This is a genomic window from Streptomyces sp. NPDC029164 (genome assembly GCF_055563995.1).
Window position 1 is genome coordinate 1 of record NZ_JBVHWW010000026.1, and the last position, 55843, is coordinate 55843.

The window sequence follows — 55843 nt, forward strand, 5'->3', positions numbered from 1 at the left end:
GTGTCCCTCCTCCCTTCCCCCCCCCCCCCCCCCCCCCCCCCCCCCCCCCCCCACCACCCACCCCCCCCCCCCCCCCCCCCCCCCCCCCCCCCCCCCCCCCCCGCTGTTCTCTGTTCAGGCCTCGACGTACGCCACGATCGTGATCGTCCGCAGGGCAGTCACGTAGTAGATGACCCGTACGCCGTCGATCTCGTCCGCGTAGTCGCGCAGCAGGGTGCCCGGTACTTGGCTGCCAAGTTCGGGGTTGACGCTGATGGCGACGATCGCTCGGTCCAAGCGGTGCGTCTCGTTCGCGGTCAGTTTCGTGAGCTGAGTGAGGGCCGGCTCGACCATGACGACACGCGAGCGGCGTCCGGAAGCGTCAGGCGACACGGGGCTGCTCATCAGCGAGGCGGGCCAGGTGAGCATCGCGGGCGGTCTCCCACAGGACGCCGGTCTCCGGAGCGGGGTAGCCGTTCGCGGCAATGTCCTCCAGCACCGAGGCGAGGACATCGACCTTCGCCCGCTGCTCGGCTGCGTACGCGAGCACCGACGCGGCAGCGTGCTCGTCGAGGGGCAGGCGTTCGGGCACGGGCGCGGTGGCCGGCTTCTCGCTCATCCGGGACTCCTGGACTGTCATCTGGCGTGGTGTCACCACGGTATCGCCCGCCCGCGCAGGCCGGGATCCGCTCCGGCGAAACGAAAAGCCAACAGAGGCGACGTTGCGTTGCGTGTCGTCACCGGTCCCGGTCCTGGGCGGTCAGGAGCAGAACCAGGGCGGTGGAGCGGGTGGTCCCGAGCCCGGTGGCCACCGCCTCGGCGGACACGCCGCCGTCACACAACGCGCCAGCGGCTTCCCGGCCGACGCGGGTCGCGATCCGCTCCAGCACGCCGACGGCGCGCAGCGCCGCCAGCGGCGCGTCTGCGGCCGTGGCCGTCAGCTGCTCGGCGACCTCGACCAGGAGGGCGGCCAGCGGCTCGGGCAGCGGTACCGCCTTGTCGCGCACCAGGGACAAGTGGGCGTTCCAGTCCGCGAGCGGCCCGGACAGATCAACGTCAGCCTCGTACAGGGGCTGGTCGCCAATCGAATCCCATTCCAGGGGGTACTCCGCGGCGCCCCGCCATCCGCACGCGCACACCGCCCGCAGGGCCTCGGCGCGTGGGCGGCGGTGCCGGCCGTCGTAGGCCGACCAGTGCGTGGTCGACGGCACGTCCGAACCGCTCCCGACATCGAAGTACACCGGACCCGGCTCACCACCATCAACGAGGACACCCACCGCGCCCGCGTGCGCGTCCCCGAACTCCACTGTCCACCAGTCCCACTCCACCAGCACACCACCCTCCGACGCATTCCCGCCCGCCACCCTGCCCCGCCCACGCCGCCGCCCACACCCCTATCGACCCAACAACGGACGTCGTTGAACCCGCCCGGACATGCTGCGGTCACGAGCAGCCGAGGAGCACGACAAAGGGGCCGCCACCCGTCGAGGCGGCGGGCCTCATCTCCGGGCTGTCCTACGGGGCGGGCGTGAACTCCACGTCCGTGTCACCGCAGCCAGCTGCGATGTCCAGCAGCCGGTCCCGCTCCGCCTCGTCGACCGCGAGGCCCCACCGGAGCTTCGTCGCGGTCCACTCGGCGCCGTACCGGCACAGCGCATCCGGCGCCGGCGGCAGCCACTCCGCCGGGTCCTGGTCCGCCTTGCTCCGGTTCGAGCGGGCCGTCACCGCGACCAGGGAGGCCGGCTGGCCCTGGTCGTTCGCGTACGTCTCACGCCTTTGTGCGGTCCACGAACTGGCGCCCGAATCCCAGGCCTCGGCGAGCGGGACCATGTGGTCGATGTCCAGTGCCCCGGCCGGCGTCACCTCCCGCTCGTCGTAGTACGACCACCAGGTCCCGCCGGTCAGGGTGCAGCCCGGCCCGATCTCCGGGTACACGACCGCCTCGGCCAGGAGCACCTCGGCGCGGGTGTTGCAACCGTCGGCCGGGATGTCGCCGGCGTTCCAGTGACGGAAGGAGGTCCGCTGGTAGCCGGTCCGGTCCTCCACCGCCAGCGGCAGCGAAGACACCGCGACACCAATCGGCAGCACCTGCGGCACTCCGGCCGCGGCCGGAGCCGGAGCGGCGGGTTGTGCGGCCGCGTGCGCGGCCGTGGGCAGAGTCAGAGTCAGAGTCAGAGTGAGGGCGGCGGCCGCGACAGCGGACCGCTTCATGATCATCATGTGCCGGTTGTACCGGCCGTCGCACCGTCAGCAACAGGCCACCCTGGCGTGGTTCACCCGCCCGAGCACGCCGGTTCACCGGGGAAACGCCACTGCACCCGCCCCCGCCGGGTCAGCCGGCGGCCGCCGCTGGCCCCTCGCCGAACCTGGGTACGTCTTCGAGCCCCACGTCCAGGCGCAGCCTCTGAAAACGGAGTGGGTGGCGGTAGACGCCTCCGTGGTCGATGGCGCGATCCGCGCTGACCTCGGCGACCAGGGCTGGGTGGACGAGGGTGGTGTCGAGGACGTCGCGGCTCCCCCACGTCGCGGAGAAGCGCACGCCCTCCCATGGGTGCTCGGGTGCGGCCGCGGTCAGGTGCTCAGCGACCTGGCGGGCGGCGTCCGGGCGCAGCGGTACCGTTCGGCCGACGGCGCGCAGCCGGCCGTCCTGGTCGTGGCGGCCCAGGACGAGGAGCTGCGGGCGGGTCAGAGTGCCGGTGATCGCGCGACGATCGCCTCCGTGGTGTCCCGCCTCCTGACCTTGGTCCACCCCCGGTATCCGGGCAGATAGCGGCCGTTCAGGGGCTTGACCAGGATCCCCTCCACCCCGAACACGTCCGTCCAGGACTCCAGCCACTCCCGCGCCTTGGCCAGGTCCGTCGTCATCGAGCACAACGTCCACGGCGCGGTCAGGGCGTGCTCAGAGAACAGGTTCTCCAGCAGCGCGCGAGGAGCTCCTGGCCGTCCTGCTGCAAGAAGTCGAAGGCGACGAAGTAACCTCCACCATCAAGGTGCCCCGCCTCGCGAAGCTGCTGCGGGTCCAGACCCCGGCCGACCACGGCCCGGCCAGCCCTGGCGGCCTGGACCCTGCCTGAGAGAACTCCGCCCGTCCGCCGGACCGTTCGCAGGCTGCGCCAAGGGCGAGCACCAGATCGGCCACCGCATGCCCGGTGTCGTGCCCAGCGCATGGCGCCAGATCGAGGAGGACTAAAAACCTTTCCGAGCCTTCCCGTCGCCGCCTGCTCGAGCGAAGCCTTCGGACACAGAAGATGCGCTAAAGGTTGAATTGGAAAATTATATTCGACGAGACAGATTGATCTGGGAGAGGTTCACTGGAGTCAGGGGTTGCCTGTAGAACCGTTCCGCAGAAGGCGGCAGGTATGAGTCACACATCCCGTATGCGTAGGCACACACTTGTGGTCCCAGCCGCAATAATTATGGCCTTCACCACCTTTGGGGCTCCCGCCCAATCCGCCCCGAACTACAAGTGGGAGGTATCGGGGCGCGTCTCGTTTTACATATCGGATTACGAAGAATTCGGCGACAATGAAATCTGCACTAAGAGTTACGAGTTCGCTCATAATGGACGCGGCCAACTTCCCCAAAGCAACTGGTGGTACGCGAAGTGCGGCGGGGAAATTAGGGCAGAAATCCACTACACCATACAGAATTTCTCTCGCACAGCCGAAGTGACCGGTCAGGTCAAGTTCTATGAAGGAACGAGCGAGGACACGCGAGATTTGGACGGCGGCTACCCCATCGGGCTCACCCTCCCAGAAGGCAAGTCGATAACGAAGATCTACAAGGTAACCAATGCCACGGAAGACGAGCCAGAAGATAATGCCACAATAACTATCACCTGGTACAAGCATCCAATCCGCGAACTAGCGCGTCCCCCGCGATGACACGTCCCGAGCAAGCTGTCCAATCCGAGGTGTGAATGCTGGCGAGCCCCGTACACGCTCGGGGCGGTGGCCGACGGCCAGCGCCTTCGGGTCGGCCCAGGCGGGCAGTTGGAAGGTCGTCTCCAGGAAGTCGCGCAGCTTGGCGGGCAGACCGCCGGGGATGGCCTGGCCGTTGGTCTTCCATCCCTTGAGCGCTTCGTTGACAGCGGCGCCCTGCCCCCGCTCGAAGGCCTCGGTCACGGCCTCGTCGCACAGGGGGTCCGCAATCTGCTTCAAGCCCTCCAGATAGGACCTCTCCTCAGGGGTGATGTCGGCGGCGGTGGCCCGTGAGGGTGCGGGGCCCGATGCGGCCCGGGCGGCGGACGCTTCGTCGCGACCGAGGACCCAGTCGGCGGACCGTTGTTAGACGTCATCTCATTTGGCGGATTGGGTAGGCTGTCGGTCGTGGTGGGGATTGTTGAGCGGCTGGTGCCGGATGAGTTGTGGGTGTTGTTCCAGCGGGTGGTGCCAGAGGCGCCGTCGCGGCCTCAGGGCGGTGGTCGGCGCCGGCATGGTGATCGGGAAGTGCTCGCCGCGATCGTGTTCGTGGCCACGTCGGGCTGCACGTGGCAGCAGTTGCCGACGGCGTCGTTCGGGCCGTCCGGGGCGACAGCCCACCGGCGCTTCTCCGAGTGGAGCAAGGCCCGGGTGTGGGCCAAGCTCCACCGCCTGGTCCTCGACGAACTCGGCGTTCGCGGCGAGCTGGACTGGTCCCGCTGTGCGATCGACTCGGTGAACATGCGGGCCCTGAAAAGGGGGACCTGACGGGTCCGAATCCTGTCGACAGGGGCAAGTACGGCTCGAAGGTCCACTTGATCACCGAGCGGACCGGTCTGCCCCTGTCCGTCGGAATCTCGGGCGCGAACCTGCACGACAGTCAGGCCCTCGAACCCCTCGTCCGCGGCATACCGCCCATCCGCTCACGCCGCGGACGCCGACGGCGCAAGCCCGGCAAGCTCCACGCCGACAAAGGCTACGACTACGCCCACCTGCGGAAATGGTTACGTCAGCGAGGCATCAAGCACCGCATAGCCCGCCGTGGCATCGAGTCCTCGCAGCGACTGGGCCGCCACCGCTGGACCATCGAACGCACCATGGCCTGGCTCGCCGGCTGCCGCCGCCTCCACCGCCGCTACGAACGCAAAGCCGAACACTTCCTCGCGTTCACCAGCATCGCCTGCACCCTCATCTGCTACCGCAGACTCTCCAAATGAGATGACCTCTAAGGCGGGCGCCCGCTGGTGCGCGGGTCAGGTACGGCTGGACGGCGAGGGGCAGGACGGTCGCAGCGATGTCGATGAAGTCACAACAGACCACTCTCGCCCGCCCACCGACGATCGAAGCGCACCTGGCAGACACCCTCACCCGAATGCACCACCGAGGGCACCAGGACCCACTGTCCCTCACGCCACTGTCCCGAAACCGAGGATCACAGCTGGCTGCCGTCACGGCGGGGCAGGCCAAAGCCCCTGCGGCCCGACGGACCCAGGGGCTGATCAGCTGCATTCCGGCTCCGCCATGTGAACCGATACCGGCACGAGGAGCTATGTCGCCGGGTCTCAGGCTCAGCCGGACGCGGCCGCGCTTGCTTCCACAGGGGCCTCACCGGTCTCAGAGGACGACTCGGACTGTGTGGCCGGAGCCTCCTCCATGGCCGGCGTCTCCGTGGCCGGGGTCTCCGTGGCCGGCGTCTCCGTGCCCGGGGCCTCCGTCTTCGGGGTCTCCGTCTTCGGGGCGGGCTTTTCGGGCTTGTGCTCGCAGTACACCGTGCCCTTGTAGAACTTGCAGCCCGGCATGTTCTTGACGTCCTTGATCTTGCCGTGCTTCTTGCCCTGGTTCTTCTTGCCGTGCTTCTTGCCCTTGCCGTGGCCCCGGTTGTCCTTCTTGCCCTTGCTCCCATGACCGCTCTTCGCATGGTCGGCAACCAGCGTGGCCGCCTCGCTGACCTGCGGCTTGGCCGGCGCAGCGAATGCACTGGTGGGCAGCAGCACGCCTCCCCCGACAATCGCGGCCGAGACGGCGAACATCGAGAAACGCTGCTTCCGAGAAGTGCGAGCCATGAGAAGTACTCCAGTAAAAGGGGGATGGGGGAAGTCTCGAAGGACTGCGATGCGGTGAAATTTTCACGGAGCAGAGCCCCACCCCCATGCCGCAGAGCGGCACGCCCTCGCAGCCGAAGCCGATGGGCAGCCCGACCGCGGACCCATACGCGGGTGGTCGTCGAGCTTCCACCGCGGTCTCAACGGTCTCAGGGGACGACTCGGACTCCGTACCGACCGGGGTCTCCGTCGTCGGGGGCGGTTTCGGGGGCTCTTCGGCCTTGTGCTCGCCGTACACCGTGCTTCGGTGACTGGAGCGGTCCCCTCACCCAATGTCGATGGCGTCCAGCAGACGGTTGAGGAACCTCCAGAGCAGGCCCGTCATCCGGCGCCACACGGATCGCCCCCGCATCCCGTCACCGGGGCGGGCATCGTGGCGGGAGAGGCCGCCGGCATGGTCTCCCGTCGGGCCTGCGCCCGGCTCGGGGGACGGGGGCTGGACCATAGAGGCGGCTTTCAGGACGAACGGGTGGTGACGAAGGCTGTGCATGGCTCCTCCTCGGTAGGGCCAGAAGCGGAGGGATGACCCGTGGGAACCCGCGGATCGAGCGGGTGGGTCCGCGGCAGCCGAAGGGCGCAGCGCCGGGACCGGGACCGTCCGCCGACCGCTGCTCGGCGTGACCTCGTACCTCAATTGAGCCCCGCCGGAGCCTGCGGGTCACGTCACTCGCTCTCGGGGCTTGACGGGACGCCCAACCCTCAACAACGCAGGCCCGCCGCCACCCCGGGAAGGGCACGACGCCCCTCGGCGCCGGCACTCCGCGCCCCACCGGACCTTCGGGTGCGGCACCCGCCCCGGACACGCGACCCCGGATCGGCAGCGACCTGGCCTGCCATGGCGAGGCCTGCTTCAGGAGGTGTCAGCCGTCAGGCGGTTCAGGTACGCGCCGACAGCCGCGGGGCCGTCGCTCTCGCCGATCTTCCGATCTTCCGCATACGGGCGGCCAACAGGGGCCACTGGCGTGAGCCGACCAGGAAGCCCGCTTCCCGCTCCGGCAGGACGTCCCTGACCATCGAAACCGTCTGGGAATGCGCGGCCGGGTACATCGCCAGCTGTTCCAGAGCGCGGGCCGGTCGCCTACGTCCGTGCTCGCTGGCGGCGCCCGCGGTTCGACGTCTTCCCGCACCGGCTGCGCAGCAGGCGCAGCAGCTGGCACGGGGGCGGGTACCCGTCCGGCAGGAGGTGCACCCCACGGGTCGTTTACCGCGCCCATGGGCGCGGCCAGCGCGTCCTTGCGAGGCCCGGTGCCCAGAGCGCTCTGGCGGCAGTAGCACCGGGCCGCCCCACGCGACCGAGGTCCGGCAGGCGAACCGGGAGGAGCGGAACCCGCTCGCCGTGGCCTGGCTCGGCTGGTCGGCTGGCTGCACGAGCTGGCCCCGTCATGAGAACGGCCTCCCCTTGGAGGATGAGGGGAGGCCGTTTCTACACCGGGCTGTGCGCTGCGGCTGGTTCAGATGACGGCTGGATGTGCCGGCGCGACGAGCGCGCCGGGTCCAGGGCTTGGTGCTGTCAGTGCTTGCCGTGGTGGTCGGCCTTGTGGTGCCCGTCCGAGCCGCCGTTGTTGATGCAGGTGTTGCCGAAGGCGGGGTTGAGGAGGCCGACGATGTTGACGGTGTTGCCGCAGAGGTTGACCGGGATGTGGATGGGCACCTGGACGACGTTGCCGGACAGGACACCCGGGGAGCCGATGGCAGCGCCCTCTGCCGTGGCGTCGGCGGCGGCCATGCCGGCCGCGCCTGCCAGGACGGCACCAGTGGCGGCGGTAACGGCTACGGCCTTGGCGAAACGGAACATCAAGATCTCCTTGAACTCACTCTGCCGCGGGGAGGTACGGCACGGACGACGTCCCCCACAACGGCCGAAGGCGCCCGCCCGTCACGGACGATGGGCCGAACCGGTGAGCTCGAGAAGCGTCCGCCCGGTCCACGGGATGGACGTCGGCCGGTGGCTGGCCAAGCAGCGTAAGCCGGAGGGCTGGCAGGCCCCGGCGGTCATCCGGCCCATCTGCGGCAGGAACACCCCCAGGTCGACACCGGCCTGCTGCAGGCCGACAAGCTGGCGGGCCATCTGCGGCCAGTCCGCGCCCTGCATCAGCACGGCCAGATGTCGTCGCCGAGGTGGCCGCGCAGCTGGTCGGCCGACCAGCCCGGCGCCATCGCCTCGGCGTCCTCGCCGAGCTCCTCCTCGGTGCCGGTGAGGCGCTTTTGGGTGGCGCGGCGGACCGCGTCGGAGATGGTCATCACCAGGCGGTAGGCCATCGGTCTGCGCCACCTCCCCGAGCGCTTCGGCGAACGGCTCGGGCAGCGGCGGGTATCCGGACGTCATCAGCAGAAGCTCCCTCGGTCGGGCGGGGTCAGCGGGTGCGGGCGGGACGGCCCGGCGGCCACGGGCGGCGGGGCCCGGGTGATCTCCCTGCACGCGCGCCGCCTGCCGCCCGACCCGCGCCAGGGGTTGCCCGACATGAGCAAGTACGACCGGCTGCTGAGCCCGGCCGCCGGCCGCGACAGCCAGACCCAGAAAGGCCACGGCGCATGAACCCGACCATCACCGTCACCGACCAGGACGACGAGCCGGACACCGGCGGCAAGGTCCCCGGCCGCCGGCTGTCGCTGCCCGGAGATCCGGAGGACATGCTCATCGACGAGGCATGCCGCGAGCTTCGCCTGCCGGCCTTCCGTGAGCGGTTCATCGACCTGGCCGCCGGCGCCCGGCGCGACCAGGCCACCTACAAGCAGTTCCTGCTGGACATGCTGCAGGCCGAGCTCACCGACCGCGACCTCCGCCGCCAGCAGCGGCTGCTGCGGCTGGCCCGCTTCCCGCGGCCCAAGCGGCTGGAGGACTTCGACTTCTCGAAGAACCCGAACGTCACCCCCGAGGTCGTCGCGGACCTGAAGTCCCCTGGGACAAGACCTTCGGCGACGCCCGCCTCTGCGCGGCCATCGCCGACCGGATCACCTTCCGCTGCACCCTGATCCAGACCGGCACCGAGTCCTACCGCTACCAGGCCACCCAGGAATCCCTCTTCCCCGCTCAGAGCTGACAACCCGCCAGGCAGCACGAAGGACTGACCCCCACCGATGGCTGGCTCTGAGCATAAGAAGCGGTTCTGGCTCAGCTTTTGTTTGCGCCGTGAGGCGCCGTTGGTTCAGTGCTGGAGAGCGCAGTCATCCGCTGCCAGGTGCAGGTGCCGAAGGGTTTCCAGTTCGTTGGCAGGGAAGGCGTGCAGCTGCCACTTCTGGAGGTAGCCGTCCTCGCCGTGGGTTCGCCGCACCTTCTCGGCAGCCATCAGGACCGCATGCGCCAGGGAGGTGCGAGGACGTGTGGACGTCCACACGAGGGTGCCCTTCCCGTCCGGCGCGTCGAAGCTGGTCGACATGTCCGGGAAGCGGCGGATCGTGATGTGCACGTCACTGTTTCGGCGACGAAGAATCCACCGCGCCTCTGCCGGTTCAAGGTCGAACGAGAACCGCTGGATGCCATGGGGGCCATAAAGGCCCGACATGCCTTTCAACTGTGGACGGTCACGCAATTCCCCCGCCCGACGGTCATGAAATTCCCCAGGTGCTCGTGGTGAGGACGCCTGGTGGGTCACGGGTCAGTCCCACCAGAGCACGACGAGCAGGTGGCGCTTGGCTGCGTCGAGGTAGAAGTCGCGCAAGGCGTTGAAGTGCTCCAGCAGGTACGTCCTCATACCGCCGGTGATGGGGCCGCCCATATGGCCGATCAAGGAATCGGCGTCACGCGCGTCGGCCGGCAGGGCGGCGAGAAGGACGGGCATGTCGATCTGGCCAAGCAGCTTGGAGACGTGAGCCACTTGAGAGACGCCCAGGCCGGTGGGGGCGGCCCCGAAAGGGGCTATAGCGTGTGGGGGCGTGTTGAGGAAGCCGAGGTCAAGAGCAGTGTCGCCATCGGTGGCCCGGCGCAGAGCATCGCGATGGACCGCTTCGAGTCCGGCCACCTCGCCGACGCGTTTCAGCAGCGCCGGTGCCCAGTCCAGGTCCAGCACGTCGTACGCCGGTGGATCCCAGTGGGGATCGCGGTCCGCTGACGCGTCGGCGGACTGACGGCAGGCGGCGAGATACCCCTCGGGGATGCGGGCAAGCTGCTGAGTAACGGCCATGACGGCAGTATCCCTGCCGCGTCTACCGGATTTCGGGCTGCAGGCTTGGAGGCGCCCACGGTCGCCGTCCCCATGGTGGCTTTATTCACGGGTTGTGAAGTCAGTTGTTCATGGGTTTGGGAGGCGCCCAGATCCACGGTTGGGTGATGTTCACGAGTTTTGAAGTCACCAGGGTTCTTGCCAGGGCAGCATCGGGATGCTCCTGGTGAAAGGGCCTGGTCATGCCGCAGATGTCGAAGGTCGAGCTGTACGCGGCGATCCGGCGTGACCACCGCGGTGGCATGAAGATCCGGGAGATCGAGCGCAGGTACAACGTGTCCTGGCGGACGGTCCGCAAGGCCGTCGACTCGGTCTGGCCCGAGCCGAGGAAGCAGCTGCCGCCGCGGCCGACCGCGTTGGATCCCTACAAGCCGGCGATCGATGGGATGCCCAGGCGGATCTGGATGCGCCGCGCAAGCAGCGGCACACGATCCTGATCGGCGACTCCGGGACAGGCAAGTCGCACATGCTGATCGCGCTGGGCACCGAGGCGGCGATGGCCGGCTACCGGGTCAAGTACGTGCTGGCGACGAAGCTGGTCAACGAGCTCGTCGAGGCTGCGGACGAGAAGCAGCTGTCCAAGACGATCGCCCGCTACGGCCGCGTCGATCTGCTCTGCATCGACGAGCTCGGCTACATGGAACTCGACCGCCGCGGCGCCGAACTCCTCTTCCAGGTCCTGACCGAACGGGAGGAGAAGAACAGCGTCGCCATCGCCTCCAACGAGTCGTTCGGAGGCTGGACCAAGACGTTCACCGACCCCCGCCTCTGCGCGGCCATCGTCGACCGCCTCACCTTCAACGGCACCATCATCGAGACCGGCACCGACTCCTACCGGCTCGCCTCCACCCGAGCCCGAGCCGAGGAGTCGGCCAAGGCCGGCTGAACCCTCCAGGTCTGCCCCGCCTGCGGCGGGGCAGACCTCACGGCCAGGACACCGAGACGCGCCGTGAGATCCTCTCCAGCATGTCCAAGAGCCACCGCAGACGCCAGGCGATAGCAAGCGTCGAGAGCCACGTTCGCGGCTTCTTCGCCGACCATGCGATCACGGTCGACGAGTACGATCTTGGTTTTGGTCGAAGGAGAGCCGTCCCGGGCCTGAAGATCCTCACCGTTGGTCCAGGACCGCGCTCCGACAGCTGGGCATACATCACCGCCGGCTGCTGGTCCACGGCCGAGAGGAACGGTCACGGCGTCGAATTCGTCCTCACGGCACCCGCACGCGACAAACGGTTCGCCGACCTCCTCGCCATGACTGCCTATTACCACTCAAACCACCACCTCGATCTCGGGCACAGCTTGCCCATCGGGGAGCCATGGCTGCCCGGCTCCCACTGCGACCACCTTCTGCTCAGCCTCCCCTACCTCCACGGCCCCGACCTGGAACACTGCCCGCTGCCGGACGGCCATGCCCGCATCCTCTGGGTTCTGCCGGTCACCGCAGCCGAAATGGCCTACCGCCGGGAGCACGGCCACGAAGTGCTTGAGCAGCTCTTCGACGACCACGCGATCGTTCCAACCGATCCACAGCGGCCATCCGTCGCCTGAGCCTGCCAAAACGCAGCCTGGTCACGAGCGCCACCCCGGTGCCCTCAAGCGCTGCCAAAACTCGTGAACATGTTGAGGCACAGTGATCACTAACTGCTGCCCAAACTCATCGACAAACGCTGTCCGTTTTCGTGAGCGAAGCCACCATGGGGACTCGTGACCGCCAGGGTGGGGAATTACGTGACGCTCAGCTCCCGAAGCCTGGGGAAATACGTGACCGCTCACAAACGGCTGACCGCGCTGGGCGTACAACCCGCCCAGACGCCGCCTCCGGCCCCGGTGGAGGGTCGTGAGGCGAAGGGCCCGAGCAAGGCGCAGCAGGCGTTCCAGCGGGGCTTGGAGGCCCTTGCCCAATGGGTCGAGCGGGAAGGCGCCGACCGGCCGGTCCCGAGGTCCCACGGGGAAGAGATCGCGGTCGAGGGCGAGGCGGAACCGGTGACCGTGAAGCTCGGCGTGTGGGTCTCCAACCGCCACAAACTCACCGCCGACCAGCAGGACGCCCTCGCGAAGCTGGGCGTGGACTGGGCGTGACACGCCACCTCGCTCGTCGTTGAGCTGGGAGGTCAGCGAAGTGGAGGCCCCGGGACGAGCGTCCCGGGGCCTCGCGCTGTCAGCTCTCGTTCCGGGCTGGGAAGAACCCGAAGCGTCGTGATCCTTTCGTGCTGAAGGGGTAGACCTGGGCGTAGGCGTCGATGTCGTTCGGCGGGTCTCCGTTTTCGATGACGACGACTTGGTTGGGGAAGTCGTTCAGCAGCCCGCGGTAGAAGTGCTCTACGACGTTGTGGGTCAGGCGTGTGTCGTCCTCGTGGGGCTCGCGGTAGGTGAGGACCGGGGAGTCCAGAACGACGAAGCCAGGGTGCGTCAGGTTCCGCTGCGTGGCGTAGCTGGCAAGGGCGGTGGTGAAGGCGGCGTGGATGATCGAGCGCATGCCCTTGCCGCGAGCGTGTCGAGGGCGGCCGTCGACGGTGATTTCGGCTGTGTTCTGGTCGTAGGAGACGCGGCTGTCGCCTGGCACCTTCCAGGCTTGGAGGGTCTGCTGGATCTTTCGCTCGAACTCGACGAGGGCGGCTGCCGGAATCCCCTGTGAGCGGGCGGGCTGCGTTGCGGGAGCGGTGCTCGTCAGGTTGGCCTTGACGTCTTGCAATCGCTGGATCTGCGCGTGGATGGCAAGCTCGGCGTGGATCTGTGAGCGGACGGCGAGAAGTTCCTTCGTGTCCGCGTGGAGTGGGGCGAGACGCTCGTCGACGGTGGCAAGCTCGCGGTGTCGGTTGGTGGCTTGGATGCTGAGGTGGCTGTGCTCATTGTCAAGGTCGGCCAGTTGGTCTTCGAGATCCTCGATGGTGGTGAGCAGATCGGCGTGGAGTTCGTTGGTCTTGCGGGTCTCTGCGGTGACCGCTGCCTGAAGTTGGGTGGTCTCGTCGATGTGATGGCCGGGTTGCTGGTGTTCAGGCGTGGCGCCACAGAAGACGCAGGGCCCGGTGCGGAAGTAGCCGAGCAGGTTACCGGCCTCTGCCACCATTTGCAGGCGGGCCAGGTCTGACTCGTACTGCTGGCGGAGTAGCCCGAAGCGGGCGAGGAGGGTTTGCAGTTCTTCAGCGCGGCGGCGGTTTTCGCTGCCTTGAGCGTCTAGGGACCGGTGATGTTCCGCAAGGATGGAGCGCTGGGCTACGAGGTCTCCGGCTGCTGCGGAAGACCTGGCCAAGGTGGTCTCAAGTCTCGCCAACTGGTCCCGCAGTTGGGTCTCGGTAGCCTCCATGGTCAGGCTGGTCTCGGTGGTGGTAATGAGCTGGTCGAGCAAGTCGAGCTTGCCCTTTCCGACCTTCTTTTCGACGTCGCTGGGCCCCGTCGGGCCGTCGGTTTCGTCTTCACCAGTGAGGAGGAAGCGGAAGATCGACTTCTCAACTGGTCGGTGCATGAACTGCCCGGAGACGAGAACGGGTGAGCGTTCGTCGGCCATCCTCCCCTCGTCGATGAGGCAGAGGTGAGCCAGGTCGCGGAAGCTGAGGCTGCGCAGCTTGCCGGCCGCGTTGGTTCGGACGTTGCGGCCGTCAGCGCAAATGATCTTCAGTAGGTAGTGGGAGAGGTTGTTCTCGGACTTGCCGCTGTGGGCCACTGGAAGGGTGCGATCAGGCGCCGCAGTAGTGAACAGGCGGAGATCTTCGTTGTAGACGTCGATCTTCTTCGCTCTGGGGGCGCGCGAGAGGGTAATGACCTCGCCGCTGGGGAGGCGGATGCCGAGGAGGATTCGGGTGTACCCGTCGGCTTCGACGATCTCCCTGAGCTCCCCGGCGCCGAGCATGTAGTCGATGGAGTCGAGGATGAAGGACTTGCCTGTCTCCGAGGCCCCGTAGATGACGGTCAGCTTGGGTCCGAAGGCGACCGTCGCCGGCCCCTTGTCAGGGCCAACGAAGGTGAGGTGCAGCAGGGTCAAGTTGCTCACTGGTCGTCGCCCTCCCCGTGGTCGGCAACATTGAAGCGGTCGGTCCAGCGCTGCGTGATCTGCTTCATGCCGTCACGGACGTCCGTTTCTTCGTGCACATACGTGGTGGTCAGCCAGGCGGCCCGTGACCTGAGCTGCCCGATGTACGGGGCTTCAAGGATGTCCAAGAAGCTGGCGGCCTCCTCGGTCGCGCCATATAGAAAGCCTTCTTCGGTGGCGGCCATGTCGGCCAGGCCGGCGCGCATGAGCACGACGAGTCCCTGCTCGATCAGGTTGCGGCGCATGCCGAGCTCGCCGGGCCCGACGGGGAGGTCGGGGTGGAGACTGGCGGGCCCCTGGTCGAGGTCACCGCTGTGGAGCATCGCGTGGTCGAGGTAGACGAGCTGGGCGACGTCCAGGCGGCGGGGGAAGGTCTCCGTCAGGAGCGCCAGGGCGCGGATGCCGACTTCCAGGGGGCTGTTCAGAGGATTCACTGGGGTTCCTCTTTGCACCAGGTCAACCGGTCGTCGTTGGCGAAATGGTGGCACAGGCCCATCCGGTCTCGGGCCTTGATGGCGGCGGAGAGGATGTTGTGCGGGTTGGGCTGGTGGGCTGCTGCCTTGTCCAGGACGGCGTCCATACGGTCGTGGCCACGGGCGAAGTCTCGTTCCGCAGTCTCGATCACGACGTCGTGCAGGTCCGTCTCGATCTCCTGGTAGGTCAGGTCCGGCACGCTGTCTCGGGCGAAGACCCGCAGGGCCTCGGCGCTGAAGAAGGCCTGCCGTTGCCGGGCCAGGTGATTATTGACCTGCTCGTGGTCGCGGGCCTGCTGCAGCGTTTCCAGGTTGAGGCCGTGCTTCTCGTTGTAGGCGTCCAGAAGCTTTCGCACATAGACGGCCTCGTGCGGCTCCTGTTCTGGAGGCGCCGGTTCGGCTACTGGCCGTTGTTTCAGCGGCTTCGGGAAGCGCCACACGTGGTACGGGGTGGTGGCGTGCAACTCCAGGATCTGGCCCAGCTCAGGGGCCTCAAACATGCAGAAGTCCGTCGCTCGCGCCAGCTTTTCGACCGCCTCGCGTACATTCGGCTCGAGATCCTTCCCAAGCTTCGAGTCTTTCTTCTCCCAGGCCTTGAAGAACTCTTCCTTCAGCTTCGGCGGGTTGAGAAGGAGCCGCTCCAGGCTCTGGCCGATCTTGGGTGCGACGAACACATATCGCGTGGGCAGCTCGTACTCGTCCAGTACCTTCGCCGTGAAGATTTTGACCATCTCGGGCCATGCATCCGCTCCGGTTACCGGGTTGCGGTAGTGCTTGCACTGGTAGCAGTGCCACTCACCCGCCGTACCCTGCGGCGTCAGGCACGCCGCGACATCCGCTCCCCTGTCGCCCGCTCCGCCCATCCTCTTCACACGAAGATAGGGCCGACCCGCCCAGCGGCCGAGGGCATGCACCCACTCGACCGTGAACTCTTCCCATTCCACGTCGTGGTAGAAGAACAGCCGCTGTTGCGGCGTCAGCTCGGGCGCCCCCGCGGACGGGGTCCCCACCACTGCAGCCGGCATCCTTCGCTCCGGAAAGCCTTCAAGGACCGGCCTCTCCCCGTCCCTGCTCGGCTCAAGCCCCTCAGCCACACCCACCCCCGGCGCTGAGCCGCCACACACGGTCACGCACCGTAGTCATATCATCCCGGATAGCTCACGGGAAGCCCGCGACCTAGGATCACCACCTCCCACTACCTCCGGGCGGGTGCATGCTCCGGAGTCCGAATCTGGAACGTGCCAGGCGGATAGCCTCCGGGCCAGGTACGCCAAGTGCCGTCAGCCGGCGGCTGCGACTGTGCCTTCGCCGAAGCGGGGCACGTCTTCCACGGTCTCGTCCAAGCGCAGCCGCACGTACCGCACCGGGTGCCGGTAGATGCCCCCTCGATCGACGGCAGTGTCGGCGCTGATCTCCGCGACGAGGTCGGGCCGGACAAGGACCGCGTCGAGGACATCGCGGCTCCCCCAGGCCGAGGAGAACTTCACCCCGTTCCACGGATGCTCCGGGCCAGCCGCGGTGAGGCGCTCGGTGACCTTCCTGTCGGGCTTCAGGTAAGCCTGCCAGACCATTCCGGAATGCTTCGCAATGATTAGCTCATGCAGGATGAAACGAGTGAAGTGCCCTCGAATTCAGACGCGGGAGCGAGTAACCCACAGCGCCGCCCGAAGACATGGGTCCGATGGCTTGAGATCGGCGCGGGCATTGCCACTATCGCCGGGCTTGTCGTGGCGGTTCTCCAGCTAACGGCGAACCCACCCAAGAAGCCGGATCGCACAGAGGTTCACCTCCTCCGCCCCTTCCGGAATGACGGAACGCTCCTTCCGCCGTACCAAGAAGACGGTCATGGAGCGGCCAAGTGCCAGAACAGTCGCGTGAGCAGTGATCCTGACGCACTGCGGTGCTTCTCCAACGAGGCAGTAAGGGATCCATGCTGGCCATTCGTCTACCCTGCATCAGGGCTCCCCCGTAGAGCAGCCTGTCTAGCTTCGCCATGGGCGAAAGAAGTGTGGATAGTTGACGATCCCACAATCGGCCGCCAGCCCCGTCCAACCGACGTGCCCCCCAGCGAAGGACATCCATGGGCGATCTCTCTCAAGTATCCGTCCGGGGAATCCCAGAGCTTCCGCTGCCTCTACAACGGGGGAGCCGCCGACATCATCGGCGGAGAGCGAAAGAACTACATCTGCAGGACTGCAGAGAACCCGGAAGCCGAGAGGCCCGACGGCTACGCCGTCGGGCAGATCAACGCCGAAACAGACCTGTGGAAGATCAGCTATGCCCCGGAAGGAAGTAGCAAGACCAACCAGGCAGATGTGATGGAGGTATGGCGGTGACGCTGACCCGGCCCGCTGACAGGCGGCGGCCGATACTTGAACCAACCTGAAACACCAGTGCACGGCACGGAACCCGAGACTCCCAGTCCACCGCCGCGCAGATGGCCCGCTTACGTCAGGCAGGCACAGGCGAGAAGTACACGGAAGCTATGCAGGCCGTGCAATCCGCCCGATCGGACGAGTTCCGGATGATCAGCGCCCGCGGGGCGGCGCGCCTTTGTCGAGGTGCGCGGCATGCAAAAGGGCCGCCACCCCTGACAGGTGACGGCCTAGAAGTTCTTGATCATGGGCTGCCCAGCCTCGCCCTGGCAGTTCAGGGCACCCGCCGATACCGGCAGGTCTACACCAGTGCTGTCAACACGTCCCTGGCTTCGCTGGCAAAGACCAGCAGCCCAACGCCCAGCACACCGGCGACACTCATGTACATGAAGGCGGCCCGGAAGTGTGCAGCACCCCACTCCTGAAGCGCAGCACCCCCTGCCGCCAGCAACACGATCGCGGCCACCAGCTGTACAGCCAAAACCCCCACCGGACACCCCACATCTCTCGGACCCCCATCCTGCCCAAGAACCGACCAAGGCACGCCGAGACTCCAAGGAGCCACCAGCACGCAAACGCACTGCCGACGCTCAGCCGGCCGCCGCGGCCGAGCCCTGCCCGAACCGCGGCACGTCCTCCACGCTCGCGTCCAGGCGCAGGCGTACGTACCGCACCGGGTGCCGGTACACGCCCCCGCGGTCGATCGCGACGTCGGCGCTGATCTCCGCAACGAAGTCAGGCCGAACAAGGACCGCGTCGAGGGCATCGCGACTCCCCCACGCCGAGGAGAACTTCACCCCAGTCCACGGATGCTCCAAGCCGGCAGCGGTGAGATGCTCGGCGACCTGCTGGGCCGCGTCCGGGCGCAGCGGTACCGTCCGGCCGACGGCGCGGAGGCGGCCGTGGTGGTCGTAGCGGCCAAGGATGAGGAGCTGGGGCCGGGCACGGGTGCCGGTGATCGCGCCGACGATGGCCTCGGCGGTGTCGCGGCGTCTGATCTTGTACCAGTCTCTCGATCCGGGGAGGTAGCGCTGGTTCATTCCCTTCACCAAGATCCCCTCCACTCCGGAGACGTCGGTCCAGGTCTCCAGCCACTCCCTGGCCTTGGCGAGGTCGGTGGTCATCGGGCACAGCGTCCATGGCGGGCTCAGCTGGTGGGTGTCGAAGAGGTCCTCGAGGATGCGCCGGCGCTCACGGTAGGGCCGGGTGAGGAGTTCGGTGCCGTCTTGTTGGAGGACGTCGAAGGCGATGAAGAAGGCCGGGGTCTTCGCGGCCAGTGCGGCGGCGGTGCGGCCGCGGGCGGCGGCCCGGCGCTGGAGCGCTTCGAAGGACAGGCGTCCGGCTGCGGTGTCCCAGACGACGAGTTCGCCATCGAGGACGAGGCCGTCGGGCAGCTGCTCGGCGGCGGCGACCAGGTCGGGGAAGCGGTCCTGGACCAGGGAGCCACGACGGGTCTGGAGCAGCACCCGGCCGCCGGGGCCAACGGGGGTAAAGAGGATGGTGCGGTGGCCGTCGAACTTCTGCTCCAGGGCCAGGCCGCCCGCCAGGACACCGGGTCCGGGGACGGACTCGGCGGCCTGGGCGAGCATCGGCTCGAAGGGAGGGGTCAGGACAACTCGGGGTTGGCCTCCTTCACCGCCGCTCCGGGCCTGGTCCCCCAGCGTCACCGGCCGGGCGCGGTCCGGCGCGCCGGATGCGGCCAGAAGGCCCCGCGACGTCAGGCTGCGGGGTGGGCCGGCTTCTGCTGTGACTCCAGGAGCCGGGCGCGGCACTCCTGGCAGAGCGGGTTCCCACCGACTCCATATCGACAGCATGTTCGACGTGTTAACTGCACCAGGGGCCGGGCCGATATCGCATGGCGACTACGCCTGCGGCCGGGCAAGGTATGGCGTGATGAGCTATCACGATGAGACGTCCCGCACCCTGTCCTATGCACGTCACGACACGCTGGAAGGGCTGCTGCAGCGCGGCCGGGGGCTAGGCGCGCAGCACGCAGTTTATGAACCTGAGGCCGCCGCGCCTTTCGTGTACGACGGGATCCACCGGGACTGGAAGTGGGACTACCAGACCGACACGCGCTACCTCTATCAGGCGCGGCTGATCCACGATCTGAAGCTGTCGCCGACGCCGGTCGTTGACCAGTTGAGGGGGGACGACGAGGAGTCCTCGCGGGCCGCCAACGTGCTGGAGCGGCTTGCCCTCGCCGGTTCGAAGGAGGCCCGTGAGGGGCTTCGGGCATACGTCCGGGACGGCAAGGACTGGGTTTCCGTACTGGAATCGATCGCGGATGGATGGCCGGCCGAGTGGTGGGAGGACCTGGGCGACGTCGCGCGCGCCCGCATCGCCAGGGAGGAGAATCTTCCCTGGTCTTTCGAGCCGTGGAGCCGTTTTGGGATCGAGGTACCGGGCCGCCGCTTCCCTTCGCGGCCGTCTCTTGGCGGGCTGAGCGATGAGCAGTTGCTCGCCTTGCTGGCCGCCAACGGCACGGAGTTCAACATGAAGACCGATGCGCTGCGTGCGCTGGGCGGGCGGGAACCGGCCGAGGGACTGATCCCGCTCGTGCCCTCGCTCGGAACCCCGGACGGCCGCCGGTCCCTGCCGATGCTCAGGCGGGCGGTCGACCGCCTTGCTGCCCTCGCTGTGCCGGCGGCGCGCGCGTGGGCCGTGGACAGGCGGGAGTGGCTGGCCCAGCTGGGGGCAGACGTCTTGTCCGACCACCCCGGGCCTGAGGCGCTGCCGGGGCTCCTCACCGAAATCGCTGAACAGTGGCAGGCGCGCGCCTGGTGCGGTCCCGACACGACGGCTAGGAGACTGGCGCTCTTCGGTCCTGAGGCCACCGACGCTGTGCCCGTCCTCTGGCGCTTTTGGCGGCACACCCCGCACTCGTACGAGCGCGCTGACTACCTGATGGCGCTCGCCGCGATCGACCCTTCCGGATTGGACGACGCGTACACCGAATCGCTCTGGGACTGTGAGGAACGGGCACGGCTGCTGGGTATCGCCTCGGCACCCCGTCACCCGCAGACCCTGCACCGCCTCGCCGTACTCCGCGACGACCCTATGGAGACACCCAAGGTACGCGCCGCCGCTGAAGCGCGGTTGGCCTCATAACCGGGCCCCTGACACAACGGGGACGGACGAAGGCCGCCACTGGGTGCCTCCCGCTCTGCTCCTCGTAAACAGGGCCAGCTGCCGCGCGCCGGCTTATGACTGATGCCGTCCAGATCGGCTCACCTTGAGTCGTGCAGAAAAGGCGACACCTCGCGCACGGGCCGATCTGGGCGGGTGCGCAGGTCAGTACGGGCTGTCTCACGGGCGGCCCTCCGCCCCTTCAGCTTGGTCCGCTGGAGGGGCGGTCGTGGAAGTCCGAGACACTCCCCGGTCCGTTCCCGAGGAGTACGGGCTGACCACTGTCAGGGACAGTGCGGCGGACCCGGGACGCTGCGGGTTGAACGGGAGCGCCTCACCGTCCGGATACTCGGTCGGAAGCGTGGGGCCGGTGCCGTAGGGTGGTGTTCACCGACGCGGGGTGGAGCAGCTCGGTAGCTCGCTGGGCTCATAACCCAGAGGTCGCAGGTTCAAATCCTGTCCCCGCTACCAACGCAACAGCCCCCTCGACCACCAGGTCGAGGGGGCTGTTCGCATTCAACGCCCGCGTGTGCCGTGGAGTCGGCCGGGTGCATGCGAATCGGGCGGTTCTACTCGCCGGGCCGCACCTTCACGATCTTGATGTCCGTGGCGCCCTCCGCCTCGAGATCTGCCTTGCGGTGTTCGGCGCTGGGCTGGTCGTAGCTCACCGCGGACACCATGGCCTTGCCGTCGCGCGCGCGTACCCACTTCACCCGGTAGTTGACCATCCCTACGCTCCCTCGTCCGCTCCGCACTCGTCGGCCCAGATCAGCAGGCCGTGTCTTTGCATCCAGTACGGATATCCGCCCGCCCCAGATCGACCGGATCTCATCCAACAACTCCGGGTAGTGCTCTCCGTACGTGTTCAGCGCATGCCACACCGCATCCAGAGCTGCTTTGAGCGGGTCGGGTTCGGCAGCAGCGAGTACGGCGGGGAGAGCGAAATGCGGCTGTGAGATGGGCCCACGGACCTGCGGTGTGCTGGCAGGGAACACGAGCTCGGTGAACACCATCGGTGCCTGGCTGTCCGGTAGCCGGTCAAGCTCGTAGCTCGTCTCCCCGTCGCTCTCTTCTGCGGTCTTGACCCACATCAACCCTGCCGGCGGCTGGGGAAAGTACGGCCGCCGCTGGGGCGGTACTGCCCCGAGAACATCCGGGCCTGGTTCGAGAGGGGTGGCCCGCAGAGCCTCCCGCATCAGGGCCGCGTCGTCGAAAGGGGGCGGTAGCGGATGCCCCTGCGTCATCGTGGCGAGCGCCCCAGCGACCCACGGCACATCGGTCAGGCCTGCCACCTCGCAGGCCCGCTGAGCGGCGAGCACCGCCACGGCACGCTGGACGTATGGATCCGCGGCGCCGAGGTCGTGGACCAGGTCACTGTCGAAGTCGAGCAGCCCCAGGACGTTGCTCTCGCGGACACGGCGCAGCGACTCACTCGGCAGTCTTCCGCCCCACCGCCACCTCTCGTAGTGCAGCTGCGGATCCTCCGTGACCCCTACCTCATCCGAGACCAGCTTGTGCACAACGCCCCCCGTTCGGGACGGCCTCTGAAATCCCTATCGGATCTGCCGTCACGTCTCCCGCATCATGCCGCAGGCCACTGACACGCCCGGGACACGGGCCGGGGTGACGCGGCCGAGCGGTTGTTCATGTCCGGCCGCCGTGGCTCTCGCGTACGGTAACCGCCGCCCATCTACTGGCGCCGACTGGCTACGACGCCGTTCAGGTCGGCTCGCCTTGACTAGTGCAGAGAAGATGACAGCGCACGCACGGTCCGGACTGGGATGGGGCCCAGGTCGCGACTGCGGTGCGTGGAATGGGGGTGCTCATGAGCGGGTTCCTCTCGGCGGCGGCACTGTAGAACCGTTTCGCCGACCCGGCATTTCCGCCGACACACAGCAGCACACGGACGCCACAAGCAGTCACCAGACCGCGCTCCAGTATCTGTGATGCGGATCTCGAATTTTCCCCAAGGCTGCTCTTCGTTCCCCAGTCGGTTGCTGCCGGCAACGGGGGTCGGGGCCGCCCGATCGTGGAGTGTGCGGGCCGTGCCGAGCGGTCAAGGGCGCCTGCGGCGGCGCTGCGCGCTGGGCTGCGCCCACCCTGGACAGCTCGCCCCGCCCCTGGACCTGGCCGGCTATCGGGCGGCCCCTCCGCTGTGGCACCCGACCGCAGGTCAGCGCCCAGGGGGTGGGGAACCTGGGTGAGCAGGTCTGTCCCACCCCCGAGCGCGGGGGTGGGGAGATTTCTCGAGCCCCATCATCTGGGCAGCAGGTGTCCCGGAAGGGGTGCAACACGGTGGTGCAACGCGCTCGCGCAACAGCGCGTTGCACGCGTTGCGCCAGGTCAAGACCGCAACACACGGTTGCGTTCGACCCGCCTGTGTTGCAGGGCACCCGCGTGCAGACGGCGGGACTACCTCCTGCCGTCCGCGCTCCAGCCGCCGAGGAAGTCGGCCAGTGCACGGCGCTGCTCTTCCTCGCGGGCGATCTGCTGCGCGAGCACGGTGCGGTCGATGTACGGGTCGACGGCGGCGAGGACCAGGCGCTGAAGTTCGGCCGGCTCCAACGCCTCCACCTCCCACTGCACCGGGCGGCGAGGGTCGAAGCCGTAGCGGCGAGCGAAGGCCGGCCACCTCGGGTCGCCGCTCTTGCCCTCGGTCGCCGGGAGCCCGTACGGAGCAGTCGAAGTCGCCGACCACCGCAAGATGGGCTTCGCGTTGCTCGTGGGCGACGCGGTCGCGGACGACGTCGGCGTAGGACTGGGAGCTGAAGCCGCGGACCACGAGCACGGGGATGCCCGCGAACGCGAGCCATCCGGTCAGCTGCTGGCGGAGGGTGTCCTTCTCGGCGGCGACATACAGGGCCTACTTCTGGCCTGCGGAGCGGTCCAGGCGGAAGCATCTCGGTGACGAACGCGTCGGCGTCCGGCCAGGCCGGTGGGACGTGGACTTCGCGGACGGTGTCGATCAGGTCGGGGAAGCGGCCCTTTCGCCGGGCCTGGGCCAGCTGAGCGGACAGCCGGCGGTACATGGGCGGCGTGTGCGGCAGCACGCCCTCGGCCGCGAGCCGGTACATCACCTGTCGCAGCGTGACCTTGAGCGGCGCGTACCCGTCCACGATCTGCCGCGCCCGTTCCACTACGAGGGGCCACCGGATCCGTTCACGCGCCATACCGGTACATGTACCCCTCCGCTCGGCCGCCGGCCCCCGGGATACGGATAGACCTCTCCCCTCGGCTGTCGCGAGGTAAGAGGTGTCGTTTTGCGAAAGGGGCTTGCCCACGGCCGCTGACCTGGGCAAACGGAAGATCACCAAATTCGGGGGGTCCCACCTCCGGTCACACCTGCGGCCCCCCGCCTAGTGCACCCCTGCAGACAACCCTCCAGCCCCCTTCCGGTGCAACCCTCCTGCGGGCCGGGGCGCACCCGGCGGCCCTCCCGGCCGGGGAGGCTTGCCCAGGTGCGCTGAACGGGTGGAGGCCGGGCTTGCGGCGTGCCTGAGCCCCCGGGCAGCGGTTGTGGGTTCAGCGGACCGATCGGCCCGTGCACGGATCACGTCTGCGAGGCAGAGCATGGGACGACACAAGCGCGACGGTGTCGACGGCATCGCGCAGGAGCCGGGTGAGGCCGTCGACGTGGCCGGTGTGGAGGGCGAGCTGGTGGCGCTTGCCGAACATGATCTCCAGCGCGGTCCCGGGCGCGGCAGCGCCCAGTTCGTAGGTGATGCCGCGGGTGACTGTGGTGATCAGTTTGTGGAGGTGGTCCATCGTCTCCCCGCCGGACAGCTCCACTCGCGCGGTGAAGCCGATGTCGCCGGGCCGGGTGAGGGAGAGGAAGGCGTCGGGGCGGTCGAGGGGTACGAGGTGGCCGACGGGATCGACGTGGGTTCCGTGGAGGGAGGCGAGGGCGTGCCACATGTCCCCCGGGAGGCTCGGTACGAGCCCGGCGTTGTTCTGCTGGTGTCGTCTCATGACTCCGTCGTACGACCGCCGAGGAGGCGTAGGGCGGCTCCGGGCCTCCGCATCCCAGGCGGTGACACCACGACTTCGGGAGCCGTCCCACCACGTGATCCGGACGCTGGGCAAGCCCTCCGAGTCGAGGGCTTGCCCAGCAGAAGCCGTGACCGGTCGGCAGGCCGGCCGTGACCGATCCGTCTCCCGTGATCGGTCAAACGGCACGTCAACGCCGTGACCGGTCCGTGCAACTCCCCGGCACGAATCGACGGCGATGTTACGGCGACGCCGCCTCTCCCGGCGAGTGTGGGCTGCGTCGCCGGGCCGGGGTCAGAAGCACCGCCCGAAGAAGCGGCGTGGCATGCCCAGAACGGCCAGGAGGCGACCCAGACGAAGCCTCCACTCCCGAGCACGGCGTCCAGCGCCGTCCGGCCGCTGGTGCGCATTCCGGGGTGAGGCGGTGGGCCGCAAAAAAGACTCCGTGCGGCCCACCGCCGTACCTGTGGGATGTCGCTGGCACCACCCTCGCCCGCAGCATCGAACGGCGCGAGGGGGCGCTATCGGGTTCTCTGACCTTCGACTTCGTCGAAGGTCAAGAACTGGCGACGTGCTGGCGTCGTTGCAGGATCCATCGGTGTACGGGCGGTGTCAGGCCGGCGCCTACGATGAATCCGACCACGACGCTCTGGCTCGCGAACGCGATAATCCCGATAATTGCACACAGAACCAAGCCGGTCACAACTAGGCCCGCGACTTTAACACGCGGGTTTAGCCGGTTCAGCCATTTCACCGTGGACAGAGTCGTAAGGTATACGGTGGAGCCAAAAGCGGCCGACGCCAGAGCGGTTAGAGTGTTCATTCCGCGACCTTTCTGAATCGGAAGCCGAAATGTGTCTCTTCGGCTGCCAGGGTCAGCCGTGGTCCCTGTTCGGGATCGCGTGGCTGCCGGTCTGTTTACCTGCAGTATCCGTCGCCGGCGCTGCCCTTGTAAGTGCCGCTTCCGGCCACGGCTGCCGCCGGCGAAAGGGGGGCCAGCGCGGGGCTGACCTTAAACTTGATGCACTGATCGGTCGCAACTGCGTACCCCGCGATGCCCGCGAGGGAACGGCCCCCGACGACCGCAGCCGGGTGCGGCAGCCAACCCACGACGGTTCCGCCGAGGGCGAGGACCTTGGTCTCACTCTTGTTGAAGTACACGGTGCCGCTGATGATGCCCCAGGTGTAATGGGGGTCGGCCACCACGGGGAAAGCGGTGTCGGGGCCGGTCTCGATAGTCTGGACGAGGGTGTTGCCGTCCAGGCTGTAGCTCGTGGGGACGGCCTTGCCGTTCGCGTCCTTTGCCCAGGGAGCATCGATGTGCCCGCGGGCCACGGCGCCTGCGCCGCCCGCGGAGGTGACGATGTCGTAGCCGCCGGTCCCATCGGCGATCAGGGTGGCGCCGTCGGGCAGGCCGAGGTCGAAGCGCTGAGTGGTCGGAGCGTCTGCGTTCTTGAGGGTGACCAGGGCGCGGGCGCCGCCGCCGACGGTGGCCTGGGTGGCGAGGTCGGTGTGCGCGGCCGCGTTGGGGTAGACGGTAGTGCCGGCCGAAGAGGTGGTACCTGCGGCGTCGACCGCCGCGGGTAAGGTCATCGTCACCGCCGAGCCGTCAGAGGCCGCCACGGTCACCCGCCCGTCAGCGCTGGGCGGGGTCGTCACGGTGACGAGCCCGCGGTCCGTCGCTATGACCTTGCCTCTGGTGCTGTCAGGGGCAACGTCGGCGGTACCGGTGGCCTTTTGCACCGTGGCCGTGACCCGGTCCGCGGCACTGGCTGCGGAACCGTCGCTGGCGGCGATGGCTGGGGCTGCGGTTCCCGCTATCAGTGCCGTGGTGAGCATCGCGGCATGAACTGAATTCTTGAGCTTCACGTGATATTCCCTGATCTGCATAGTGTCGTGTTCGGTGGAGCAGAATGAACACTAGCGATCTTCGCGGGATGATCAACAGATTTGAGCAACTACTGAGGTTCCCTACTCAACCATCTATCGGGTGAGCGTGGAAAGGCGGGCCATTTCAAGCCGCGGCGGCGTAAAACATATCGCCCCACTCGCCTGACCTGGTGAGACCCGGCTTGATCTGCCCCCGCAACTCGGCGAACGTGCAGCCGGGTTGCGTTTCAAGTCATTTCTGGAACTGTTTCAGCCACGATGAACGATGCACCTGTACCGCCCGATTCAACAGCTCTCGGAAAGGTAACGGGGCACCCTTCCCAGGGTCGGCAGGAATAACCGGAACGCGTGTCGGGCGCAGACGAACGGGATTTACAACTCGTTCCGGAGCGCGGTCACGATGCCAGGGGAGGGCGGGCACGCCGTTTCCGCTTCAGGGCATGTACCCCTACTGCAAGCGCGGCAGCACAGATGCTTGCCGCCAGCCAGGCGGGCGTGCTCTTGAACAGGTCGGCCGGGGTTGGGGCAGGGTCGCGGCAGTCAGGGGCTGCGGGTTCCACCCGCAGTCGGGCCCAGACCTTCGACGGCGCCCCTTTCTCTCGCCAGGCCACGGTGTAGAGACCTGGCTTCGCGTCGCACCTGAGACGGACCGCCGCGGAGACCCGCCTCGCTCCATGCATCACGACTGGTCGTGTGAACACCGGCGAGGTCAACGTGACGCTTCCGTCGCCGCCCGTCCCCAGGCCGTCAGTCGCCGTCAGTTCCCCGCCGGCCCTGACCGACCGCACGTCCCATGGGCTCGCGGGCCATTCCACGTCCGCGGGCCAGCGCTCCTCCTGGGGCTCAGGCGGCAGCCCGGAGACCCGCCTCGCGCACGCCTCACGATCCGTGTCTTCACCCGGAGCCACCCGGACCCTCCCCCAGAGCCGCGTGACCTCGGAGGGGTTGCGGTCCCCGCCTGATCCGATGCGCACCTCGTAGGCTCCGGGCGCAGCGGTGCACGAGATCGTCACGACCGCGGTGACCTGCGGGTCGTTCATCCTCATCCGGCCATCGGCGGTGAATGCCTTGGAGAAGACCCTGTCGCCATTGCCGACAGCGTCTTGGAGGCCGACCGAGACGCTGACCTGCTCTCCAGGCCGAACCGGCTGTTCGGTGCCGCTTGGAAGCGGCGATGGCACATCCGTAAGCGGAGCGGCCTGCACGCCCTCCGCTCCGAGTGCCAAGTACAGCGGAATCGTCATGACTGCCGCGCCGATCCATGCCCGTAATCGCATCATTTGTCGCCTGTCTTAGTTCTTTGACGATCTTTCCCACCGCTGCCTACTCTGCCCTCTTCATCGAACTGACGCACCAACACACTGCGACGCCAGGCGTCATCGCTGCACTCAGGAAGCAAGTCATTGAGATCAAGATGGTTGACTGCACTCGCGCTCGGCACCAGCACCGTGCTACTCACCGCCCCCGCTGCCCTGGCAGCGTCAGCCGCTCCCTCTCCGGCCGGCATAACGCTCCCCTCACCCTCAACCTCAGCCTCGTCGTCGCCCCCCACACCCCGCCCTTCAGACTTAACCGGCTCCATACCCTCCGCGTCGGTGCTTCCCCCTTCGCCCGCACCAGCGGTATCCGCTCCCCCCTCTCCCCCCGCGTCCACCCCCAAATCACCCCCTGCTTCCCGGCCCCCAACCGCGGACGAGCAGTACTGGACAGCTGCGCGGATGGCCCAGGCCAAGCCGATCGACGCCGCCCGCGACGCCGGGCCCAAAGCTCCGTCAGCACCCAACTCGCCGGCCGCTGCACCACGGGCCACGCCCCACGCCGCGCACTTCGACGGCCTCCCGATGGTGGGGACGTTCTTCTTCGACGGCACGCCGGTCGGCGGAAACGCGACCTACTGCACCGGCAGCGTCGTGCGTAGCAAGGGAAAAAGCCTGGTGCTTACCGCGGGACACTGTGCGAACGGCCTGAACGCGGCCACCCACCGTGTCTTCGTACCGCAGTACCAGTTCCTCAAAATCCCGGCCAACCAGCCCTGGGGACTCTTCGCAGTCGGTGATGTCTACAAAGACCCCCGCTACCCCAACACGGGCCAGACAAGGGCCGCGGTCTCGGACCTGGACTTCGCCTTCGTCACTGTCGCCCCCAACAGCAGGGGCGCGATCGAGGACGTCGTCGGCGCCCTCACCTTCACTACCTCGACGTCTTACGACCACAACGTGACGGTCATCGGCTACCCCTCCCGCGCCAGCGACAACAGCCAGCACAAGGCCATCCGCTGTGATGTACCGACCCGTCGACTGCACGGGTTCCGGCAGATGCAGATGGAGTGCGGCGGCTACCACGGTGGTGTATCCGGCGGCCCTTGGATCAGGGGGTACAACGCCTCGGCCAGAACTGGAGAGGTGATCGGGAATGTGGGGGGCATGGGCGGCGGCGGCGACGTCGACTGGATCTCCTACGCGCCGCTCTACGGCAAGGACGCCCAGGACCTTTACAACGACGCCAACAACGGCATCGGACCGAGGAACGTCCACCGCGGCACCTTCCAGCCTCCGACGGATGGCCCGGTCCTGCCGGGAAGCGGCGAGACGTGGAAGCACGCCAAGCAGATAGCCTCCGGCGACTTCTCCGGCACAGGTCACAGCGACCTGCTCGTCATCTGGACCGACGGCGAAGCCACCCTCTACCCCGGTGACGGCAACGGCGGCTTCCGTCCCGAACGGCAGCTCCTGGCACCCAACGCCGGGTGGAAACCAGTCGCCACCATCACCGCCGGCGACTTCACCGGCACCGGTGAGTTCGACCTCATGGTCCGCTGGGACGACGGCCGGATGACCCTGCACGGCGACGTCGGCTCCAACGGCCTCGGCGCCGGCATCGAAATGGCGCCTTCCGGATCCATCTGGAGCCACGCCGCCCAGATCGCCGCCGGCCGCTTCAACGCCACCACCTACGTCACCGACCTCATGGTGCGCTGGTCCGACGGCGAACTCAGCCTCTTCACCAACGTCAGCGCCGGCACCATGGGGCAGGAGTACAAGCTCAAGGACCCCAACAGCACCTGGAAGGACGCCACCCTTCTTACCGCGGGGCAGTACTCCGGCAACCAGAAGTGGGATCTCATGGTCCGCTGGTCCAGCGGCGCGCTCAACAACTATGTCGGCACCACCACCGGCGGCCTGGGCAGCGAGCAGCCCATCCACGGCCCCGACAAGACCTGGACCCACAGCGTCATCATGACCACCGGGCAGTTCACCAGCGACGGTCTCACCAACGACCTCATGATCCGCTGGAGCGACGGCGAAACCACCATGTACAAGGACACCCGCATGAACAACCTCGGAACAGAAATCATGATCGCCCCACCCGCTTAGGCAGCCCATCAGGCACGTACGTACGCAGGCCGGCCCTCTCCCCGGGCAGCTCCACCCGAACCCTCCAGAGGATGTCGTCCGGCTCGGCTAGGGACGGCAACATATGCGGCCGCTCGAACGGAACGAAGCGGTCAACCGGGTCGGGGTGGGGCGCGCGCATCGCGGCGGGCCGCGGCGCTGCCGATGCGGTTCTGCCGGGGCCGGGGCCGGCGCGCCTGGGCGCCGTAGAACCGTCGAACACCGGACGCCTTGAGCCGCTTGCGCTGCTTGGCCAGCTCCGCCTTCTTCGCCTTGATGGACTTCGGCTTCCGGGGCTGCTTCCAGATCGGCTGCCAGTCTGCGGGCGGTGCGTACGCCTCGGCGCGTTCCTGGACGGCTTCCTTGAGCCGGGCGGCGACGGTTTTGATCCTCGGGTCCGCGGGCGGCGTGGTGGTCATGCGATTTCTCCGGTGGGTGTGGTCCGGCCCGGCGCGGACTGGACAAGCTGCTGGGCGGGCGGCGGCGGGGCCGTCGCCGGGGCGTGCTGGGGTGAGGGGCGGCGGGCGGCGGCTCGTTCCCGGATGCCGGCCTGGAGCCGGGCGGCCAACTCGGCGGCCGCGGCCTCCAGCATCCGGCTGGTCTGCTCCACTGCGGCGACGTCCGTTGTTGGCTCCAGGTCCCGACCAGCCCTCCGTCCCGGGCTCGGGCTGGGGGTGGCCGGCACGACGACGGTGCGCGGCCGGGTCCGGGAGTTCAGGCGGTCCGAGCGGCGTACGGCGTGGACCCGGGCGGTCAAGGCACCGGCGGCGAGGCGGGCCCGCTGGTACGGGGTGGCAGACCGGCTGCGGGTCAGGGGGCGCAGCACGGCCTGGTCCTCGGTGTCGTGCGGGTACAGGGCGCGGAGGTCGGCGGTCATCATCCGGCCTCGGCCGACCGGGCGGGTGTAGTGGTTGATGGCCTCCTGGACGATCTGGTCGTCCAGGCCGGGCTGGTGGGGGCGGCCGCGCAGGACGTAGGAGAGGTGGCGGCGGGCTTCGGCGAGGAGGTGGTGGTACTTGAACGCGCCGCGCATCACGTACACCACGGCGACGACGTCGACCGCCGCCAGCGCTATGTCAACGACTGGGCGGACCCGCGCCCACACAGCTGCGGCCGCCGCCCGCGCCCGCTCCGCGAGCTGGTCGATGACGTCGGCGCCGTAGGCCCGGATCGCTGACTTCCGCCAGAGCTCGGTCAGTGAGTGTTTGAGATCTCTGGTCAGGGCGTCTGTGCGGCTGGACCATGGGGCTTGTGGCGTCCGGTGGGCTGGCTCGGCGGTACTGCCAGGAGTGTGGTGTTCCGCTGCCGGTGACGAAGTCACCGGCAGCGGTGTTTTGCTCGGGTAGGTGCAGGTCCAGACGGTGGAGGGTGCTGGAGCACGCCCGGCGGCGGGTGGCTGCGATGCAGCGTGGGGACGAGGTTGTCTGTCCGGTCTGCGGGCGGGGATGGACGGTGGGGGTCGAGCGCAGGCGGTCGGCGGTGTTCTGTTCGCCGCGGTGCCGCACGAGGGCCTGGCGGGAGAAGACGTCACCGGATGACGTCACGGTGACGCCATAGCCGAACGCCTCGTATGTCTCGTTTTTCACGGTGAGATCTGGTGTTCCGCAGAGGTGGTGAAGAGCGGGTTCCGGGCACCTCGCGCGCCCTCGGTCTGCGCCTGCCGCCGTCGGTCATGGACGCTTCATTCTGGTCCTGACCCGGGCTGGAATCCCGTGTTGGTCACCATCTGGTGGCCGGTCCGGCCCAGGACAAGGGGCGGTGGAAGTACATGTCAGAACGAGTCGGGAACGTCACCCGGTCGCGTTACGAGCAGATCGTCGCCGAGGCCCGCGAACTGGTTGCGCAGGTCGCTCGGGCCCAGTTCGGCCTGGGCGACAAGGCTTTGGAGATCGAGCCGATGAGGCCGGTGGGCGGGTCGATGCCGAACGGGACCGATGACCTGTTCACGGTCGAGGAGTCGTTGGCCATGTTCGCGGACGACATCGGGGTGGCGCCCTCGACGGTGAAGGACTGGCGGTGGGTCGCGTCCCGCTGGCCGAAGGGCAAGCGCAAGGACGACGTCGCGTTCAGCGTCCACCGGGTCCTGGCCTCGATCAGCGAGGAAGACGAGCGGTGGGCCCAGATCGAGGACCCGCCGTTCAACCGGTCCGGGCAGCGGTGGTGGACCATCGACGGAGCGAAACGCCTGGTCGGGCAGCGCGTCGACCGCCCGGTCAGCGTCGAGGAGAAGGTCCAGGCCGTCACCGACCTCACCCGAGACGACGAGGTCGCGGCCAAGGTCGCGGCCGAACTGCTGCGCAGGCCCGCAGCCGCGGCCCAGGTCGCACCCGCTGACCGGGTCCGCGTGGTCCAGGAACTGACCCGCGACGACGAGGTCGCCAAGTCGGTGACCACCGAACTCCTGCGCAGGCCGCAGGTCGCGCGGGAGACGATGCGGGACGACACCACCCGCTTCCTGGTCAACCGGGCCCAGTTCGACAACTCCAACGAAGCCCGTGAACGGATCCGCGAGCGCACCCCAGCGGTGCGCCAGATCGAGCACACCATCGAGTACCTGGACCTGGTCGGATCCTGCCACCAGTACGTCGCCACCCTGGGCCGGTTGGTCCCGCGCATGCGTGACCAGCAGTTCACCGAAGACGAACGCCAGACCGTCCGCCGCGGGATCTCCAAGGTCAGGGCGGCGGCCGACTGGCTGGAGGCCGCACTCGACTCCGGCCAGTTCACCCTGGACGAGCAGCTCGCCCAGCTCCTCAAGGGCGAGTGAGATGCTGCCCGCCCGCCGCCGGATCCGCGGCGCGGCCACCCCGCTCAGCACCCACTACGGCGACCTGGTCCGCGTTGCCCTGATGGAGGCCAGGCCGTCCGGCCTGCAGACCCGGCAGCTGGTCGCCGCCACCCGCCTCACCCCCTCGCAGGTCGCCCGCGGAATCCGGCACCTGCGGGACGTCGGCGCCGCCGAACACCTCACCCCGATCATCTGGCGCCGCCGCGACGGCTACCTCTTCTCCGACGAGCCCGCGGACTGGATCGAATACGAGAAGCAGCAGTTCCGGCAGATCCTCGGCCGGCTCACCCGGATGATCACGGGGACCCTCGACCCGCACCTGGTCCGTTACCCCGACGACGAATGGGCCCAAGTCGCAGCCGCCCAGCTCACGGGCGTGAGGGCGACGCTGGCCCAGCTCGCGAAATAGCCCGCGCTCCTCCCGCCCCAGCCCGGGACCCGCCATGCCTCCGCCCCGCCGCCGTCGCTACCCCTCCGACACCACCGTTGCCGAGTGGGCGCTGATCGAACCGCTGCTTCCGGTACCGGCCTGCCAGCTCAAGACCGGCGGCCGGCCGGAGAAGTGGCACCGCCGAGAGATCGTCGACGCGATCCGCTACGTTGTCGACAACGGCGTCAAGTGGCGGGCCCTGCCCGCCGACTATCCGCCCTGGCAGACCGTCTACTACCACTTCTGGCGCTGGAACCGAGCCGGAGTCGTCGGCTTCATCCGTGACCAGCTCCGCCGACAGATCCGCACCGGCCAGGGTCGATGCCCCTGGCCGGTCACCTTGATCGTGGACTCGCAATCCGTCAAAGGCGCCGACACCGTCTCCAAAGCCACCCGCGGCTTCGATGCCGCGAAGAAGATCAACGGACGCAAGAGACACATAGCCGTCGACACCCTCGGCCTCCCCGTGATGATCACGGTGACACCCGCCGACATGACCGACCGCGACGCCGCCCGCGAACTCCTCTGGCGCCTGCGTGTCATGCAACCGCAGATCACCCAGGTCTGGGCCGACTCCGCCTATGCCGGCCAGCTCGTGAACTGGTCCAACGACTTTCTCAAGATGACTCTCAAGACCGTCTCCCGGCCCCGCGGCGCGAAGGGATTCGTCGTCCTGCCCCGACGCTGGAAAGTCGAACGAACCCTCGGATGGATCATGAAATCCCGCCGCAACGTCCGGGACTACGAACGCCTCCCGCAAAACTCCGAAGCCCATCTGACCTGGGCACTCATCACGCTCATGACCCGGCGCCTGGCTCGTAAGGGACCCCGCGCTGACTGGTCGAAGAAGCAGCCCGTAGCTAATAGTTGAGCCGGGGGCGGTGGGGACAGCTCCGACGTCTGCACCGCCCCTGGCACGCTGCCGGCCCAAAATCGTCGTCTGGGCGCTCAGATCGTCAGGTGGTCGGTGGGTGCAGTTGGGCGAACTCGTCGGCGAGCATGCCCATCATCACGAGATCGTGGTGCCGACCGGAGAGGTACACGAGCTCGCGCAGTCGGCCCTCCTCTACGAAGCCGAGCTGACGGTGGAGAGCCAGTGATGCTTCGTTGTGTGCGAAGATCCGCGCTTGGCACTTGTGGTATCGGTTCTCATCGAACATGAAGCGAAGCAGCAAGACCGCGGCTTCTGCCGTGTAGCCCTTACGGCGATGCTCAGCACCGATCGTGATGCCGTACTCGAACCAGCCCATACGCGCGTCAGCCTGGTGCGAGCCAACGGCCCCAACTATTTCCCCTGTACCGACGGCTTCAACTGCCAGCTGGAAGCGGTCGCTGCCGGGCTTGGCAGTCGCCCGTTCATTGGCCCAGACGCGGTGCCCCTCCGCGGACCGAGGCGGGCTGACCAGGTCCCCCAGGCCCTCCTCGTCTTCCGCGAAACGCATGAACGCCGTCGCGTCGCCAGGCTCAATACCGCGCAGACGTACACGCTTACCTACCCAAAACGATGTCATCCTGTATTGGATCATTCCGGGCTTCGCAAGTCCAGGCTTTCTTGATGACCCATCGGCCTGTGACCTGCGCTTTTAGCTTGTCAAACACTCACTCAGGATTTCATCGACCAGGTGGCCGCCTTCATGGCAGCGCTGGAGATCCAGTACAAGGGTGTGCCGTCCCATCGGCACATCACGGACATCAACATCCGGCAACTGCTTGAGCCGGCCATCGAAGACCTTCAGCTCGATCACGTCGACGTGAACGCCAGCTACAGACAGATCATCGAACGAGTGGAACAGGCCAACCGAAGCGAGGGCGAGCGGGGGCAGCTGGCCGCCTACGTAGCCGACTCAAGTCGAGTCCGTTACGACACCCAGATCCTGCGACGTGTCGCGAGCCGCACGCTCTACCGTCAAACGATCTTGGACGCATTCGTCTACCGGCAGGCAGCTGTGCCCACGTACATGCGCGGTCAGGCACCTCAGTTCGCTCCTGGCGGCGCGGCACTCCACAAAAAGCTTGCTCGTGGCCAGGTGCCGTCCGACGAGGCTGCCTACGCGGAGGAGCTCCGCTCGGCCTGGTACGTCACGTGGTCCCAGCGCCGTTCGGGTCTGGCGGGGGACGCCATGGACCTGGAGAACCTGCGCTTGGAGGTCGTGGATACCGTCTTCGACTGCCGGGCGCACGCGCAGAGCGAGGTCATTGACGGGGCTGCCTACGGGCAGCGGATGAATCAGCTCATCAGGCAGCGCCTCACGCCCGAGGTCGTCGACACCTCCCTACCCTTCAAGATCAACAAGCTTCACCTTCGGGGTCTGGCCTATCAGCTCTGCGACGAGTGCCACTTCTACTTCTCCGCTCCCTTCGACGTCTCTGCCGGGGAAGCATCGTGACGAACGGCGTCGAGCGCCTGGTCGCGGCTGCAGAGATCCGGCGTCAGGCCCGGGGTGATGGGGAGGGAAGCGCGCTATCACGAGGCCCGAGTTCTTCTGCTGATCGAGCGGTTCACCTCGGCGAAGAGGTCGCTGGAGGGCCTGACGAAGCTGGCCAAGCTGGACTTCCTCCTGCGCTATCCGACGATGCTGGAGCGTCTGCTCATCGAGCAGGGAGGCAGCTGGCCTGCGGGAGCGGAGCCCACGTCCTCAGAGCGGCTGGCGGTGGAAAGCCGGATGACTCGGTAAAAGTACGGGCCCTGGGACCAGCGGTACTACAGCGTCCTCGGCTCCCTGGCCGGCCGCGGACTCATCACCTACAGCGGGTCAGGACGCGCGGAGTTCCGCGTCACCGCGGACGGAGCGATGGCCGCGTCCATGCTGGCGCAGACCGACGAGTGGGCCGTGGTGGCTCAGCGGATCGTCCTGTTGAAGAAGCACTTCGACAAGTCGGGATCGGCGTTGAAGACCCTCATCTATGATCTCCTGCCCGACGCGGTGGACAGGCCCTTGCGGACGGAAATCTGATGGCCACCCACCTCCGATTCCTCGCCCTGACCGTCACCACCGCCACCGCGGAAACGACGTACCGCTTCGACCAGCCGACCACCGTCATCAGCGGCCCTAGCGGTGCGGGCAAGTCCAGCCTTCTCATGCTGCTCAAACACGCGGTCGGGGGCACCGCCGTCCTGACGCCCGCGGTACGCGATCACGTCCACTCGGTACTGGCCTCCGTCGTGGTCGGCGAGCAGCACATGATCCTCAAGCGGACGATCAGCGGTGACCGCTCCGACCGTGTCGACATCCTCGATCCCGAGACGATGGCGCTCCAGCACACTCTCGGCATCCGGGCCGAAGAGGGACAGCGGAGCCTTTCGGACGTTCTCCTGGACGCCCTGGGCTTTCCGCGCGAGAAGATCCCCACCACTCGCAACGGCAAGGCCACGACTCTCAACCTCACCTTCACCAACCTCTTCCGCTACGTCTACCTGGAAGCCAGCGAACTGGACTTCCAGGTCGTCGGACACCGGGACAACAACTTCAAGAAGCAGCGCAAGACGCTCTTCGAGCTCATGCTCGGTCTCACGACTTCGGCCGTTATGGAACTGGAGAGGCAGGTGAATCAGCTCACCACGGACCTGCGAAAGAAAGAAGCCGAGGAAGAGAACGTCGGCACGTTCCTGCGGGCCACGGACCCCCGGACCGATGACGAACTGCGCACCGAGCTGACCGGTCTGCGCGACATGCTGCACAATGCCGAGACCACACTGCGCACACTGCGAACCGAGATCTCGGAGACCAGTGCTGCGGACACCGTCCTGCGCGGGGACCTGCGAGTAGCCGTCCAAGCGGCGACGGCTGCTACACAGGATGTGCTCGCCGCCCGGGAACTGGTCGAGGCTCGTGAGTCCGTCGTCGCCCAGGTCGAACTCGACCTGCGGCGTCTGGAACGCTCCGCAACCGCGATCGACCAGCTTTCCCCCTTCCACTTCGTGGTTTGCCCGCGGTGCGCGCAACGCCTCGAAGCCCGGACTGTCCCGGAAGATCACTGTGCCGTCTGCCTCCAAGCCGATCCCGTCGACGACGACGGGGACCCGGCAGCCGTCCGGGAGGCGCGCAGCGCGCTGGTGCAGCAGCTGCACGACGCGCGTGAGCTGATGCAAGCGGACGCCGAGGTCCTGCGCAGAGCACGTGACCGATCCAGTGACGCCGAGTTCCTCGCCACCAACCTGCGCCGGCAGCTCGATGCCCAGACACGCGACGTCGTCGCTCCGCGGTTCGACGCCATCTCGGACGCCAGTGCTCGCGTCGCCGCCCTCAACGCGGGGATCGACGCCGTCCTTCACCTGCGCGACTTGTGGACGCGCGTACGGGCCATCGCACAAGCCGCCAAGGACATCACCGCGCGGCGCAAAGCCGCCAACGCCGAGCTCAAGACACGCAAAGCGGAAAGCGACGCCAGACGAAGCCTCGTCAGCGACCTGAGCCGTCTCTTCAGCACGACCCTCGTAGAGCTGAACCTGCCCTGGGAGCAGTCGGCCGTGGTGGAGCCGGCAACTTACTTGCCGGTGGTCGACAACACACCCTTCGAAAAACTCCAGGCTTCAGGTGGCAGTCTCCAGGCCGGCGTCAACATCGCCTACCACCTCGCACTCCTGGAATGCGGACTCACCCGTCCAGACATCCTCGTCCCGTCGATCCTCATCATCGACTCCCCCCGCAAGGCGCTCGGCAGCAACCCCGACGACCAGGAACGCGGCCGGCGCATCTACAGCCGCTTCAAAGCCTTGACGGACGCCTACGGCTCGCGCCTCCAGCTCATCATCGCCGACAACGACACCGCCCCCTTGCCGGACGACGCCTTCAGCACCATCGAACTCGACTACACCCACCCCATGGTCCCTGAAGTCGCCCACCCCGGCCCCGGCCACACCACACGCACCGAAGACGAGTACCCGGCGTAGCCGCGGCCTCGGTCGTGCACTGTTCCTCGTGGGTGCGCGCCTCCGTATCCCACCAACGGGGGTGGTCTCGCGGCTCCTCAGCGGATTTCATGCCGCTGTTTTCGGCCAGGGCCCGCTTGTGCGCGCGGCAGGTCATCCCGCGACTCCGCCGAACCTGGGTACGTCCTCCACGCTCGCGTCCAGGCGCAGGCGCACGTACCGGAGTGGGTGCCGGTACACGCCCCCGCGGTCGATCGCGACGAGCAAGGACCGCGTCGAGGGCCTCGCCCCCCCCGTTATGTTTTTTGCGGTCCTGCAATGGGGCCGCTGGCCTCCGGGCCCGGTATGACTGCGTCCCCTCTGTCGAACGAATGACCTGGGGGGTGGTGTCGCCGGGCCCGTGGGGTGCCGTCGGAGACGCTGATGAGAGACCCGGCCACCGCCCGGCCCGGCGCAATGCCGGGCACAGATGTGGGCGGCAGGTCTGCATAACGTGGATGCGCGAGCACGGTGCCACCGCCGAGGCCGGCACGGTCAACCACCCGGGAGGGATGCGATGTTAGACACTGGCGATGTGGGCGTCTTCCTGGGTATGGACGTCGGCAAGACGGCTCACCACGGCCACGGGCTGACGCCGGCGGGCAAGAAGGTCTTCGACAAGCCGATGCCCAACAGCGAACCGAAACTGCGGGCCGTCTTCGACAAGCTGATCGCGAAGTTCGGCACGGTGCTGGTGATCGTGGACCAGCCCGCCTCGATCGGGGCTCTGCCGCTGACCGTCGCCCGTGCCGTGGGCTGCGAGGTCGCCTATCTGCCCGGACTGTCGATGCGGCGGATCGCTGATCTGTATCCGGGCGAGGCGAAAACCGACGCGAAGGACGCGGCGGTGATCGCGGACGCCGCCCGGACGATGCCCCACACTCTGCGGTCACTGGAGCTGACCGACGAGATCACCGCCGAGCTCACGGTGCTGACCGGCTTCGACCAGGACCTCGCCACCGAAGCGACCCGCACCAGCAACCGGATACGCGGCCTGCTCACCCAGTTCCACCCGTCGCTGGAGCGTGTGCTCGGGCCCCGGCTGGACCACCCGGCCGTCACCTGGCTCCTCGAACGCTACGGATCCCCGGCCGCTCTGCGGAAAGCCGGCCGCCGCAGACTCGTCGAACTCATCCGCCCGAAAGCCCCTCGGATGGCCGCGCGGCTGATCGACGAGGTCTTCGACGCTCTCGACGAACAGACCGTCGTGGTCCCGGGAACGGGGACCCTCGACATCGTGATCCCGTCCCTGGCCGCCTCGCTCGCGGCGGTTCACGACCAGCGCCGGGCCTTGGAAGCCCAGATCAGCAGCCTGCATGGAGGCTCACCCTCTTCACCCGGTCCTGACCTCGATGCCGGGAGTCGGAGTCAGGACCGCCGCCGTCCTGCTGGTCACCGTTGGCGACGGCACCAGTTTTCCCAGCGCCGCCCACCTCGCCTCCTATGCCGGCCTCGCCCCGACGACGAAGTCGTCCGGGACCTCGATCCACGGCGAACACGCACCACGAGGCGGAAACCGGCAGCTCAAACGCGCCATGTTCCTCTCCGCCTTCGCCTGCATGAACGCCGACCCGGCCTCCCGCACCTACTACGACCGGCAAAGAGCCCGCGGCAAAACCCACACCCAGGCGCTCCTCCGCCTCGCCCGCCAACGCATCAGCGTCCTGTTCGCCATGCTCCGCGACGGCACCTTCTACGAGTCCAGAACCTCCACCATCACCCTCGCCGCATGACCACCCCAAACAGCCTCATACCCGCCACCACGTCCTTGACGAAAGACATAGAGACACCCCCCCCCACGCCGAGGAGAACTTCACCCCGGTCCACGGATGCTCCGGGCCGGCTGCGGTGAGGTGCTCGGCGACCTGCTGGGCCGCGTCCGGGTGCAGCGGTACCGTCCGGCCGACGGCGCGGAGGCGGCCGTGGTGGTCGTAGCGGCCAAGGACGAGGAGCTGGGGCCGGGCGAGGGTGCCGGTGATCGCGCCGATGATGGCCTCGGTGCTGTCGCGGCGTCTGATCTTGTACCAGGCTCTCGATCCGGGGAGGTAGCGCTGGTTCATTCCCTTGGATCTCTGGGAACGGAGGCTGCTGAAACATCGGGTGGACACGCGCCCCATGTTCTGCAGCCCACTCCTCGGCTGCCGATCTTTCCGGGCCAGGCGGAAGCGTCGCCACGTCCCTTGGGCCGGCGGGTGATCGACGGTCATGAGGTCGCTCGCCCAGAAGGTGCAAGCCGCCGGATGCCAGATCTGGGTTGGCAGTCCATGGCCCCGACGTGTGATCGTCAGGCAGAGGCCCCTGGCCGCTTCAGTTGCTGCGGCCCTCCAGCTCCCCGTCGACGCTGGGCTGGGGCGGGAACTCCAGTGCGGCGTCCGGGTCGTCGCGGGCTTCCTCAAGGATGTGCCGCGGGACCTCCCCGGGCCTGTCCGAAGCTGTTCGGAGCTGGGAGGTATCCCCGTACTCCGCCTCGATGCCGCGGAGGAACCTACGGCGCAGGCGCAGTACCCGGAAGAACGGAGTCATCGAATCGCCCAATAGTTCCATTGCGAGGCCCTTGGAACGAGCCACCTTCATCCCGGCCGCCAAGTCGGCAACCGCTAGGGCAGCAGGGCCGATGGAGGCTTTGGCGGCGAGTTCGACGGTGGAGCCCTTCGCGCCCCCGGCGAGCACGGTGCCGTGCTCTGCCGTGACGAGATGGCTTACTACACACCATTCCTTGGGCCAGGTGCCAGCCCAGTACCGATTGACCATCTCTGCGGCGAGAATGGGTTGGGAGGCCAGACGGCCTTCGGCGAGGCCTCGGTAGGCGACCAAGACCGAGCTCTCTCCGGTGAATTCGACGAGGGCGCCGGCCTGTTCGTCGGCGAGCGCCGTGAAAGCGCCACGGCCCTGACCTGCGATCTTGAAAGTGACATCGACCTGGCCCTTTGTGCGCCAGGACAGCTCGTCCCGCGTCACTGGAGTCACCGCCACTGACGTAATGCCGTTCTCCTCCAGGTTGCTGATCGGCACGAGGCTGCCCGCGCTCACTGTGCCGATCTCGCCCAGACTATGCCGGGTGGAAGGGTGCCACGTCACCCAGTACCCCTCACCCCACAGGCTGGACAGCTCGCGTACGAACGATCGCGCGATATCGGTCATCAGTCGACTCCGTAGTGCTGGAAGCAGTCGGTATAGATGCACGCACCGAATGGCGGGTCCCCGGGCGGCAGGTCGCCATGGCCGAGGCGCTTGGTCGCCTCAGCCCGGGACATTGCCGCCAACCGCGCTCGCGCGGTGGCGAGCGCGGTCGAAGGGGATGCGGTGTACGACGTGTAGAAGGTGTGCATGAGCAACGCTGCTGCTCCGTCGTGCGCCGGCCACAGTGAGGCCACTACATTGCGTGCCCCCGCGACCAGGAACGCCCCTGGAAGGCTGGTGAACTCACTGGCTGCATGCAGCCGGGGGAGTCCGGAATCACAAGCAGCAAGCACGACTAGGACACAATGCGGGAGGTGGAGTCGGCCCGTGATCTGTGCGGCGGTGAAGAGCTCCAGGCCGTCGGCATCTCGCAGTAGCGGCGCGGCAAGTGGGTCGCGTTCTCGGGCCGCCACTACTTCGAGCCCGGAGCGGTAGGCGCTCTCGCCGTTGAAATGACCGTGGCAGGCGAAGTGCACGCGGCCCGCTGCCGGAAGTGTGGCGATCAGGGCCTGCGCTTCAGGGGCACAGGGCTGATAGCCGAGGTCCGGGGGCAAGTCGTACGCCGCGTGGCGCAGGGTCCTCGACGGATCGGAGACGGAGATCCAGGGCCGGCGGCCTTCGCGTGGACGGGCCCGCAGCACGGGTAGTGCTCCCGGCGTGGGCAGGACGCTCACGGTGCAGCCGGGAAGGGGGGAGGCGAGCCGCCAGAAAGGGAGCTGGAAAAGTTCGTCTTCCGGTGTGATCAGGATCCGCATAAGCGGCCCCGGGCAGACCTCCCCGACCAGCTCGACGACGGCGGAGAACAGTGCCGTGTCGAGTGCGGCGACCGCCCCTTCAGCAGCGCTTGCAGCCTCCTCCTGGTCATCGGGATGCGCGGCCAGGTACTCCCTCCGGGTGCGCTGCAGGCGGCGCAGCAGCGCCTGTCGCTCCGCTTTCGACCAGCCGACGAGCCGGGCTGTCGTGCGTCCCTCGCTGGTGAGGCACGTGACGGCGACGCCCTCGGGCACAGTCAGGAGATCGACGAGGACTTCGCCAGAAGCGAGCGCTGTGGTCAGCTCGCCTACCGGAACGGGCGCGGAACTCACAGTGAGCTGGACCCCCGACCGGGCGGCCTGCTCCGTGAGGCCGGTCGCGCTGCGGTTCCGTTCGGCGATCGGCTCCGCCAGTTGCCTGTACTCGGCGGCGGCGAGCTGTACGGCCGCCTCGGCGGCACGCAGCTCAAGGACACCGCGGACCAGCAAGGGGTCGCCGTGGCCCTCGATGGCTGAGCCGACGCGCAGTGCCTCCGTCATCGTGGCGGCCCGTGCCCGCTGACCGATCTCAAGAAGAGTGTCCGGCCGAGGCTCGAGGCCGGCGGGGTCGGCCCCGGCCTCCACCATCCACCTGCCCGGGCGATAGCTCACACAAGTGGTGAGCACGGCCACGTCGTAGGCCTCGGCAAGGGCGACGCCGATGCTCTGCCGCAGCTCTGTCGAGACTGCCCGCTCACACAGCTGTTCGCCGAGCTCAAGGGCTGGCTGGACTTCGACGAGCGCTTCGTGGAGCCGTCTGCGGTCGGCCAGGGTACGCGCCAGATACGAACGGAACAAAATTTCGTGCAGGTGGTCCCCGTGTCGGTGGGTGGTGGCGATGGCGGCCCGGATGGACACCTCGGCCTGCTGGTGCTGGCCCGTACGGCCGAGGGCGATCGCGAGATTGATGCGCGCGTCTGCCTCGTAAGCGGGATCGTGAAGCCGGAGGGCCTCGGCGACACAGGCGCGCAGGAGAGGGATGGCCTCGGCGGCGAGCTCGGGATGACGCTGGACGAGCGCCGATGCGCGGTGCCAGACGGAGGCTTCGGACCCTCCTGTGGCGGCACCGTCGTCGTGTAGGTCATGGCTCCAGTGCCGGGCCCAATCGATGCGGCCCGCGGCCGTCGCCTCCGCAGCCGCCTGATCCATAATGCTCCGAGCCCGTATGTGCTCACCGATATGGCCCCAGGTGATCCCGATCTCGCTGAGCGCATACGCCGCCCATGCCGCGTCGTTACAGGCGAGTGCGAGTCGCCGTGCGTCCTCCAGCGCCGCCAGCGCCTCCTCGAACCGGCCGGCCTGACGAGCGATCACTCCGTGCCTGCGCGCGAACCCGGATGGGCTCTCCATCAGCAACGCATCCCGCACGTCGGAGACATCCCTGATCGGCCGTGCGGTCGCGATGATTCCCAAAGCGGCGTTCGCATGGCCCCGCCTGGCCGCTGCTTCGGCCTTGTCGAACAGGGCCATGCAAAGATCGCTCAAGCTTCCCTGCCGTTCCGCCTCAGCTACTACGGCCGCGACGTCCTGGTCGAACTCCTCGTATCTCCCGGTCCGACGAAGTACGTGGAGTCGAATTCGCCTGGTCAGTAGTCCCGCGCTAGAGTGTGCGTCGGTGTACTTCACGGCCTGGTCGAGGAAGTTGCGGGCAGGGTGGTAAGCACTGCGAACGATGAGTTCCGCAGCGCCCAGGACCAGCACGGCCGCCTGGAGGCTCGGATCAACGGGCACGGCTGCTCGCTCAGCCAGCTGTATCCCGGTCACCAGACGCATGACTGACGGTTCGGCATCCATAGCCTCTACGACCTCCCGCACCTGGGTGGTCCGCCTTGCGAAGAAGTCGGCGGCCGCGTCGGGCGGAATCGCCTGCAGGGATAGAGCCGCGCTCTCAGATGACACCCGGCCGTCGAACACCGCCGAGAGCACCAGCGCCACGTCGTTGCCGTCACCCATCTTCTCGTTACATCCCTTCCATCCCGGTTCACGAGCCCTGATCCGCGATGTGACCACCGATGGATGCGGCAGCGGCCGTGAACCCTTCCGGCAAAGACGCGAAGACCGATGCCCTGACTTCCTCTGGTCTGTCACCGAGCAACTGGGCTAGATCACTTATGCCGTTGATGGTGAGTGCGCCGCGGGCGAGGACGTGGTCGTTCATGAGGTTGAGGCTCTGGCCCGACCAGGCCGAAGGTGGTGCGAGGCAAGCGATCCAAATCCGCGTCATGGCGAACTTCGGATTCTGGCAGAAGTAGTAGGGCAGGTAGGGCAGTCGGTCGGCGAGTTTTGTCACGTAGGCCCGGACCTCGGGGAACTCCCAGACTTCCCGGGTATCAGACACCGGGACATCAAAGGTGATGACGAGGCGTCCCCGCATCTGCCTGAGCCTGGAGACCTCGTCGGGCCCACCGTCCAGTGAGTGGTGCGAATAGCGCACGACGAACGGGTAAATGTCGCAGGAAGCCAGCAGACCGGGCGCGACCGCCATCAGATCGGGCTGCCCGTCCTCGGCCTCCGGCTCGGGTGCCAGGGTGGATGCGGTCGGGGCGTTTACGCCCACGCTGCCAGCCTCGAATTCGTTCGCAACCCAGACCGCCAGGGTGTCGTCCTCGAACTCGTGCCGGTACGCCCATGCGATCAGCACGGCGAACTGTCCATAGGCATGCCACGTGCCGACCTGGGACACCGCCATGCCGGCGTAGGCACGGCACGCGGCAACGCATTTTTCCGGCTCAGCCGCTACGAATTCGCGCAGCTGGGCCATGTCAACCCTCAATTTGCCCTCGCCGGTGGAAACCGCAAGCCCCTCGAGCCTGGCCTGGAACGCGACAGCCGCCCGCTGCTCATCTCGCTCCGTGACGCCTTCCGGCTCTTCGCTGTTCTCGGGCATGGCCGCTCCTTGGACGCGTTGCCACCTCCAGAATGCGCCTGCTCCGGCAACGCAGCACGTTGGGATGAACATGATCGAGCTTGACGGATCAGCCTTTGGGGCGAGATGTTGGAACCACGAATGGGAACGACGACCGGCACTGCAATCACCGTTAGAGCTCGTAACAGGATCTTGATGAGATGTTCTGGTCGGCCGTGACCGGTGTGATGATTCGGCCGTTCGTGGTGGTGTGAGTACTCGGCCGTGGATCGTGGACGACGACTTGTGGGCACTGATCGAGCCGCTGCTGCCGCCCTGGCCGACGAGGTCACCGGGGCCTCGGCCGGTAGCTGACCGGCTGTGCCTGCAAGGCATCCTGTACGTGCTCTGCAACGACATCGCCTGGCAACTCCTGCCACCAGAGCTGGGATTCGGATCGGGACAGACCTGCTGGCGCAGACTGGAGCGGTGGCAGAAAGCCGGGGTCTTCGACCAGCTGCACCGTATCCTGCTCGCCGAACTGAACGCGGCCGGCCGCCTCGACTGGTCCAGGGCCCGCGTGGACGGATCCCACATCCGCGCGAAAAAGGGGGCGCCGACACCGGTCCGTTGCCGGTCGACCGGTGCAAGACGGCCAGCAAGCACCATCTGATCTGCGACGGACGTGGCACCCCGCTCAAAGTCATCACGACCGCGGCGAACGTCAACGACGTCGCCCAGACCCTCGCCTTGGTCGACGGCATCCCACCGGTGGCAGGTCGTCCCGGCCGGCCCCGCCGCAGGCCCGAGGCCCTGCTCGGAGACAAGGGCTACGACTCCAACCCCAACCGCGATGAACTGCGCAAACGCCGGATCCTGCCCGTCATCTCCCACAAAGGAGCCCCGAACATCAAGGACATCGGCAAGCTCCGCTACGTCGTCGAGCAGACCTTGGCCCTGCTCCACCAGTTCAAACGCCTCGCCGTCCGCTGGGAACGCCGCACCGAGCTCCACGACGCGTTCGTCTCCCTTGCCTGCAGCCCCATCTGCTGGCGACGCCTCAACAAGCCCGCATCATGATCGTGTTACGAGGTCTTAGGAACTGTCCGGCCGGTCGCGGCAAAGCGGCTCGAGCGGGAACGGAACTGATCCTTCCTTGGTCAGTGTGAGTGAAGTACCTCGGCGGTGGCTCCTTCGGGGTGGGCGGGCAGCCATGTGGCTCGCACCGCTCGCGGCCGTCATCGCACTGACGTTGCTGTACCGGTTCGGGATGGATTGGCCGTACCACCCACCCGGAGGCCAGTGCACGGAGGGCTATCCGCTCTTCCCGTTCACAGGCAAGACGGGCCTGCACTCCGCCAAGTAGTCGCTGCCGGGTCGAGCACGTGCGGATCAAGAAGCGGCGAGAGGCGAACGGTCATTAAAAGGGGTGCCCGTCACCGGTGTCCCGAAGGACGAGTCGTTCCGGCCAGGATCACCGTCAGTGACAGAGGCGAGAGCACGAGTGCCTGTACCGAGCTTGGTGTGGGCTCTCGTGCGCGAGGGCATGACGGAACTTCGCCCGGTACGACGCGAAGTCGCCGGAGGCTTAGACCGTGTCCTATGTGGTGAGGCGGACGAGTCGCTTGTAGCAGCAGATGGCTGCGGCGAGACCGAGAAAGGCCAGGTAGTTGCGTGGGTGTCGCTCGTAGCGGTGGTTGAGTCGGCGGTAGCCGGTCAGCCATGACATGGTCCGCTCGATCACCCATCGGCGCCGTCCGAGTCGTTCTGATGACTCGACGCCCTTGCGGGCGATGCGGACGCCGACCGTTTGCCGCGGAGCCATTTCCGCAGTTCAGGAATGTCGTAGGCCTTGTCGGCATGGAGGCGCTGAGGCTTGAAGTGGCGGCCGCGGTGGGGGTCGTGTCTCGTTTGGTGACCGAGCACCATGGGCTTCAGCGCTTGGCTGTCGTGGGTGTTGGCAGCCGAAACACCGACGAGGAGGGGCAGTCCGTTTGCGTCCGACAGGACGTGCATCTTGGAACCCGGCTTGCCCCGGTCCACGGGGCTCGGACCTGTGAGTTCGCCCCCTTTTTCGCCCTGACCTGGGCAGAATCGAGGACAGCTCGGGAGAGGTCGAGGAGGCCGGCGGCATCGAGGCGATGCAGGATCGCCTCGTGCGGCCGGCCCCAGACTCCGGCCCTCGACCAGATCAGGAACCGGCGGTGGGCCGTCGACTTCGATATCCCGAAGCACGGCGGCAGAGCTCGCCAGGCACAGCCGCTGACCAGGACATAGATGATCGCCGCGAACAGCGTCTCATCAGGCGTGTCCTGCGTCCCGCCGCCCTGCGGCCGTACCCGCGACGGCGGGATCAGCGGCTCCGCGATCTCCCACAACCCGTCCGGAACAATCCAACTCCATGTACCCCGCCCCATGCAAAGCTCAACGACGCCTCACCACATAGGACACGGTCTAAGACCGTGTCCTATGTGGTGAGGCGGACGAGTCGTTTGTAGCAGCAGAGGGCTGCGGCGAGGCCGAGAAAGGCCAGGTAGTTGCGGGGATGACGCTCGTAGCGGTGGTTGAGCCGGCGGTAGCCGGTCAGCCATGACATGGTCCGCTCGATCACCCATCGGCGCCGCCCGAGTCGTTCGCTGGACTCAACGCCCTTGCGCGCGATGCGGACGCCGATCCGTTTGCCGCGGAGCCATTTTCGCAGTTCAGGAATGTCGTAGGCCTTGTCGGCATGGAGGCGCCGGGGCTTGAAGTGGTGGCCGCGGTGAGGGTCGTGTCTCGTTTGGTGACCGAGCACCATGGGCTTTCAGGGCTTGGCTGTCGTGGGTGTTGGCGGCGGAGACGCCGACGAGTAGGGGCAGTCCGTTTGCGTCCGACAGGACGTGCATCTTGGAGCCCGGCTTGCCCCGGTCCACGGGGCTCGGACCTGTGAGTTCGCCCCTTTTTTAGCGCGGATGTGAGCGGAGTCGAGGACAGCTCGGGAGAGGTCGAGGAGGCTGGCGTCTCCCAGCCGGTGCAGGATCTCCTCGTGCAGTCGGCCCCAGACTCCGGCCCTCGACCAGATCAGGAACCTGCGGTGGGCCGTCGACTTCGATATCCCGAAGCACGGCGGCAGAGCCCGCCAGGCGCACCCGCTGACCAGCACGTAGATGATCGCTGCGAACAGCGTCTCATCAGGCGTGTCCTGCGTCCCGCCGCCCTGCGGCCGCACCCTCGACGGAGGGATCAACGGCTCCGCGATCTCCCACAACCCGTCGGGAACAATCCAACTCCACGTACCCCGCCCCATGCAGTGGTCAACGATGCCTCACCACATAGGACACGGTCTTAAGGGCCCCGGCAGCGTTCTGGTGAGCTCGGCAGGAGGTCGAGTCGACACTGACCATGCTTCAGTCGAGCCAGCAAGATCGGCGTCGGCCTGAACGGCACGCAGGATCCCGTTCCACGTCCCGTCCGCCGACCAGCGGCGATGTCGTTCGTAGACGGTCTTCAACTGCCAACGCTCAGGAAGGTCCCGCCACGGTATGCCGGTCCGGACTCGGGAAAGGATCCCGTAGATCACCTTGCGGTGATCGATCCAACGACCACCACGTCGTCCAACCGATGGCAGATGCGGCTGGCTACGCCTCTCCGACGAAACGCTGGCCGAGAGTTTCACAACGACGCGAGCGGCCCACCGGCTTCGCCGGCGGGCCGCTCTTGTCACTCCCAAACGAACCTGTTAGCGACCTCGGACTAGTCAGTCAAAGTATTCCGATAACGCACCCACAGGGTTTCGACCCAGGTGTTTGATCCTTCTGGCGGCTCAGAGGTCACCACTGATGTTGGGGAAGACTCCACCAGGTGCAGCAACGTCCACGCCAATCCGAAGCACTCGTCACTCCCGAAGCACTCGACAAGCAGTCGAGCTTCTTCATCGGTGACGGGCATTTGGATCGCGTGTAGCGCCAGCTCCATCGCATCGAACGCTTCGTCGCCCTCCTCCGAGTTGTTCTCCTCGGAGGGAAGTGGGCCCAATCGGACGAAGTTCTGAACCTCACTCCTGACTGTCACAGCAACCCCTACAAAAGATGCGGATAATTGGCTCGATAGTACTGCATCATGCCCGTGATTGCTCCATTGAAGTATCCGGGATCACCATGGTTCGCCTGCCCGATACTCCGAAGATTCAAGAAGTCCGCGGCAAGAACTTGCCGGAAGGATAGACCTGCATCTGTCCGCGCTGTTCGCCTTCCCGCACCGCCGTATGTTCGGGTCATCAGGTGATCAGCATGCGTCATCATGTGAGCCGCAAAGTCGCGGTAATTCGGAATGCGCCCCGAGGCGGCCTGCGGAATGTGGTTTGGAGTAAGCGCATCTCCCCTTCGCGCCCTGCCGTTTAGATCACCGAAGCGCCCCACTTCATGTTCCACAACTGCCATTCGCGGAGGCGCACCGTTTTCGCAACGGCAGGAATCTGCATGGGCAGGGTTGGAGCCACCGCAGTTATGGACAAGGACCGGAGAGGCCCCCGCCAGCACATAGTACGTGTGGAAGTCACCGACGGTGAGGTTGTGGGTGGTGACGGCGAGGGGGTAAGTGCGGGTGGTCTGAACGGTGAGAGTGGCGCCGTCGGGCTTGCGGAGCTGCTCCCCCGGGGTGAATTCGCCGGCGTCGATCCACTGGCGGCGGGTTTCGCTCCAGTGCGGGTGGTGGGAGGTTGAGGTGAGGGTGGCCGGCGGGCCGCGGGGGGTGGCGTCGTCGGTGAGGGTGAGGTCGGTGAATTCCTTGTCGTCGGGGGTGGTGATGGTGGCCGTGACCGTCTTGGGTGCGGTTTCGCCGGTCTGCGGGTCGGTGGCGAGGACCTTGTCGCCTACCTTGACGTCCTCGATGGCCTTGCTCGTTCCGTCGGCCATCTGGACGCGAGCGCCGGTGGGGAAGCTGTTCTGCTTGACGCACGCCGTCGCTCCGGATGCGGAGTCGCCCGAGCGCGCTTCCGCTCCTCCGCCGGTCGTCTCGGCGTCGGTGTCGGTTCTATTGGCCTTGGATTCCGTACCGGCGCTGTCTGTGGCCTTTTCAGTCGCCGCTTTCTCGTCAGCTGCCTTTCGGGCCTGGGATGCTGCTGCGGCTGCTTCGTCGTCGGCCTTTTTGGCTTTGGTGAAGGCGTTGAGAGCTGCAGAGGCCTTGTTCTCTGCGGCGTTGACGGCGTCATAGGCCTTGTTCAGCTCTTTGTAGATCTTGAAGGCCTTGATGCCGATCTTGATGGCCTTGGCGATCTTGCCCCAGGGGACGGCGTTGAGGGCGGTGTTGATGCAGGCCATGACGTCGCCCTTGGTGAAGCAGTCGCGGGCGTCGTTGTAGCCGATGAGGTCCAGGACCAGGTCGACCACGGCGTGCTTCAGCTCATCGCGGCGCTTCTTGGCCTTGGTGACACCGTCGTTCGCCTGGTTCAGTGCCGTCTGTGCAGATTTCGACGACGAGTTCCAGCCCCTGTCGCCTTCCTGCACGGTGTTCTTCAGATAGTGGGAGCTGTCGGCTTCGGTGTCGCCGAGGTAGCGCAGTCCACTGGGGTCGGACTTGTTGATCGGGTCGTTGTTGGAGTAGGCGTAGGCGTTCCACTGCTGTGGGTCGCCCGGTTCGATGATCGGGTCCGGGCTGATGAAGCGGCCGGTGGTGGGGTCGTATTCGCGGGCGCCGAGGAGGGTGAAGCCGGTGGCCTGTTCCTTGGTGCCGCCGACGAAGCCCTTGTCGCCGGCCCAGGTGCCGGGATTGGGCTGGGTGCCGCGTTCGTTGCCGAAGGGGTCGGCGGGGCGGCGGATGTGGTTCAGGTCGCTGGCATTGAACTGGACGCCGTTGGTGCCGTGGTGGTCGGAGGACTGGTAGGTGAGGTTGGACGTTCCCGCGGTGGTGGTACGGGTGATGGCCAGGCCGCCCGGTGCCGCGTAGGTGCGGACGTTGGAGACCTTGCCGGTGGCGGTGTCCAGGGTGATCTGGTCGGTGCCGAGGTTGAGGGTGGTCTTGCCTGGGTCGCGGCGGATGAGCTGGTTGCCGCCGGTGTCGTATAGGTAGCTGGTGCCGGCGCTCTCCCCGGTACCGGTGATCTTGTCGAGCTTGCCCTGGTCGTTCCACGTGAGGGACTTGGTGCCCGGCGTACTGGTGACGGAGGCGGTGTTGCCGCCGGCGTCGTAGGTGTACGAGGTGACCTTCGTACCGGTTGTGCTGGTCTCGGTCGACTTCATGAGGGCGTGCGGGCCGCCCGTGCCGCCGCCGGTCTTCGGGTCCGAAGACGGGATGTTAGGGCCGGTGCCGAAGATCTGGGTGACCGTCGTGTCCTTGGCCGTGTTGCCGGTGACGTCCTTCTTGACCAGCTTGGTGCGGTTGCCGATCTTGTCGTACTCGTACTGCTGCCAGTACGGGGCCGGCCCGCCAACGCTCGGCTTGCCCGTGCCGTCGACTGCGGGTGCTGTGCTGTTGGTACAGCCGCCGATGCCGCGGACGCTGGGCTGGGGTGCCGTCGTGGTGGTGCCGGTGTCGGTCCAGGCCTGGGTCAGGCGGCCCAGGTAGTCGTGGGTGAAGCACTGCAGGTCGCGGCTGGCGCCGTCCTGAGTGTTGCTGATCGAGGTCAGTTGCCCGACCCGGTTGTAGGTGTAGTCGACGACATCGACGCTGGCCCGGGTCGCGGTCTGCTTGTCCAGAGTGGAGCGAACAGGCTGGCCGGTTGCCTGGTCGTAGTCGATCGTGGAGACGACCTGCTTGCCGGTGCCGCCGACGGTGGTGCGGATGGCACGGCCGTAGGGGTCATAGCGCATGTCCACGACGTACGGCGTGACCACCGAGTTGATCGTGCCGTCGAGGAAGGTGAAGCTACCCGCGACGTTGTAGTTGAACGTCAGGGTTTCAGCGGCCAGACCGGCGGCCGTGATGGCCGGCAGGTCGGTCGTCTGAAGCTGCCCGTACTTGTCGTAGGTGTTCTTCGTTTCGTACGTACCGGCGAGCTGGTTCTCGGTGGCTGGGATGGTGACCTTGGTGCCGAGGGGCCGGTAGCCGTTGTCGTAGCCGGTGACCTCGGTCTTGTACGGGGTGCCGGATTTGCCGCCCACGTAGCGGGTGGTGGCGGCGGGCTTGCCCAGGGCCTTGGGCAGGGTGTCGTAGGTGAAGGCGCCGACCTGCTTGGCCGCGTCGACGGCCTTGCCCTCGTAAGTCGCGACGGTGCGGCCCAGGATGTCGCTGACCGTGGTTGCGCTCTTGCCGCGGGCGTCGGTGACGGTGACGAGGTTGTTGGGGTCGTCGTAGGCCGTGGTGGCAGTGCCCGAATCCGGGTCAGTGGTCTTCACCGTACGGCCGAGCAGGTCGTACTCGAAGGTCCACTCGTTGCCGGCGGAGTCCTTGCGCCGCAGCTCCTGGCCCTGGGTGTTGGACTCGTAGAGGGTCTCGTCGTAGGCGCCGGTGGGGGTGTTGCCCTTGTACTGGCGCAGGAGGGACGTGGTGCCGTTGGTGATGGTGGCTGTCGCGTAGCCGCCTGTCGGCGGGATCGAGCGGACCTCGTCGGCTCCGGGGTACTCGGTCTTCGAGCGCCACTGCTCGATGCCGTAGGACTGGAAGACGGACGCGGTGGGGCGGCCGAGGCCGTCGAAGACCGAGACGGTCTGGGCCGGGATCTTGCTGTCGGGGTTCACTCCGCCGTTGGGGAGGAACAGGGCGCCACCGGGGGCGGCCTGGTCGTTGTAGTAGGGGGCGCTGGTCTTGACCTGGCGGCCGTGGGAGTCGAACAGGGCGTCGGTGATCATCCGGCCGTAGACGCCGGAAGGCGTGTGGGCCTGGGTCTGGCGGACGCGGCCGAGGCCGTCGTAGATGGTGTAGCTGTTGATGTACGAGTTGTCGTTCATGAGCGTTTGGCTCAGAACCGTCGTCGGCGCATTGGCGCCGTTCATGCTGTACGAGAACTTGCGGACCGGGGGGTCGACGGTCCGGTCCTGCCCTGGCTGCCAGATGGTGGTGACCCTGCCGAGGGAGTCGTAGCCGCGTTCGGCGACGTGCCCGTTCTCGTCGGTGGTCTTCATCGGCAGCGCGCGGCCGGTGTCGAGGGTCGTGGTGGTCTTCCAACCGAGCGGGTTGGTGTGGGTGACCTCGTACGGCAATGCGTTGGGCAGGGACTTGTACTCGGTCTTGGTGACGGCGCCGTCCGGGTGGGCGGCGTCCTTGCGGAGCTTGTTGGTGCTGGTCGCCAGACGGCCATAGACGTCGTAGGCAGATGTGATGTTCAACCGGTAGACCGGCTGGCCGGCGGCGTCGTACTTCTCCAGGATCTCGGTGCCGGTCTGGTTGGCAGTCGTGCCCGCCTGGCCGAGGGGCTTGCCGTCGAAGTAGGCACGGGTGTCACCGACCGTGTTCGCGGCGGTGGGCGTCTGACCGCAACCGCCGGCGCCCTTGAGGACAAACGTGCGGGAGGCGAGCTCGGTGAGCGCGCCCGCAGGGCCGGCAGCGTACGTGAAGGTGGTGCACAGCCGCTGGTCGGGCCGGGACAGGTCGCTCTTGTCGTCGACCTGGAGCGGCCTGGAGAAAGCGGTGTCGTCGTAGGTGGAGGTGCGTTCGCTTACGCGCCAGGTGATGCCGTCGGCGAGCTTGGCGCGGCTGGTGACCTTGCCGGTGTTCATCACGCGGGCGGTGATGGGAGGCATGCCGCCGGACTGGGCGCGGGTGGCGGTGGGCTTCTCGCGGGTCGTGGGGGTGGAGACCTCGTCGGCGATGACGGTGCCGCCGTCACGGTCGTAGGTCTCGCTCTGGCGGACGAATCCGGAGAGGTGGTCCTCGTCCTTGATGGTGCCGCCGTGGGCGTCGGTGACGTTCACGGTGCGCTTGGTGCCGTTGGCGAGGATGTCGCCGTCCATGCCGCGCAGGAAAGTGGCGACGGACTTGGTGCGCGGGGCCTCGGCGCTGTTGCCGTTGCCGGTGCGGGTGGTGACCGTGGCGTAGCCGCGGAACTGGTCCCAGGTGCGGGTCTTGGCGTCGGTGAACTCGGAGTCGTTGCGGTGCCAGGCGATGCCGCCGCCGTATTCGTAGTCGGTGACGACGGTGGTCTGGCCGGCGACCATGTCCTGCTGGGTGACGGACTGGACGACGACCTTGTGGAACCAGTCGTCGACGGGGTCGGGGAAGGACTGGTCGGGCAGGTACCACTTGACCGGCATGCAGGCCATGGCGTTGGTGTCCGCGGCGGCGGGCATGGTGCCCTTGACGCGGGAGCACTCCGGGGCCTTGTAGACGACGTTGATCCGGCCACCGGTCTCGGTGGTGATCTCCTGGATGCGCGGCCGGTGGAACGGCGAGGTGGTGGCTTCGCTGCCGTCGGGGCGCTTGACCGGACCGTCAACGCGGTTGGGGATCTGCTTGGGCTGCCCGAAGGTCACGGGCGGTACGTCGAGCTTGGGTCGGGCGTTGGTCGCGCTGCGCTGGATGGACTCCAGCCACAGCGTCGGCGCACTTCCATCACCCGAGGGCTGAAGCCGCTGCTTGAGGTTGTAGGTGTCGATGTTTCGGTAGCCGCCGGTGCCGAGGACCTCGGTTTCGATCTTCGCCAGGCGCTTGGTGGAGAAGTAGGTCGGCGACAGGCTCAGGCACTGGCCCGATGCCGCGCATTCCTGGTCGACCGGGGTATCACCCCATGCTGTGGGGTTGGTCTTGCGCTTGGTGGGGTCGCACGCGTCGCCGGCTTCGAAGCAGCGGTCTTCGATGCCCAGCTTGATCTGGGCCGCGGTGTTGGCTGTGCCCTTGGCGGTGATCTGGTCGGGCAGGCGCTGGCCGTAGCCGATCCAGGTCGGGTAGGAGGCGCGCTGGTAGATGGTGGGGGTGCCGGTGCCGTTGTTCTGGCCGCCGCCGCGCGCGTAGTAGTTGTGCTCCTGGGCGTAGCGGTAGGAGGTCAGGTTCTGGTGGGGGTCGACGACGTAGTCGAGGTTCCACTGCCAGCCCAGCTGCTGCCAGGTGCCGTTGGCGGGGGTGGCCGCGCCCAGGCACTTGTCCTGGCCGCTGTTGAAGTAGACCGGGACGGTGGAGACGGAGTCGGCCTGCGGGTCGGTGCCGTCGCCGCCGGGCAGGCGGTTGGCGCCGAAGTAGTACTGGGTGCCGTCGGTCGTGGTGACCTTGAAGGCCTCGCCCTTCCAGGCCGAGTTCCGCTGGTCGGTCAGGCGCTCGATCTTCGTTCCGTCGTCACCCTGGAGGCGGTACTCGCAGGTGGTGTCGTCGCGGACGATCTGGCCGGCGTGTCCGGCCATCGAGAGGGAGAGGATGTCGCCGGCCCAGCACTCGTCGCCCGAGTCCTTGATGCCGGTGTCCTTGCAGCCCTTGTACGAGCGGGAGATCGAGCCGGGATGCCAGTCCCAGCCCTCACCGATCAGGCCGGCCTGCGCGTTCGTGGACGCGGTGCGGCCGTCGATCGAGGAGGAGTCATAGCCGAGCACGAGGCTCGGTGCCGCGCCGGCAATGGCCGACGGGATCTCGGCCGTGTAGCCGTACGTGAAGTTTCCCGCGTTTGCGCCAGCCTGCCACGACGCCGAGGGCAGGAGCGGCGTCGCCGAATAGTCACCGAGGTTGCTCGACGGGCCCGGCTCCATGGCCAGGGCGACGTTCTGAGGGGCCAGCATCTGCGGAGCCGCTGCGAGAGCTGCCTTGGCGTCGGTCTGCGCTGTCAGGCTGGACGCGTGCGCTGTCGGCCGCTTCGGCATGTCGATCTCGGCGACAAGACGGCCCGAGGCGTCCCGGTGTGTGCTGAGCGGCTTGCGGCTGGTGCAGCCCGCCGCGCCGGGTGTGGTCAGCGCACAGGTGGGCAGCTGGACCAAGCGGGCACGCTCGCCCCAGTTGGCGCCGCCGTTGGTCGCCCAGGCGGAAGCGTCGACGGCGAGCTCGACCTTGCCGGATGTGGCGGCCCCGACGGGTTCGGTGAGGGTGATCAGTGCACCGTTCACCCCGGCGGCGCGGGTCGTCTTCGCGTCCTTCACCTCGACGTTGACGCTGCCCGTGCTGGGCATGGCCGGCGAGGTAGCGAGTTCGGACAGTGGTTTTGCCGTCTTGCCGGGTGTGACCCAGACGGGCAGCTTGCCTGCCTGCCCGGCCTTCGACGGGTCGGCGGGACGGCCGGCCGGCTGGTTGCTGATCTCAACCCGGTTGGAACCGGTGGGCGTCTTCGATGCCTTGGCGGGCTTCCACGGCTTGCTGGTCGAGGTCTCCTTGGGGGCGTTTTTGGCGCTGGAACCCTTGACCGCCTTGGCGTTGGGCAGAGCCGTCTTCGGGGGCACCCACACCTTTGGCGGCTTGTCGGCCGCCTGGACCGCGGGAAGCCCCAAGCCCGATATGACAACAGCGAGTGCGGCGACTACCGCGACTCTCGCCCGGCCGCGCTGGGAACGCACGGCAAAGCCAACCCGATGAAACAAGAGAATCCCCCACAGAGCAAAAATGGACGAAACGGAACGGTTGTGTCCGAATCAGCCGCACTCT

The 55843-nt window shown here is 67.4% G+C and carries 51 protein-coding genes, 1 tRNA gene and 6 pseudogenes; 23 read left to right on the top strand and 35 right to left on the bottom strand.

The window, feature by feature from the left end:
• Positions 1–114 precede the first annotated feature (114 nt).
• From ACZ4VT_RS24140 to ACZ4VT_RS24165, 6 genes are all read right to left on the bottom strand, one after another.
• Positions 115–372: a hypothetical protein gene (locus ACZ4VT_RS24140; RefSeq protein WP_467952579.1), complete on the bottom strand. Its 258-nt coding sequence runs from the start codon at positions 370–372 to the stop codon at positions 115–117.
• A complete protein-coding gene (locus ACZ4VT_RS24145) occupies positions 362–598 on the bottom strand; it encodes a hypothetical protein (protein WP_467952580.1) in 237 nt (78 codons plus the stop codon). The genes ACZ4VT_RS24140 and ACZ4VT_RS24145 overlap by 11 nt, the downstream gene beginning before the upstream one ends.
• Positions 599–716: 118 nt before the next feature.
• Positions 717–1313, bottom strand: coding sequence for a hypothetical protein (locus ACZ4VT_RS24150; RefSeq protein ID WP_467952582.1), 597 nt, complete (start codon positions 1311–1313; stop codon positions 717–719).
• A 181-nt stretch (positions 1314–1494) separates the two neighbouring features.
• A complete protein-coding gene (locus ACZ4VT_RS24155; RefSeq protein ID WP_467952779.1) occupies positions 1495–2190 on the bottom strand; it encodes an HNH endonuclease family protein in 696 nt (231 codons plus the stop codon).
• 121 nt (positions 2191–2311) lie between these two features.
• Positions 2312–2728 carry a hypothetical protein gene (locus ACZ4VT_RS24160; RefSeq protein WP_467952584.1) on the bottom strand — a complete coding sequence of 139 codons (417 nt, stop codon included), beginning with the start codon at positions 2726–2728 and terminating at the stop codon, positions 2312–2314.
• Positions 2665–2844 (bottom strand): hypothetical protein, encoded by a 180-nt coding sequence (locus ACZ4VT_RS24165; protein ID WP_467952585.1) that lies wholly within the window; start codon positions 2842–2844, stop codon positions 2665–2667. The genes ACZ4VT_RS24160 and ACZ4VT_RS24165 overlap by 64 nt, the downstream gene beginning before the upstream one ends.
• A 551-nt stretch (positions 2845–3395) precedes the next feature.
• On the opposite strand from ACZ4VT_RS24165, the gene ACZ4VT_RS24170 reads away from it, so the two are divergent.
• Positions 3396–3863: a hypothetical protein gene (locus ACZ4VT_RS24170; RefSeq protein ID WP_467952587.1), complete on the top strand. Its 468-nt coding sequence runs from the start codon at positions 3396–3398 to the stop codon at positions 3861–3863.
• Here the strand turns inward: ACZ4VT_RS24170 and ACZ4VT_RS24175 are convergent.
• On the bottom strand, positions 3843–4139 hold the full coding sequence (locus tag ACZ4VT_RS24175) for a hypothetical protein (protein ID WP_467952588.1): 297 nt from the start codon (positions 4137–4139) through the stop codon (positions 3843–3845). The two genes, ACZ4VT_RS24170 and ACZ4VT_RS24175, sit on opposite strands and share 21 nt — an antisense overlap.
• 177 nt (positions 4140–4316) lie before the next feature.
• On the opposite strand from ACZ4VT_RS24175, the gene ACZ4VT_RS24180 reads away from it, so the two are divergent.
• A protein-coding gene (locus tag ACZ4VT_RS24180) for an IS5 family transposase (RefSeq protein ID WP_399254133.1) occupies positions 4317–5116 on the top strand; the annotation gives its coding sequence in 2 pieces (ribosomal slippage) (positions 4317–4652 and positions 4655–5116; 798 coding nt in all).
• 351 nt (positions 5117–5467) lie between these two features.
• On the opposite strand, the gene ACZ4VT_RS24185 is transcribed toward ACZ4VT_RS24180, so the two are convergent.
• The 5 genes from ACZ4VT_RS24185 to ACZ4VT_RS24205 form a co-directional block, all read right to left on the bottom strand.
• A complete protein-coding gene (locus ACZ4VT_RS24185; RefSeq protein ID WP_467952590.1) occupies positions 5468–5962 on the bottom strand; it encodes a hypothetical protein in 495 nt (164 codons plus the stop codon).
• 304 nt (positions 5963–6266) lie between these two features.
• A complete protein-coding gene (locus ACZ4VT_RS24190) occupies positions 6267–6491 on the bottom strand; it encodes a hypothetical protein (RefSeq protein WP_467952592.1) in 225 nt (74 codons plus the stop codon).
• A 1020-nt stretch (positions 6492–7511) separates the two neighbouring features.
• Positions 7512–7796 (bottom strand): chaplin, encoded by a 285-nt coding sequence (locus ACZ4VT_RS24195; protein ID WP_467952594.1) that lies wholly within the window; start codon positions 7794–7796, stop codon positions 7512–7514.
• 81 nt (positions 7797–7877) lie between these two features.
• Positions 7878–8099: a hypothetical protein gene (locus ACZ4VT_RS24200; RefSeq protein ID WP_467952596.1), complete on the bottom strand. Its 222-nt coding sequence runs from the start codon at positions 8097–8099 to the stop codon at positions 7878–7880.
• Entirely contained in the window at positions 8093–8260 is a 168-nt protein-coding gene (locus ACZ4VT_RS24205) for a hypothetical protein (protein WP_467952598.1), read from the bottom strand. Before ACZ4VT_RS24205 ends, ACZ4VT_RS24200 begins: the two co-directional genes overlap by 7 nt.
• A gap of 145 nt (positions 8261–8405) precedes the next feature.
• Between ACZ4VT_RS24205 and ACZ4VT_RS24210 the strand changes: the two genes are divergently transcribed.
• From ACZ4VT_RS24210 to ACZ4VT_RS24220, 3 genes are read left to right on the top strand one after another with little or no spacing between them, the layout of a single operon-like run.
• Entirely contained in the window at positions 8406–8537 is a 132-nt protein-coding gene (locus ACZ4VT_RS24210) for a hypothetical protein (protein ID WP_467952599.1), read from the top strand.
• On the top strand, positions 8534–8974 hold the full coding sequence (locus ACZ4VT_RS24215; RefSeq protein WP_467952601.1) for an ATP-binding protein: 441 nt from the start codon (positions 8534–8536) through the stop codon (positions 8972–8974). The genes ACZ4VT_RS24210 and ACZ4VT_RS24215 overlap by 4 nt, the downstream gene beginning before the upstream one ends.
• On the top strand, positions 8953–9042 hold the full coding sequence (locus tag ACZ4VT_RS24220) for a hypothetical protein (RefSeq protein ID WP_467952781.1): 90 nt from the start codon (positions 8953–8955) through the stop codon (positions 9040–9042). The genes ACZ4VT_RS24215 and ACZ4VT_RS24220 overlap by 22 nt, the downstream gene beginning before the upstream one ends.
• 105 nt (positions 9043–9147) lie before the next feature.
• On the opposite strand, the gene ACZ4VT_RS24225 is transcribed toward ACZ4VT_RS24220, so the two are convergent.
• Both ACZ4VT_RS24225 and ACZ4VT_RS24230 read right to left on the bottom strand, forming a co-directional pair.
• Complete coding sequence (locus ACZ4VT_RS24225; RefSeq protein ID WP_467952603.1) at positions 9148–9513, bottom strand: hypothetical protein; 366 nt, start codon at positions 9511–9513, stop codon at positions 9148–9150.
• A gap of 84 nt (positions 9514–9597) precedes the next feature.
• Positions 9598–10122 carry a DUF1877 domain-containing protein gene (locus ACZ4VT_RS24230; protein WP_467952605.1) on the bottom strand — a complete coding sequence of 175 codons (525 nt, stop codon included), beginning with the start codon at positions 10120–10122 and terminating at the stop codon, positions 9598–9600.
• 221 nt (positions 10123–10343) lie between these two features.
• Here ACZ4VT_RS24230 and ACZ4VT_RS24235 point away from each other — a divergent pair, with 221 nt between their 5' ends.
• From ACZ4VT_RS24235 to ACZ4VT_RS24250, 4 genes and pseudogenes are all read left to right on the top strand, one after another.
• Positions 10344–10598: a hypothetical protein gene (locus tag ACZ4VT_RS24235; protein WP_467952606.1), complete on the top strand. Its 255-nt coding sequence runs from the start codon at positions 10344–10346 to the stop codon at positions 10596–10598.
• Positions 10592–11047: pseudogene (locus ACZ4VT_RS24240) on the top strand (ATP-binding protein); the annotation flags it as partial. The gene ACZ4VT_RS24235 and the pseudogene ACZ4VT_RS24240, both read left to right, overlap by 7 nt.
• 80 nt (positions 11048–11127) lie before the next feature.
• Complete coding sequence (locus tag ACZ4VT_RS24245) at positions 11128–11709, top strand: suppressor of fused domain protein (RefSeq protein ID WP_467952608.1); 582 nt, start codon at positions 11128–11130, stop codon at positions 11707–11709.
• A 225-nt stretch (positions 11710–11934) separates the two neighbouring features.
• Positions 11935–12240, top strand: a pseudogene (locus ACZ4VT_RS24250) (helicase associated domain-containing protein); the annotation flags it as partial.
• 79 nt (positions 12241–12319) lie between these two features.
• On the opposite strand, the gene ACZ4VT_RS24255 reads toward ACZ4VT_RS24250, so the two are convergent.
• The 4 genes from ACZ4VT_RS24255 to ACZ4VT_RS24270 form a co-directional block, all read right to left on the bottom strand.
• On the bottom strand, positions 12320–14149 hold the full coding sequence (locus ACZ4VT_RS24255) for a sbcc family protein (RefSeq protein WP_467952610.1): 1830 nt from the start codon (positions 14147–14149) through the stop codon (positions 12320–12322).
• Entirely contained in the window at positions 14146–14622 is a 477-nt protein-coding gene (locus ACZ4VT_RS24260; protein WP_467952612.1) for an ABC-three component system middle component 2, read from the bottom strand. The genes ACZ4VT_RS24255 and ACZ4VT_RS24260 overlap by 4 nt, the downstream gene beginning before the upstream one ends.
• A complete protein-coding gene (locus ACZ4VT_RS24265) occupies positions 14619–15686 on the bottom strand; it encodes an ABC-three component system protein (RefSeq protein ID WP_467952614.1) in 1068 nt (355 codons plus the stop codon). The genes ACZ4VT_RS24260 and ACZ4VT_RS24265 overlap by 4 nt, the downstream gene beginning before the upstream one ends.
• 255 nt (positions 15687–15941) lie before the next feature.
• On the bottom strand, positions 15942–16232 hold the full coding sequence (locus ACZ4VT_RS24270; RefSeq protein ID WP_467952615.1) for a hypothetical protein: 291 nt from the start codon (positions 16230–16232) through the stop codon (positions 15942–15944).
• A 27-nt stretch (positions 16233–16259) separates the two neighbouring features.
• Between ACZ4VT_RS24270 and ACZ4VT_RS24275 the strand changes: the two genes are divergently transcribed.
• The gene (locus tag ACZ4VT_RS24275; RefSeq protein WP_467952617.1) at positions 16260–16997 is read left to right on the top strand and encodes a hypothetical protein; all 738 of its coding nucleotides are present in this window, start codon (positions 16260–16262) and stop codon (positions 16995–16997) included.
• 340 nt (positions 16998–17337) lie between these two features.
• Here the strand turns inward: ACZ4VT_RS24275 and ACZ4VT_RS24280 are convergent, their stop codons facing one another.
• Both ACZ4VT_RS24280 and ACZ4VT_RS24285 read right to left on the bottom strand, forming a co-directional pair.
• Positions 17338–17517 carry a hypothetical protein gene (locus ACZ4VT_RS24280; protein WP_467952619.1) on the bottom strand — a complete coding sequence of 60 codons (180 nt, stop codon included), beginning with the start codon at positions 17515–17517 and terminating at the stop codon, positions 17338–17340.
• A 109-nt stretch (positions 17518–17626) separates the two neighbouring features.
• A complete protein-coding gene (locus ACZ4VT_RS24285) occupies positions 17627–18625 on the bottom strand; it encodes an ATP-dependent DNA ligase (protein ID WP_467952621.1) in 999 nt (332 codons plus the stop codon).
• 304 nt (positions 18626–18929) lie between these two features.
• Here ACZ4VT_RS24285 and ACZ4VT_RS24290 point away from each other — a divergent pair, with 304 nt between their 5' ends.
• The gene (locus tag ACZ4VT_RS24290; RefSeq protein WP_467952623.1) at positions 18930–20147 is read left to right on the top strand and encodes a hypothetical protein; all 1218 of its coding nucleotides are present in this window, start codon (positions 18930–18932) and stop codon (positions 20145–20147) included.
• A gap of 412 nt (positions 20148–20559) precedes the next feature.
• Positions 20560–20636: transfer RNA gene (locus ACZ4VT_RS24295), tRNA-Met, on the top strand.
• A gap of 98 nt (positions 20637–20734) precedes the next feature.
• Here ACZ4VT_RS24295 and ACZ4VT_RS24300 read toward each other — a convergent pair.
• The 4 genes from ACZ4VT_RS24300 to ACZ4VT_RS24315 form a co-directional block, all read right to left on the bottom strand.
• Positions 20735–21685, bottom strand: coding sequence for a hypothetical protein (locus ACZ4VT_RS24300; RefSeq protein ID WP_467952625.1), 951 nt, complete (start codon positions 21683–21685; stop codon positions 20735–20737).
• Positions 21686–22577: 892 nt separating this feature from the next.
• A complete protein-coding gene (locus ACZ4VT_RS24305; protein WP_467952627.1) occupies positions 22578–22751 on the bottom strand; it encodes a hypothetical protein in 174 nt (57 codons plus the stop codon).
• A gap of 936 nt (positions 22752–23687) precedes the next feature.
• A complete protein-coding gene (locus ACZ4VT_RS24310) occupies positions 23688–24134 on the bottom strand; it encodes a hypothetical protein (RefSeq protein ID WP_467952628.1) in 447 nt (148 codons plus the stop codon).
• A gap of 936 nt (positions 24135–25070) precedes the next feature.
• Positions 25071–26021, bottom strand: a complete 951-nt coding sequence (locus ACZ4VT_RS24315) for a hypothetical protein (protein WP_467952630.1) — start codon at positions 26019–26021, stop codon at positions 25071–25073.
• A gap of 1739 nt (positions 26022–27760) precedes the next feature.
• On the opposite strand from ACZ4VT_RS24315, the gene ACZ4VT_RS24320 reads away from it, so the two are divergent.
• A complete protein-coding gene (locus ACZ4VT_RS24320) occupies positions 27761–29416 on the top strand; it encodes a trypsin-like serine peptidase (RefSeq protein ID WP_467952632.1) in 1656 nt (551 codons plus the stop codon).
• A 131-nt stretch (positions 29417–29547) separates the two neighbouring features.
• Here ACZ4VT_RS24320 and ACZ4VT_RS24325 read toward each other — a convergent pair whose 3' ends face one another.
• Positions 29548–29853, bottom strand: a complete 306-nt coding sequence (locus ACZ4VT_RS24325; RefSeq protein WP_467952634.1) for a hypothetical protein — start codon at positions 29851–29853, stop codon at positions 29548–29550.
• A complete protein-coding gene (locus ACZ4VT_RS24330; protein ID WP_467952636.1) occupies positions 29850–30467 on the bottom strand; it encodes a hypothetical protein in 618 nt (205 codons plus the stop codon). Before ACZ4VT_RS24330 ends, ACZ4VT_RS24325 begins: the two co-directional genes overlap by 4 nt.
• A gap of 735 nt (positions 30468–31202) precedes the next feature.
• On the opposite strand from ACZ4VT_RS24330, the gene ACZ4VT_RS24335 reads away from it, so the two are divergent.
• The 3 genes from ACZ4VT_RS24335 to ACZ4VT_RS24345 are packed head-to-tail and all read left to right on the top strand — an operon-like array spanning position 31203 to position 33523.
• Positions 31203–32201, top strand: a complete 999-nt coding sequence (locus tag ACZ4VT_RS24335; protein WP_467952638.1) for a DUF6192 family protein — start codon at positions 31203–31205, stop codon at positions 32199–32201.
• A gap of 1 nt (position 32202) precedes the next feature.
• Positions 32203–32631, top strand: a complete 429-nt coding sequence (locus ACZ4VT_RS24340) for a hypothetical protein (protein ID WP_467952639.1) — start codon at positions 32203–32205, stop codon at positions 32629–32631.
• A gap of 34 nt (positions 32632–32665) precedes the next feature.
• Positions 32666–33523, top strand: a complete 858-nt coding sequence (locus tag ACZ4VT_RS24345) for an IS5 family transposase (RefSeq protein WP_467952641.1) — start codon at positions 32666–32668, stop codon at positions 33521–33523.
• Between the two features lie 85 nt (positions 33524–33608).
• Here the strand turns inward: ACZ4VT_RS24345 and ACZ4VT_RS24350 are convergent, their stop codons facing one another.
• Positions 33609–34178 (bottom strand): GNAT family N-acetyltransferase, encoded by a 570-nt coding sequence (locus ACZ4VT_RS24350; RefSeq protein ID WP_467952643.1) that lies wholly within the window; start codon positions 34176–34178, stop codon positions 33609–33611.
• 96 nt (positions 34179–34274) lie between these two features.
• Between ACZ4VT_RS24350 and ACZ4VT_RS24355 the strand changes: the two genes are divergently transcribed.
• The 5 genes and pseudogenes from ACZ4VT_RS24355 (at position 34275) to ACZ4VT_RS24375 (ending at position 39294) form a co-directional block, all read left to right on the top strand.
• The gene (locus ACZ4VT_RS24355) at positions 34275–35039 is read left to right on the top strand and encodes a hypothetical protein (RefSeq protein ID WP_467952645.1); all 765 of its coding nucleotides are present in this window, start codon (positions 34275–34277) and stop codon (positions 35037–35039) included.
• Between the two features lie 57 nt (positions 35040–35096).
• Positions 35097–35327, top strand: a complete 231-nt coding sequence (locus ACZ4VT_RS24360; protein ID WP_467952647.1) for a hypothetical protein — start codon at positions 35097–35099, stop codon at positions 35325–35327.
• Between the two features lie 117 nt (positions 35328–35444).
• The gene (locus tag ACZ4VT_RS24365; RefSeq protein ID WP_467952649.1) at positions 35445–35606 is read left to right on the top strand and encodes a hypothetical protein; all 162 of its coding nucleotides are present in this window, start codon (positions 35445–35447) and stop codon (positions 35604–35606) included.
• A complete protein-coding gene (locus ACZ4VT_RS24370; protein WP_467952651.1) occupies positions 35606–37543 on the top strand; it encodes a hypothetical protein in 1938 nt (645 codons plus the stop codon). The genes ACZ4VT_RS24365 and ACZ4VT_RS24370 overlap by 1 nt, the downstream gene beginning before the upstream one ends.
• Positions 37544–38078: 535 nt before the next feature.
• Positions 38079–39294: pseudogene (locus tag ACZ4VT_RS24375) on the top strand (IS110 family RNA-guided transposase).
• A 15-nt stretch (positions 39295–39309) separates the two neighbouring features.
• On the opposite strand, the gene ACZ4VT_RS24380 reads toward ACZ4VT_RS24375, so the two are convergent.
• The 4 genes from ACZ4VT_RS24380 to ACZ4VT_RS24395 all read right to left on the bottom strand — a co-directional run bounded on the left by ACZ4VT_RS24380 (position 39310) and on the right by ACZ4VT_RS24395 (position 44419).
• On the bottom strand, positions 39310–39621 hold the full coding sequence (locus tag ACZ4VT_RS24380) for a hypothetical protein (RefSeq protein ID WP_467952652.1): 312 nt from the start codon (positions 39619–39621) through the stop codon (positions 39310–39312).
• Positions 39622–39868: 247 nt separating this feature from the next.
• Positions 39869–40702, bottom strand: a complete 834-nt coding sequence (locus ACZ4VT_RS24385; RefSeq protein ID WP_467952654.1) for a hypothetical protein — start codon at positions 40700–40702, stop codon at positions 39869–39871.
• Positions 40702–43485, bottom strand: a complete 2784-nt coding sequence (locus tag ACZ4VT_RS24390) for a CHAT domain-containing protein (protein WP_467952656.1) — start codon at positions 43483–43485, stop codon at positions 40702–40704. The genes ACZ4VT_RS24385 and ACZ4VT_RS24390 overlap by 1 nt, the downstream gene beginning before the upstream one ends.
• A gap of 28 nt (positions 43486–43513) precedes the next feature.
• Entirely contained in the window at positions 43514–44419 is a 906-nt protein-coding gene (locus tag ACZ4VT_RS24395; protein WP_467952658.1) for a hypothetical protein, read from the bottom strand.
• Positions 44420–44648: 229 nt separating this feature from the next.
• On the opposite strand from ACZ4VT_RS24395, the gene ACZ4VT_RS24400 reads away from it, so the two are divergent.
• Together ACZ4VT_RS24400 and ACZ4VT_RS24405 are read left to right on the top strand one after the other, a co-directional pair.
• Positions 44649–45457, top strand: a protein-coding gene (locus tag ACZ4VT_RS24400; RefSeq protein WP_467952660.1) for an IS5 family transposase whose coding sequence is annotated in 2 segments (ribosomal slippage) — positions 44649–44966 and positions 44969–45457 — 807 coding nt in all. Because the reading frame shifts where the segments join, the coding sequence is not laid out codon by codon here.
• 133 nt (positions 45458–45590) lie between these two features.
• Positions 45591–45743 (top strand): hypothetical protein, encoded by a 153-nt coding sequence (locus ACZ4VT_RS24405; RefSeq protein WP_467952662.1) that lies wholly within the window; start codon positions 45591–45593, stop codon positions 45741–45743.
• Positions 45744–45977: 234 nt separating this feature from the next.
• Here ACZ4VT_RS24405 and ACZ4VT_RS24410 read toward each other — a convergent pair.
• The 4 genes and pseudogenes from ACZ4VT_RS24410 to ACZ4VT_RS24425 all read right to left on the bottom strand — a co-directional run bounded on the left by ACZ4VT_RS24410 (position 45978) and on the right by ACZ4VT_RS24425 (position 55689).
• A pseudogene (locus ACZ4VT_RS24410) lies at positions 45978–46794 on the bottom strand (IS5 family transposase).
• A gap of 50 nt (positions 46795–46844) precedes the next feature.
• Positions 46845–47663 (bottom strand): annotated as a pseudogene (locus tag ACZ4VT_RS24415) (IS5 family transposase).
• A gap of 37 nt (positions 47664–47700) precedes the next feature.
• A pseudogene (locus tag ACZ4VT_RS24420) lies at positions 47701–48032 on the bottom strand (transposase); the annotation flags it as partial.
• Between the two features lie 403 nt (positions 48033–48435).
• Positions 48436–55689 (bottom strand): polymorphic toxin-type HINT domain-containing protein, encoded by a 7254-nt coding sequence (locus tag ACZ4VT_RS24425; protein ID WP_467952664.1) that lies wholly within the window; start codon positions 55687–55689, stop codon positions 48436–48438.
• Positions 55690–55843: the final 154 nt, after the last annotated feature.

Excerpts from the sequence above, each read along its gene's own strand:
- ACZ4VT_RS24350 (WP_467952643.1), bottom strand. The coding sequence starts at position 34,178 with ATGATCCAATACAGGATGACATCGTTTTGGGTAGGTAAGCGTGTACGT.
- ACZ4VT_RS24245 (WP_467952608.1), top strand. The coding sequence starts at position 11,128 with ATGTCCAAGAGCCACCGCAGACGCCAGGCGATAGCAAGCGTCGAGAGC.
- ACZ4VT_RS24335 (WP_467952638.1), top strand. The coding sequence starts at position 31,203 with ATGTCAGAACGAGTCGGGAACGTCACCCGGTCGCGTTACGAGCAGATC.
- ACZ4VT_RS24380 (WP_467952652.1), bottom strand. The coding sequence starts at position 39,621 with ATGAACCAGCGCTACCTCCCCGGATCGAGAGCCTGGTACAAGATCAGA.
- ACZ4VT_RS24265 (WP_467952614.1), bottom strand. The coding sequence starts at position 15,686 with ATGCCGGCTGCAGTGGTGGGGACCCCGTCCGCGGGGGCGCCCGAGCTG.
- ACZ4VT_RS24340 (WP_467952639.1), top strand. The coding sequence starts at position 32,203 with ATGCTGCCCGCCCGCCGCCGGATCCGCGGCGCGGCCACCCCGCTCAGC.
- ACZ4VT_RS24165 (WP_467952585.1), bottom strand. The coding sequence starts at position 2,844 with ATGACGACGGACCTGGCCAAGGCGCGGGAGTGGCTGGAGTCCTGGACG.
- ACZ4VT_RS24215 (WP_467952601.1), top strand. The coding sequence starts at position 8,534 with ATGAACCCGACCATCACCGTCACCGACCAGGACGACGAGCCGGACACC.
- ACZ4VT_RS24405 (WP_467952662.1), top strand. The coding sequence starts at position 45,591 with ATGTGGCTCGCACCGCTCGCGGCCGTCATCGCACTGACGTTGCTGTAC.
- ACZ4VT_RS24395 (WP_467952658.1), bottom strand. The coding sequence starts at position 44,419 with ATGCCCGAGAACAGCGAAGAGCCGGAAGGCGTCACGGAGCGAGATGAG.
- ACZ4VT_RS24360 (WP_467952647.1), top strand. The coding sequence starts at position 35,097 with ATGGGGAGGGAAGCGCGCTATCACGAGGCCCGAGTTCTTCTGCTGATC.
- ACZ4VT_RS24365 (WP_467952649.1), top strand. The coding sequence starts at position 35,445 with ATGGCCGCGTCCATGCTGGCGCAGACCGACGAGTGGGCCGTGGTGGCT.
- ACZ4VT_RS24385 (WP_467952654.1), bottom strand. The coding sequence starts at position 40,702 with ATGACCGATATCGCGCGATCGTTCGTACGCGAGCTGTCCAGCCTGTGG.
- ACZ4VT_RS24310 (WP_467952628.1), bottom strand. The coding sequence starts at position 24,134 with ATGAGACGACACCAGCAGAACAACGCCGGGCTCGTACCGAGCCTCCCG.
- ACZ4VT_RS24320 (WP_467952632.1), top strand. The coding sequence starts at position 27,761 with ATGGCCCAGGCCAAGCCGATCGACGCCGCCCGCGACGCCGGGCCCAAA.
- ACZ4VT_RS24285 (WP_467952621.1), bottom strand. The coding sequence starts at position 18,625 with ATGCTCGCCCAGGCCGCCGAGTCCGTCCCCGGACCCGGTGTCCTGGCG.
- ACZ4VT_RS24270 (WP_467952615.1), bottom strand. The coding sequence starts at position 16,232 with ATGGTCTGGCAGGCTTACCTGAAGCCCGACAGGAAGGTCACCGAGCGC.
- ACZ4VT_RS24145 (WP_467952580.1), bottom strand. The coding sequence starts at position 598 with ATGAGCGAGAAGCCGGCCACCGCGCCCGTGCCCGAACGCCTGCCCCTC.
- ACZ4VT_RS24370 (WP_467952651.1), top strand. The coding sequence starts at position 35,606 with ATGGCCACCCACCTCCGATTCCTCGCCCTGACCGTCACCACCGCCACC.
- ACZ4VT_RS24190 (WP_467952592.1), bottom strand. The coding sequence starts at position 6,491 with ATGCACAGCCTTCGTCACCACCCGTTCGTCCTGAAAGCCGCCTCTATG.
- ACZ4VT_RS24155 (WP_467952779.1), bottom strand. The coding sequence starts at position 2,190 with ATGAAGCGGTCCGCTGTCGCGGCCGCCGCCCTCACTCTGACTCTGACT.
- ACZ4VT_RS24345 (WP_467952641.1), top strand. The coding sequence starts at position 32,666 with ATGCCTCCGCCCCGCCGCCGTCGCTACCCCTCCGACACCACCGTTGCC.
- ACZ4VT_RS24195 (WP_467952594.1), bottom strand. The coding sequence starts at position 7,796 with ATGTTCCGTTTCGCCAAGGCCGTAGCCGTTACCGCCGCCACTGGTGCC.
- ACZ4VT_RS24235 (WP_467952606.1), top strand. The coding sequence starts at position 10,344 with ATGCCGCAGATGTCGAAGGTCGAGCTGTACGCGGCGATCCGGCGTGAC.
- ACZ4VT_RS24185 (WP_467952590.1), bottom strand. The coding sequence starts at position 5,962 with ATGGCTCGCACTTCTCGGAAGCAGCGTTTCTCGATGTTCGCCGTCTCG.
- ACZ4VT_RS24390 (WP_467952656.1), bottom strand. The coding sequence starts at position 43,485 with ATGGGTGACGGCAACGACGTGGCGCTGGTGCTCTCGGCGGTGTTCGAC.
- ACZ4VT_RS24230 (WP_467952605.1), bottom strand. The coding sequence starts at position 10,122 with ATGGCCGTTACTCAGCAGCTTGCCCGCATCCCCGAGGGGTATCTCGCC.
- ACZ4VT_RS24275 (WP_467952617.1), top strand. The coding sequence starts at position 16,260 with ATGCAGGATGAAACGAGTGAAGTGCCCTCGAATTCAGACGCGGGAGCG.
- ACZ4VT_RS24330 (WP_467952636.1), bottom strand. The coding sequence starts at position 30,467 with ATGCGCGGCGCGTTCAAGTACCACCACCTCCTCGCCGAAGCCCGCCGC.
- ACZ4VT_RS24325 (WP_467952634.1), bottom strand. The coding sequence starts at position 29,853 with ATGACCACCACGCCGCCCGCGGACCCGAGGATCAAAACCGTCGCCGCC.
- ACZ4VT_RS24290 (WP_467952623.1), top strand. The coding sequence starts at position 18,930 with ATGAGCTATCACGATGAGACGTCCCGCACCCTGTCCTATGCACGTCAC.
- ACZ4VT_RS24170 (WP_467952587.1), top strand. The coding sequence starts at position 3,396 with ATGGCCTTCACCACCTTTGGGGCTCCCGCCCAATCCGCCCCGAACTAC.
- ACZ4VT_RS24205 (WP_467952598.1), bottom strand. The coding sequence starts at position 8,260 with ATGGCCTACCGCCTGGTGATGACCATCTCCGACGCGGTCCGCCGCGCC.